Genomic DNA, 57136 nt, shown 5'->3' with positions numbered 1-57136 from the left:
TCGGCCACTGGTGACCATGGCCGACATGGGTATGGGCGGTATGGATCACGGTTCGATGGGCGACATGGGCAGCATGGAAGGCATGGAAGGCATGGATCACGGCGCCATGGGCGCAGGTGACATGCAGGGCATGAACAGTATGTCTGGCGTACCCATGCAGGGCATGGACGGCGGGCAGATGCAGGGCATGGACCATAGCAAAATGGCAGGCATGGACCATGGGGCCATGGGAGACATGGCCGGCATGGCGGGAATGTCAGGCATGGGTGACATGCCGATGCAAGCCCACCCGGTTACCGAGAAGGACAATCCCTTGGTTGACATGCAGGCCATGAGTCCTACGCCAAAATTGGATGATCCCGGATTAGGCCTGCGCAATAACGGTCGTCGGGTGCTTACCTATTCCGACCTGCGAAGCACCTTTGAAGACCCGGACGGCCGAGAGCCCGGGCGAACGATCGAGCTGCACCTCACAGGCCATATGGAAAAATTCGCCTGGTCATTCAATGGGGTCAAGTTCGCCGATGCTGAGCCCCTGCGATTGAAATATGGCGAGCGAGTGCGCGTGGTCCTGGTAAACGACACCATGATGACCCACCCCATTCACCTGCACGGGATGTGGAGCGACCTCGAGGACGAGAACGGCAATTTCATGGTGCGCAAGCACACGATTGACATGCCTCCTGGCTCCAAACGCAGTTATCGAGTCACCGCGGATGCGCTAGGCCGTTGGGCCTATCACTGCCACCTCCTGTTCCACATGGAGATGGGCATGTTCCGTGAAGTCCGGGTAGAGGAATAACAGGTATGGACACATTACTAACGCGTAATGGGGTGCGTCTGGCGGTCACGGCAAGTCTGATGCTGGCCCCATTTGCCTATGCGGCAGCGGAGGACACCATGCAGGGGATGGATCACAGCCAGATGCAGGACATGGATGACTCCATGACGGGCATGGCCTCGTCCCCCCAAAAGCCTGCTCCGACTCAGAGCCGTACGCCCATTCCAGCGATTAACGCAGCGGACCGCGCCGCCGTTTATAAATCGGACGCCGGCCACACGGTGCATGATGAGTCGGTCAACTACATGCTTCTGTTCGATCAGCTTGAATGGCAGGACGCTGACAGCGGCAGTGCGCTGAACTGGGATTTCACCGGCTGGGCTGGTGGCGACATCGACAGACTGTGGGTGCGCTCGGAAGGTGAGCGGCTCAATGGCAAAACCGAAGAAGCGGAAGTTCAGGCCCTGTGGGGCCATGCCGTTGGCCCCTGGTGGGATGTTGTGACAGGCGTTCGCCAGGATTTCAAGCCAGGAGATCCACAGACCTGGGCCGCTTTTGGTCTCCAAGGTCTGGCGCTGTACAACTTCGAAGCCGAGGCTACGGTCTTTGTTGGCGAAGGTGGCCAAACAGCCATGCGGCTTGAAGGTGACTACGACATCCTTCTGACCAATCGACTCATCCTGCAGCCTACTGCCGAGGTCAATTTCTACGGCAAGAATGACCCACAGAGGGGTACCGGTGCGGGTCTGGCCGAGAGTGAAGTCGGCGTACGACTGCGCTACGAAATCCGCCGCGAGTTTGCCCCCTACATCGGTGTGACCTGGAACCGGTCATATGGGAACACGGCCGATTATGCCCGCGACGAGGGTGAGGATCGTAGTGAAGCCCGCCTGGTCCTCGGCGTGCGCCTGTGGTTCTAACCGCTACATTCACCCAATAATTACCCCCAATCGAACAGCCATCCGCTGTGAGGAGCGTTTTATGTCTCTCTTGAAGTCCACAGGTATCGCCACCCTTCTGGCTGCCGGCATGCTGGCAAGCGCCCTGGCTCAAGCCCATCCGAAGCTTGTGTCTTCCACGCCTGCGCAAGGGGCCGATGGTGCTGCGCCGGAGAAGGTCGAGCTTCATTTCTCGGAGAACTTGGTCACTCAGTTTTCCGGTGCCAAGCTGATCATGACGGACATGCCTGGCATGCCTAATTCCCCCATGCCGGTAAAAGCAAGCGTGGCCGCTGGCAGCGATCCTAAGACGATGGTCATTACCCCAGCGTCGCCGCTCACAACGGGCAGCTATAAGGTGGAATGGCGCGCGGTCTCGTCCGATACCCATCCCATTACAGGCAACGTCACCTTCAAGGTGAAATAAGCATGGCCGACCCACTCAGCATCGCGCTTCGTTTTGCGCTTTATACCGACCTGATGGTGTTGTTTGGCTTGGCCCTTTTCGGTCTGTACAGCTTGAGGGGAACGGAGCGCCAGTCAGGCGCGGTGCTGAACTTCAAGCTATTACTCACCGGGACAGCCGTGCTGGGAGCGTTGCTGTCCCTTGCCGCGCTGTTGCAGATGGCTAAAGCCATGAGTGGTGCTACTGAGTGGGAGGAGCTTTTCCCTCATGTCAAAATGATGCTGGCAGAAACCGAGGTGGGTTTTTCCTGGGACGTACGCATGGCGGCCCTTGCCATGATAGCGGTCGCTGGCCTGCTAACCAGCCGCAGCCCGACAGGCAGTCTTTGGGTGGTCACAGCACTCAGCGGGGTTGCCTTGGCCACACTGGCCTGGACAGGCCACGGTGCTATGGACGAAGGAAGTCGCCGTTTCTGGCATTTTGCGACCGACATCGTGCATTTGTTTGCCGCAGGCGGCTGGGTAGGTGCTCTGGTCGCCTTTGCCTTACTGCTGCGAGCTAAAAAGGTAGATAACCACGGTTCTGTGAAGATCTTGGCGCGGACGCTGACCGGCTTTGAATCGGCAGGTGGTGTCATCGTCGCGACCATCCTGGTCACAGGGATAGTCAACTACCTGTTCATCGTTGGCCCCCAGTTGGACAGCCTGGCTGATACCACGTACGGGTGGTTGCTGATGGCTAAACTGGTGCTGTTTGCGGCAATGATTGGTTTGGCCTCGTTGAACCGCTTTCGGCTCAGCCCTCACCTTGAGCATTCCATTGGGCACGGGGACTACACCGGGGCCGCCAAGGCCTTGCGTTGGAGTATGGCCACAGAGCTTGCTGCAGCAGTCGTTGTTCTTGGGCTGATCGCCTGGCTGGGTACGCTGAGCCCGGAGGTGGACATGGCGATGCAATAGTTGCCCTACTGGCTGTGCATTAAGCCTGGCTCAGCCTCCAAGAAGAACCAGGCGGCTCCTCCTGAGGAGCCGCCTGTATGGAAGCCTTAGGGCCTGGCGTCATACGTTGCGACCGTTTCCTGCTGTCCGGCAACAGTCACCCCAATGACCTTGTAAGCGTGCCGGGCAGTGCCGTGCTCCATGCCCGGCGAACCCAGCGGCATGCCGGGGACCGCAATCCCCACCAGGTCAGTACGTTTGCTCAGCGCTTTGAGCTGTTCTGCCGGCACATGCCCTTCCACAAAGCGACCGTTGATGACGGCGGTATGGCACGAGCGCAGCCCCTGTGGCACACCAAGCTGCCCCTTCACAGCCGCCATGTCTTGCTCCACCTGGTCATTTACCGTGAAGCCCTCAGCCTCCAAATGTTTGATCCAGCCTTTGCAGCACCCGCAATTGGCATCACGGTGGACATCGACCTTAAGCGTCTCCGCCGCCTGAGTGGTACCGGCGATAAGCAGGGTCGCCAAGGTCATGATTGTCTTTCTTTTCATCGTTGCTCCTGATTGAAGCCAGGCCCTTTGGCAAGAGGCTGCTCGAATAGTCACCTGGAATGGAATAGCCCAAGGATATCTTCCAAGCTGCCACGACCCCATTACAATGCTGTAAGCAAGGCGCGCCATAGCTGGCCCAGCAAGCGTTTCGCTCTATAATCAGCCTCGGTGACAGCCAATGGTTTGGCTCGCTTCATGGAATCCTATGGCTCGCGTGGTTTTCGTACTTGCTCTTATTCTAAGTCTTCTTCTCCCCGCTTATGGCCAGGGTGGCGGGCCGCTGCCAGCGGAGCCATGTCCAATGCAAGCAGTCCAAAAGCGCGCTCAGACACCGTGTGCGGATATGGAGAAAAAGGTCAAGGATAGCCAGACAGCGCCATGCAAATGGGGACAGGATTGCAAAACCAGCTCTCTGATCAGCCTGTTCATCCTACAAATCCCAAAGCCGGGCCCCCTGCCGGTTCACGCCTGCGTAGCTAGGCCAGCGCCTCAAGAGGCCTTCGCTACGCCTTGGCGTCCACCACGCTTCGTGTAATTCCTTTGTCCGAACGCATTACCAACGGCGCAATACCGCTGGGGCTGCGTATACATTGGTTTCGCATGGAGGCAGGTCATGCCTGTTCGTCCCGCTTTTGCCGCTGGCATACCCAGCGCGCTTGCACTCTTGCTGCTTGTAACTGCGGCGCAGCCGGCCCTGGCTGACGCCCTTACTTTCGATTATGCGCTGAAGCTGGCAGAGACAATGGCCCCTGAAAATCTAGCCAGGGCCGCTCAGGTCGCGTCGGCAAATGCCGCCATTCGCCCCGCTGATGCGCTACCTGATCCCAAGCTCTTTCTGGGCATCGACAACTTGCCCGTAGAAGGGCAGCAGCGCTACTCATTGGACGACGACTCAATGACGATGCGTCGGATCGGGGTTATGCAAGAGGTTCCTAACAGCGACAAGCGCCGTGCACGGCGCCATTCGGCTGAAGCCTTCGCTGAGCTTGCGCAAGCCGAGCAGCGCCAGGCTCTGATCAAGGTCAAGCAGGACGTTGCCGCCAGTTGGCTGAGGCTCTTTTATGCTCAGCAACGCTTTTCCGCTTTTGATGACCTGTTGAAACAGCTCAACCTACAACGCTCTACGGTACCTGCGCTGATTGCCGGGGGAACAGCAAAGCCTGCTGATGCTGTGGCGCTCGAACAGGAGACGTTGGACCTTGAAGACAGGCGCGATCAGCTGATCAGTGATGTAGCCGGCGCCAGGGCGCAACTGCGCCAGTTCCTGGGTGCGCAAGGTGACCAACCCTTGGCTGGGTCGGCGCCTGTATTGGAGTGGTCAGCTACTCATAGCCAGCATGGGCTGGCCCATCATCCCGATATCCAGGCCGCCGCCGCTCGGGTCGGTGAGGCCAAGGCCGAGCTGGGCGAAGCAGTCGCCGAGAAAAAGCCCGACTGGGGCGTGGAGCTTGGTTATGGCAACCGCGACAAGCGATTCGGCGATATGGTCAGCCTACAGGTGACGTTCGACCTTCCACTGTTCACCGGGGCCAGGCAAGGGCCGCGAATCACATCAAGGGAAAAGAACCTCTCGCGCATGGAGCAAGAACAGGAAGTGATGCTACGCAGTCACCAGATGGAGTTGGAATCGGGGCTGGCTGAACAGGATCGCTTACGTGCGGTACTCAGGCGAAGCACCGAGAGCGCTATACCGCTGGCCCAGCGTAGGTTCTCCTTGGAAATGGCAGCTTACAAGGCTGGCAGCGCTGACATCGGCACGGTCGTTTCTGCGCGCCGGCAGCTGATTGAAGCGACTTTGCGCAAGGTCGGGTTGGAGGAAGAGCTGTCGGTTCTGACCGCCAAACTCTTCTTTGCCTACGCGGAGGGCGCGCAATGAAGGGCTCATACGTGATGGGTACGTTGTCCGCCGCCTGCCTGGTAGGCGTGGGGGCTCTGCTTGGCTTTTGGCTCGGCACGGCAAGCGAATCGACAGCTGTCGAACCTGGCACTACCACGACCCAAGCGCGCAAGGCGCTGTATTGGTATGACCCCATGAAGCCAGACCAGCATTTTGATAAGCCTGGTCGATCGCCGTTCATGGACATGGCCCTGGTTCCAAAATACGCCGATGAGCAAGCGTCAACATCCTTGGGACTGGCGGCAGGAACAGTGCAAAGCCTGGGTGTTCGAACCGTGCGGGTGCAACGGGGGGCATTGCCATCAAGCATTGATGCCGCCGGCACTTTGGGATACAGCCAGCGGGAGCTGGCCACGGTCCAGGCCCGTGCCGACGCCTACGTTGATAAGGTCTACGGCCGGGCTCCGGGCGACGTATTAGCCGCCGGCACACCGCTTGTAGACCTGCTCATCCCTCAGTGGTCCGCGGCGCAGCTTGAATACCTGGCTGTAAAACAGACCGGAGACTCTCAGCTCACTGCCGCTGCGAAAGAACGCCTTCGCTTGCTGGGAATGCCCGGATCCACCATTGCAGCTGTAGACCGCACCGGCCGAGCGGCTGCCGTACAAACCATCGTGATGCCCATCGCCGGTGAGCTGCTGACCCTCGACGCCAAGGCCGGAATGGCTATCTCCAAAGGCCAGGACCTGGCTCGGATCAATGGGCTTTCGAGGGTATGGCTGGACATCTCCGTACCTGAGGCTCTGACATCCAGTGTGGCGGTGGGCAACCCCATTTCTGCCTTTTTCGTCGCCTGGCCTGGCCAAGCTATACAGGGAAAGATCATTTCCATGTTGCCCTCCGCTGACAGCGCAACGCGGACGGTCACGGTGCGCGCTGAACTACCCAATGCCAACGGGAAGCTTCGTCCAGGCATGTACGCTCAGGTTCGCCTGCAGGGTGAAGAGCAGCCCTCTGTACTCCTAGCCCCGAGCGAAGCCGTAATCCGCAGCGGTAAGCGGTCCTTCGTCATGGTTGCGTTACCCGAGGGGCGATATCGACCGCAGGTGGTCGAACTGGGCAAAGAATCTGGGGGGCAAGCAGAAATCATCAAGGGCCTGACCGAAGGAGATGAGGTAGTCAGTTCAGGGCAATTTTTGCTTGATTCGGAAGCGAGCCTCCAAGGCCTGCTCGCGCGTGAGGGGCCCTCCGACGGAGCACAATGGCACACAAGTACGGGTCAGATCATTGACCTGGACAGCGAGACCGTCACACTGGCCCATGGCCCGTTCCAAAGTCTTGGCATGCCCGGCATGACCATGACCTTCCCACTGGCGAGGCCGGACGTGGCTAAAGGGCTCAAGGTGGGTGATCACGTCGCCATTGGAATTTCCCAAAGCGACGCTGGGCTTATCGTTGAACAGCTCTCCAAGCAGGAGACTGGCCAATGATTCGCCGGCTGATCTACTGGTCTATCGCCAACCGATTCCTGGTGTTGCTAGCTACGCTCGTCGTGGTAGCCGCAGGGCTCTGGGCCGTGCGCAACACACCACTGGACGCGCTGCCTGATTTGTCTGATACCCAAGTCATCATTCGAACCAGCTATCCCGGTCAGGCTCCACAGCTTGTGGAGAATCAGGTGACCTACCCTCTGACCACGATGATGCTTTCGGTGCCAGGCGCAAGGACGGTCCGAGGTTACTCGTTCTTTGGCGACTCGTTTGTCTATGTGCTCTTTGAAGACGGGACTGACCTGTACTGGGCGCGATCAAGGGTGTTGGAGTACCTCAGCCAAGCGCAGGCGCGCATGCCAAAAGGCGTTACGCCTAGTCTGGGGCCTGATGCAACGGGCGTGGGTTGGATTTACCAATATGCGCTCGTTGACCGCTCGGGTAGCCACGACCTCGCTCAGTTACGGTCGATCCAGGACTGGTTCCTTCGGTACGAGCTCAAGTCCCTCCCTAACGTGGCTGAAGTCGCGACAATCGGCGGCATGGTCAAACAGTACCAGGTGGTACTCGATCCCCTGAAGCTGGCAGCGTACGGAGTAACCCAACAGGAAGTGACCCAGGCCATCCAGGGCGCCAACCAGGAAGCGGGTGGTGCGGTATTGGAGATGGCCGAAAGGGAATACATGGTCAGGGCGTCCGGCTATCTGGAAAGCCTGGAGGACTTCAAAAACATTCCTCTTCGGACCTCTCGCAATGGCATCCCGGTGTTGCTCGGGCAAGTTGCCAATATCCAGCTTGGGCCTGAAATGCGGCGCGGCGTTGCTGAGCTGGACGGCAGAGGTGAGGTTGTGGGCGGGGTCATTCTTTTGCGCTCCGGCAAAAATGCACACGATACCCTGATTGCCATTAGGGAGAAGCTGGAACACTTGCGCACCAGCCTGCCGGCTGGGGTTGAAATAGTCACGACCTATGACCGCTCACAGCTTATCGATCGCGCCATCAGCAATCTGGGTTTCAAGCTGCTTGAAGAATTTGGGGTGGTCGCGCTGGTCTGCCTAGTCTTCCTCTGGCACGTACGTTCCTCGCTGGTGGCCATCGTGACCTTGCCCCTGGGCATCTTGGTTGCCTTTCTTGTGATGCACTACCAGGGCGTCAATGCCAACATCATGTCACTGGGGGGGATTGCGATTGCCATCGGGGCGATGGTCGATGCTGCAGTAGTGATGATCGAAAATGCGCACAAACACATCGAGGCGTGGCAACAGCAGCATCCTGGAGAGCCGCTGGAAGGCCAGGCTCACTGGCACGTAATCGCTCAAGCCGCTGCCGAGATCGGGCCGGCTGTGTTTTTCAGCCTGCTGGTGATTACGTTGTCTTTCTTGCCTGTTTTCACGCTACAGGCCCAGGAAGGCAAGCTATTTGGGCCTCTGGCCTTCACCAAGACCTATGCAATGGCAGGCGCGGCAGGGCTCTCGGTGACGCTGGTCCCCGTGCTGATGGGTTACTGGATCCGGGGAAGGATTCCATCCGAGCATCAGAACCCTCTCAACCGCGGGCTGATCGCGGTGTACCGCCCGGCAATCGACACGGTTCTGGCGTGGCCAAAACTCACCTTGCTTATCGCCGCCCTGGTGTTTTTCTCGACGCTTTTGCCTTTAAGCCGACTGGGGGGAGAGTTTCTTCCTCAAATGGATGAAGGCGATTTGCTGTACATGCCATCGGCCTTGCCTGGTTTATCGGCCAGCAAGGCGAGCCAGCTGCTCCAGCTTACTGACCGAATGATCCTCTCAGTTCCTGAAGTGGAGCGGGTATTCGGCAAGGCGGGACGTGCGGATTCAGCTACCGATCCTGCGCCGTTGGAAATGTTCGAGACTACTGTACGGTTCAAGCCCAGGGAGCAATGGCGAGCCGGGATGACCCCTGAAAAGCTGATCGAGGCGCTGGACAAGGCGGTACAGGTCCCAGGCCTCTCGAACATTTGGGTGCCCCCCATTCGCAACCGCATCGACATGCTTGCCACGGGCGTTAAAAGCCCGGTGGGGATCAAGGTGGCCGGCACCTCGCTTGCGCAGATAGACCAGGCAACTCAACAGATCGAGGCCGTGGCCAAGCAAGTCGCCGGTGTCCAATCCGCACTGGCGGAACGGCTGACAGGAGGACGCTACGTAGACGTACGTATCAATCGCCAGGCCGCAGCGCGTTATGGCATGAATATCAGCGAGGTGCAGGCAGTGGTTTCTGGTGCCATTGGCGGAAGCAACATCGGCGAAGTCGTGGAGGGGCTCGCCAGATACCCTATAAACCTGCGCTACGGGCGCGAATGGCGAGATACGGCACAGGCGCTAAAAGGGCTCCCCGTCGTCACCAGCAGCGGCCAGCAAATTACCCTATCGATGGTGGCAGATGTCAGCATCACCGACGGCCCACCGATGCTGCGTAGCGAAAATGGCCGGCTTTCGGGTTGGGTCTATGTGGACGTGCGTGGGCGCGACCTTGCCACGACAGTGAAAGAGCTTCAGACACAGATAGCATCCAGAGTCCAACTGGCTCCCGGCCTCACTGTCTCGTACTCGGGTCAGTTCGAGTACCTGGAGCGGGCAAACCAGCGCCTGCTGTGGGTGATACCGGCTACCCTGGCGATCATTTTCGTGTTGCTGTACTTCACCTTCGGTACGGCCAGCGAGGCGCTACTCATCATGGCGACGCTGCCTTTTGCGTTGTCCGGCGGAATCTGGCTGTTGTATGTCCTGGGCTATAACCTGTCCATCGCTACAGGCGTGGGCTTCATCGCCCTTGCCGGCGTTTCTGCCGAGTTTGGCGTCATCATGCTGGTGTACCTGCGCAGCGCCTGGTCGCCCCGCCTCGCAGCAGGACATGGAACCGAGCAGGATTTGACAGAAGCTATCAAGGAAGGCGCAGTGCTCAGGGTGAGGCCCAAGGCGATGACGGTGGCCGTGATCATCGCGGGGCTGCTGCCCATACTCTGGGGGTCAGGGGCCGGTTCGGAGATCATGAAGCGAATAGCAGCACCGATGATAGGGGGTATGCTTACCGCACCGCTGCTATCGATGCTACTGATTCCAACATGCTATTTCCTCCTCCAGGCTCACCGTATTCGAGCGCGACGATTAAAGATCTGAGTACCTGAACGTACCCTGATTCGTAGGTACCGCAAGTGCAGGGCGCCTGGCTTAACACGCTGGCTGGCCTGACATCAGGGCTTTGCGCTATTTGCCCTCGACTCCGGCCAGCGAGTCGAGAATGGCGCAGGTAGAATCGTTGTTGCCCTGGCATTCATTGATCAAGGCCTGCAGCGTATCGCGCAGGCTGATGAACTCCTCGATTTTGCGGTTCAAGTCCTGCACATGAGCATTGGCCAGCGCTTTTACGTCGGCACTGGCACGGTGTCGGTCGCGTTGCAGTTCGAGCAGGGTGCCGACTTCCTCCAAGGAAAAGCCCAGGTCTCGAGCACGTTTGAGAAAAGCCAGGGTATCCAGATCGGCAGGCCGGTACTGGCGATAACCGCTTGCTGTTCGTATGGCAGGCTCAAGCAAACCAATGCTTTCGTAATAGCGCAGCATCTTGGGCGTCAGCCCACTGGCGTGTGCAGCTTGGCTGATGTTCAGGGTGTGTCCTCCAATGCCGGTTGCCAGCGTTTGAGCAGCAGGGCATTGCTCACCACGCTTACGCTTGAAAAGGCCATGGCTGCGCCGGCAAAAACCGGATCGAGCAGACCGAACGCTGCCAATGGGATGCCGATCACGTTATAGACGAAGGCCCAGAACAGATTTTGGCGGATTTTGCGGTAGGTGCACCGGGCGATATCCAGCGCTGCCGGTACAAGTCGTGGATCACTGCGCAGTAGGGTGATTCCGGCAGCATGCATGGCCACATCGGTACCGCTGCCCATGGCAATGCCGACATCGGCAGCCGCCAGGGCGGGCGCATCATTGATACCGTCGCCGACCATGGCCACCCGTGTGCCCTTCGCCTTGAGGCCTGCAACGACGGCCGCCTTTTCGGCCGGCAGTACCTGGGCATGAATGTTCTCAATGCCCGTCTGAGCAGCGACCTGCCGGGCACTGCTCCAGGTATCCCCGGTAATCAAATGGCTGCTGATCTGACGTGCTGCCAAGGCCGCTACAGCCTGCTGGGCGCCAGGCTTAAGCGCATCGCCAAACGCGAGCAAGGCCAGCACCCTGGGCGCAGCGCCCAGCTCGATCAACCAGGACAAGGTCCGGCCTTCGGCGTCCCATTGCTGAGCGTGTTCAGCTAACGCGCCTGGCTCGAGCCCTAGCTCTTCAAGCCATCGGCCATTGCCCAAGGCAAGCTGCCGGCCTTCGACAGAGCCTTGGACACCACGACCAGACAGCGCACGGACGCTGTCAGCCACTGGGGTATCAAGGTCGCGTTCACTACAGGCCGCCAGAACAGCACGACCCAGGGGATGTTCACTACCTCGTTGCAAGCGGCCCGCCAGTGCCAAGGCTTCCGCTTCGGGGATCGAAGCTACCGCTATATGCACCAGATGGGGCTCCCCTGAGGTCAGGGTACCGGTTTTGTCAAAGGCCACCGCTTGCACGGCATGGGCGACTTCCAGGGTTTGTGCATCCTTGATCAGGATGCCGTGACGTGCCGCAACGCCGGTGCCTGCCATGATTGCAGTTGGAGTGGCCAAGCCCAAGGCACAAGGGCAGGCAATGACCAGTACGGCTACCGCGTTGATCAGCGCCGTCTCCCAGCCGCTCCCTGCCAGCAGCCAGCCCACAAGCGTTAACAGGGCAATGCCGAGCACCACCGGCACGAAAATTTCGCTGACCTTGTCCACCAGGCGTTGGATGGGTGCCTTGGCCGCCTGCGCGTCTTCAACCAGACGAATGATCCGCGCCAGTACGCTCTCTCCCCCAAGGGCTGTGACCTGGACGATCAGCATGCCTTCACCGTTGATGGAGCCACCAATGACCTTGTCGCCGGCTTGTTTGGCCACCGGGCGGCTCTCGCCACTGATCAGGGCTTCGTCCGCATGGCTGTCGCCTGTCTCAATGAGGCCATCCACCGGGATGCGCTCGCCGGGCCTGACCCGTACGCGTTCTTTCAGGCGTAAGTCAGCCACCGCAACCTCCTGCTCACGGCCATCAGCTTCCAGACGTAGGGCGCGCTCGGGCCTTAACCCCTGAAGCGCACGTATGGCTTCACCGGTCTGCCGCTTGGCCCGGCTTTCAAGGTATTTGCCCAGACGGACCAGGCCAATCACGACAGCTGCAGCTTCTAGATAAAGGTGGGGGAACTGGCCGGGCACAGCGGTCGCGGCTTGGTAGACGCTCAAGCCATAAGCAGCGCTGGTCCCCAGGGCGACGAGTAAATCCATATTGCCAGTGCGGGCCCGTAGCGCTTTCCAGGCTGCGCGGTAAAAACGGGCACCGAGCAGGAATTGCACCGGTGTGGCCAAAGCGAACTGAAGCCACACCGGCAACATGATGTGAATGCCTAACGGTTGCAGCAGCATGGGCAGCACGAGCGGAGCGGCCAGCAGCAAGGCTGCGATCAACGCCCAGCGCTCCTGTGTGAGTCGAGTATTTTCAGCGGCTGGGACCTTGGTAGTGGGAGGTTGAGCCTGGTAGCCCGCGTCCCTTACGGCGGCGATCAAGGCCTGCACAGACGTGCCTGCTACGGCAGTGACATGGGCCTGTTCGGTGGCTAGATTGACGCTGACCTCGCCCACGCCGGGCACTTTGCGCAAGGCCCGTTCGACACGGTTAACGCAACTGGCACAGGTCATGCCGGTGATGCTCAATACGAGGGTTTCGTCCGGGACTCCATAGCCGGCGCGGGTAATCGCCTCACGTAAAGCCGGCATGGCGTCCTGCGGCGCTTCAATTCGGGCTTGCTCGTTGGCCAGATTCACACTGGCTTCCTGTACGCCGGCCACTTTCTTCAGCGCACGCTCCACGCGACCGGCACACGCGGCGCAGGTCATCCCTTGGATAGGTAGATTAAATTCAGCCATGGCGGATTCCTCGCTATCAATCCGTAGAGGATCAACCTTGACCTCATGTAAAGGTCAACCTCCAACCGCGCCTAACGCTTCAGAACAGAAGAGGCTTGACCTTGACCTCATGTCAACGTTGAAAGTAGCGCTGCCCCCCATGATTTGGAGACACGCTATGTATCAGTTCAACGTGCAAGGCATGAATTGCGGTCATTGTGTCAAATCGATCACCGCAGCGGTCACTGCTTTGGATAGTGAGGCCGCGGTCGATGTGGACTTGGAAAGCCGTACCGTACAGGTTCAAAGCCGCCAGCCAGCGCAGGCCCTGCTCGAAGCAATCCAGGAAAAAGGCTATCCCGCTGAGCTTGCCTGATTCCTGTCCTTCCCTTGGGTTCAGGCTTTCCTAAGACGGTTCTTTGCAAAAGAAACGGCGCCTGGACAGGCGCCGGAGACCAAGGAGCGGAGGTCTTTGAAGGGAGCTGAGCCCAGACTAGCCCTTGGCAGCTGACGTGCACCTGATTTGCCGATTACATTTGTGTAAGGTGGCACCAAACCTATCGGTTTGTCGGCAGACTAAACCTCATCTGTAAATGAGGTTGCTGTCATGAAACTGTTGGTGGCTGAAGACGAACCTAAAACCGGCATGTATCTGCAGCAAGGCTTGATGGAAGCTGGATTTAGCGTAGATCGGGTAATGACCGGTACCGAGGCACTAAACCAGGCACTAAGCGAAGCCTATGACCTGCTTATTCTCGATGTGATGATGCCAGGCCTCGATGGCTGGGCAGTCGTCAAGAGCGTGCGCGACGCTGGCCAGTCTGTCCCCGTGCTGTTTCTCACGGCACGAGACGGCGTCGATGACCGGGTGAAAGGGCTTGAATTGGGAGCTGATGACTACCTGATAAAGCCTTTTGCCTTCTCCGAACTATTGGCACGTGTGCGAAGCCTGTTGCGTCGGGGCAGTACTGCCCAGACCCAGACAACCATGCAGATAGGTGATCTTCAGGTGGATTTGCTCAAGCGCAGGGCCACCCGCTCAGGCAAGCGAATTGACCTCACCGCAAAAGAATTTGCCCTCCTCGAACTGCTTATGCGCAGACGGGGCGAAGTGCTACCAAAGTCGCTCATTGCCTCTCAGGTCTGGGACATGAATTTCGACAGCGACACGAACGTGATCGAAGTGGCGATCCGAAGGCTGCGCGCCAAGATCGATGACGGTTTTGAAACCAAGCTGATTCATACCTCGCGTGGCATGGGCTATATGCTCGACACTCAGGAAGACGTATGAAGCGTGGGTCATTGACGCTGCGCTTGAGCATCATGTTCGTGGTTTCAGTCGTAGCCGTGCTGGTAGTAGCGGGCACCGCTTTCAACGAGCTGAGCAGACATCACTTCAGAGCCCTGGATAAACAAGCGCTCGTCGAGAAGCTTGAAGCCACACGGCTAATCCTTAACAGCAGTGAAAGCGCAGAAGCCCCATCAGGTATTCAGCTGCAGTTACGCGCCTTACTGAGCGCACACCCTGACCTATCGGCATTAGTCCTGGCATCAGACGGGTCCGTTGTTTTCTCAGCCCCGCCTGACCTTGAGCTTCCGTCTCTGGATGACGGTAAATTGCGCGATGACGTCTGGGAATGGGGGCATGGTCACCATCTCTACCGTGGTTTGACCGCCAAAGTGGTGCAAACAGCCCGAGGGCAAACCTTCACGGTCTGGTTAATCCTGGACGTAACTACCCACATGCATTTTTTTGCGCTATTGCAATGGTGGTTCGGTGTGGTTTTGCTAGGCAGCGCAGTATTGAGCGCCCTCCTCGGCTGGCTGGTGGCCAAAAGCGGCTTGAAACCGGTCGCTCAGGTAACGCAGGTCGCAGCCTCGATGTCGGCAGGCTCGCTGAAAAGTAGAATACCGCTTGAGCCGGTGCCGGATGAGCTACGGGAGCTGATAGTTGCGTTCAACTCCATGCTCGCGAGGCTCGAAGAGTCGTTTGTCAGGCTCTCCAATTTTTCTGCGGACATTGCCCATGAGTTGCGGACCCCGCTTAGCAATCTCAGGACCCACGCTGAGGTGATCCTGGCCAAAAAGCGCACGCCCGATGCTTACGAAGAAAATCTGTTCTCGAACCTGGAGGAGCTTAACCGACTTTCCACCATCATCGATGGCATGCTTTTTCTGGCCAAGTCGGACAACGGTTTGGTATTGCCAAACGCCTCGTCATTCGAGTTAAGCGACGCGGTAAAAAAACTCTTTGGCTACTATGAGCTCCTAGCTGAAGATAATGGTGTGAATCTATTCCTAGAAGGACAGGGTAAAGTAGTTGCGGATGCGGTCATGGTGGACCGGGTTGTGTCGAATCTTCTTTCAAATGCCCTGCGCTACGCCCCGGCGGGAACGACTATAAAGGTTAATATCCGCAGCGATGAGAGCACGATTCAGCTAGCGGTCCAAAATGCTGGACCGGCAATATCTGCAGAGCATGTTGAGCGTATTTTTGATCGTTTTTATCGGGTTGATCCAGCAAGAAGGGAAGGGTCAGGAAATTCTGGGTTGGGCCTTGCCATTGCCCGATCGTTGATGCAAGCGCACGGTGGTCAAATATCCTGTAAATCAAACGAACATATGACTACGTTTACACTCGTGTTCCCTCGGAACAATTGATTCAGTTTAAGCCACAGCCAGCGATGCTCATGTAAATCTTGAAATAGATACCAGTAATTGCTACAGCTATAAGGGATCATATGGAACATGGGGGCCGCAATTCTGCTCAAGACCTCATAAAATGGCTTGCCATGGCCAGTATGCTGGTTGATCACCTCCGGTATCTTTTCCCAAAAGCTGAGGTTCTTTTTATTCTTGGACGGTTCGCGTTTCCATTTTTTTCGTTAGCAATGGCAATAAATATCGCGCGGGCACCGAGCGATTCCATGATTACGGACGCCAATAGCCGCTATCTTATATGGCTGATAGTATTCACTGTCATTTCAGAAATCCCCTATCGGTGGCTTGACTGGTCCTCCAGCACTACGAATATCATGCCGACACTCATGCTTGGCCTGCTAGTCGCCTGGGGGATTCACTATCGCTCAAAGCCCTCTTTGTTTCTGTCCATAGGCGTTACGTTACTGGCTGTGGCTCTTCACTCCTCTCTGATGTACGGAGTCTATGGCGTACTGTTGCCAGGAATATTCCTTATGGCCCTCAAATATAAATCCTGTTGGCCCCTTATCGCAGCATTGGTGTGTGTGGCGGCAAACAATCGTAATGTGTGGGTAACAAGGGGAGATGCACACGGGTTTGTCCGGGTCATCTGGATAGCCGCTTTTCTTGCTCCGCTGGTTGGCTTATATTTGGCCAACATTAGTTTAGGATTTCGAGTATGGCGTGTTGGCCGTTGGGGCTATTTCTTCTATCCTGCGCATCTGTTGGCGATAAAGCTGATAAAAATTTTGTAGTGGACGCGCATGGACTGCAAGTTAAATCCTGTCGGCCAGGAACGCACAGCGTGCAATGTTGACTAGAGTCAGATAGATAAAATTCGGTGTGGTTAGACTTTAAATTGAAAGCCTGTTTTGTTTTAGGTAGTATGTCAAGGACACATGATAACTACTTTAGGGAGAAGATGATGCCGCCTTTGACTTCAAATCAGTGCGATAGCTTTGCCCAGCATATGAGCGATCCCTACGTGTTGTACCAACAACGAATCCGTTATTTTATCTATGCGTGCAAAGAACAGCTTTTCGGTCAGCATCGAGTAGGCATTGTCAAGCGTCTCGATCAGATCTTAGCGGTCGCTGTGCTTCAAAAGCAGGAATGGCACGACAGCATGAAGTTGGTTCTTTCGCAGGCCGTCGAACTAAACGCACTTCATAGTAGTGATCATGAGTTCTTCTTGTCGCACCTGGGTCGCTGCACGCCGGGCAAAAACGACAGGCCGCCTGCCCGTCAGTATCGTCGTGTTGGTCAGCCCCGCGCTTATTGACCAGTGCCTTAGCCAGTCCCCGACATCGAGGACTGGCTCCACCAGTTCCTCGTCAAGCCTCCCATCCCCTGCTCATTAAATATTTACCTTGTCAATGGGTTTCGGCCTTAACGGCTATTTATTTTCGGCGCTCAGTTCAAGGTTGCACCTATGTATGATAATGTCCTTTATCATATGTAGGCTGGAGACGTCTGATGGAGCTAGAAAAAGATCTGATGCGGGAAATTCTGTTGGCTGTGGAAGCCAGCAGGAACAATCCTGATCATGGCATCGACCTGTCCATTGAAAACCGCACGCATCAAGACCTTTCATACCATGTGATGCTGATGAGGGAGGCAGGCTTGCTGATGGCCCAGAATGCGACCTACCTTGCAGATACTTTTCCAGTTTGGAAGCCTCAGCGGCTGACCTATAAAGGGCATGAATTCCTAGACACCATTCGTGACGATGAGGTTTGGCGCCAGACCAAGGCCGGTATGGAGAAGGCCGGTGGTGCCGGGTTGAGCTTTGTTCTCGAAATCGCAAAAGCGATAGGCAAACAGGTATTAAAGGAGAGGCTTAGTAAGCTGGGGATCGAGTTGCCATGAATGGTTTGATACTGCCCCCCTCACCCTTTGGAAGTGTCCCGGCGCTTATCAGCCAGGCAGGTGAGCGTGCAGGTATGCGCTTCGTAGAGTTCTTCACGGCCAACATCCGCAATCCCAATACGCGACGCGCTTATGCCCGAGCAACAGACGAGTTCCTGACCTGGTGCGCAGCGGTTGGTGTGTCCAGCCTGGCCGCTGTCACCTCGTTGCACGTCTCGACCTGGATCGAGCTACAGCTACAGCGGCTGTCCGTTCCTTCGGTAAAGCAGCGATTGGCCGCTCTACGCCATTTGTTCGATTGGCTAGTAGTGGGCCAGGTAGTCCCGCTGAATCCCGCTGCGTCAGTCCGCGGGCCTAGCCATACCAGCCGCACCGGCAAAACGCCGGTGCTTGATCCGAGCGAGGCGCGGCAACTGCTGGACAGCATTGATATCAGCACCCCTGCAGGCCTTCGTGATCGAGCATTGATCGGGCTAATGGTGTTTTCGTTTGCGCGGATCGGGGCAGCGCTATCCATGAGGGTGGAGGACGTGTACACGCAGAACCGCCGGCTATGGGTTCGATTGCGTGAGAAAGGGGGCAAGCAGCACACCATGCCCTGCCACCACTCTTTAGAGGAATACTTGCATGCGTACCTGGTAGGGACCGGCATCGACCTGGATAGCAAAGGCCCGCTGTTCAGGACGCTAGCCAGGGGTACAAAGCAGCTCAGCAGAACCGCCCTCCCCCAGCCCAGCGCTTACCTCATGGTCCGTCGTCGTGCCGTTGCAGCTGGCATTGGTACCAAGATTGGCAACCATACCTTTCGAGCCACTGGCATCACCGCGTATCTCAAAAACGGTGGAACGCTGGAAAGCGCCGCCGCTATGGCCAACCACGCCTCTACCCGAACCACGCAGCTCTATGACCGTCGTCATGATGAAATCAGCCTGAGCGAGGTAGAGCGTATCAGGCTGTAAGCATTGTTGAAGCCTGGGTGTTTCGCACCGGTCCGACTACTTTTCTTGAGGCTTAGGCTGGTTCAGCTCACGCTCCAGTGCTGACAGCGCCCTTTTTAGCGTCTCCCCGAGAGGAGCGTTAATCTCATCTGCCAGGCGATACAGCTCATCTTTAGTAGCTTGATCGCCTTTTATGTTGATTTGGATGTTCCTACCCGTGGTGAATCTTCGCCTTGACCTATCGGCCGGGGCTTTTATTGGCACTGATGGCCTGGCTACGAAGCCATGCTCGCTTGCCAACTCTTCAAGCGCCGCACTCTCCTCCTTCGACTTTTGCCCAACAGCAGGCTTAGGCTCAAAATTCTTCAAGCCTTCTAAAGGGTCTACTCGGCTCATGCCTCAATCTCCGTTGCCTTTGCATTGCCAGGTGTAAGCTTGGCGATCACTTCACGAGCGAAAACCTCAGCATTATCAATAGCTTTATCTACGTTGGAGACTTCATTTGGCGGAAGCGATTCCAGGGTTTGGCGGTAGGAAAACATAGCTTTGAATGCGGCCCTTTCGTTCAGCTCGACCTCAAAGAATGGGATACCTCCTTTCTTGAAACTCTCTCTGATGTGCCGCGTGTCCCTGCTTTGTATCGCGACAGATGTACGAGTGAACAGGACGGCATAGGGTAATTTGTAGTCAGGCTTATGCTTCTGAATGCCCCGCTCATGCGCTCTGATAAGCCCAAACGCCCTACTAGCTTGCTCAGCATCCAGCTGCGAACCCTGAGAAGGGATGATGACCAGATCAGACTCCGCTATAGCGTACGCCACGATCGTGGCCGCTGTACCTTCCAGGTCCACTATTACAAAGGGCGTTTTCGTCGCTGCTTCCGCAATGATGTCACTTATCGTTTGGTCCGTTACACCTGAGATGACGGTCATGCTCTCAGGGACCGCTCCTCCTTTTGCCCAGGAATCTATGGGGTGATTTGGGTCAGCATCAATTACTGTCACCGCCACACGCTTTGCGATCTGGGTAGCTAGCGCAAGGGCAGATGTTGTCTTGCCAGCCCCGCCTTTAGGGGACACAAACGATATGACAGGCATGTATGGTACCTATGGTAGCCGATAGGGATTCATTAAGATACCAACATGAATTCGTATAGGGTGACCGAAAAGAATTCATAAGAATCCCTTAAGGATACTAATCTGAATTCGCTAAGGCACCTTTTAGGATATCCTAGAGGATATCTAGACAGAATTCAATAGGAATTCCTAAAGGCAAGCTGATAGATATCAAGTAGAATTCACGTATAGTATCTATTGGAATCCCTTTCGGAATCCAGGTGGATACCACCCCGGCATCCAGACGGTGGGCAAATGACTCTCTAGGGGGACGAGGCTTGAATCGCCCCCAGACTGCGCCGACACGAATTAATCACCCCGCTTATTGATCGGCCAGGGGAAGGCAGAAAGAACGGTAAAACCATAGGTTAAGCAGGAGGTTGCTGGCTGAGGCCGTGGGGGTAGGTGCGTCGGCGTCTCGATTGACAATCCTTGGAAAAGTGAGCGGCAGCAAACGACCAAATGCCAGGCCCTATTGGATGACATCCAAGGCGCGTACAGCGTCAACGTGGCGTTGTTGAATGAGCAGCATGCAGCGGGGTTTACCGAGGCGCTGGCCTGGCTGCAGGTCATGCCGCCTGCCCAAAGCGAAGGGTTGTATCGCTTGTATGGACAGGCCCTGAGGGGAAGGATTGCCGCGCTGGGCCATTGAGCGGCAAAGGATTCCGGGGCCCAAGTCCATGATGTTAGTCACCGCGCGCTGCAGGACTCACGCAGCTGTTCGCGCAACAAGCCTGGAGAGAGCAGTCATGTTCTGCGAGACCGACGACGAGAAGGCGGGCCGGCTGGCCGAATGGGAGGCTTTGCTGAATGACCTCCGCGCCCAGGAGGAGCTGGAGATCTGGCACACCGACCTGCTGCGCCTGGCCGCTGAGCTGTGCGCGCAAGGGGTGGTGAACACGATGGAGCACCTGGAGCTGCGCGAGCTGGCAGACGCCGCCTACAGTCATCATGTCGAAGACCAGGTCACCCGCGAATTGATCGCCGGCAGGGAGCGAACCGAGTGAGCCGAACGGCCCCTTTTTTACCGTATAGCTTTCGACCTGTACGGGGCTTTACATGCGCCTGTTCCTTCTCGACAGGGCCGCGCTCACGTTATCTAGCGCTCCAACCAGTCAAGCAATTCCTGACCGAGACTGGTCAGGGTGGCCTTGATGGTGATGGCTTGATCGTCCAGCGTTCCGGTCAGCTGGATGTGGCCGGACAGGGAGAGCTGTTCTACCCAAGGCCGGTTTTCCTCGTCCAGATGAATGGGCAAACCGCGAGCGGCCGCCACAAGGATCCGCGAACTCAGCGTGCAAGGCAGTGACATTTCGTGTTTCTAGTGAATTCGATGACGCTGATCATACAACGAGGTTAAAAAGCGAGTAACCGACCTGACAGGAGGCCAAGCCAGCGCGACGCTAGGCTGTTTCCCTCGGTTCCAGAAATCTCTACCCCGTCGATGTCCTATCCTTCGCCTGCGACCCACCTACCGACGCTACCCAGAAGTACTAAGTAGACGCTGGATAAAAAAACAGATTTTTCATACCAAACCTGTACACTCGCGCGCCATATCCCGGCAGGGTGGTAGTCCAGCTAACCCTACACTGGTCTATCACAGAGAGTGGAGGGAGGTCATTCGGTGAGGGGCTTTGCAACCTTGAGTCTTGTCAGCTTTGTCATTGGCAGATGGGCGTTGTCTTGGTGCTCCTGTATTTCATCCTGACCCGAAGCACGGTTCGAATGACCGAAGAAGACGCAGTCGGTCCGGTCTTGGCCGATGGCACGGTTGATCCTGACTTTGAGCCGCTGGGCATGCTCCGGCGCACGCGCATCGAGGCGCGCCAAACGCTCGCCTTGCCGGTACCACCACTGCTGGCGGTTTATGGCACCTACCAAGCAACGTTCGGCGGCCGCCTGGGTTGGTGGGTTCGTCTGGAAACTGGGCAGACCTACTACATCACCACTGGGTAACCCGGTGGATAAGGAGCGTGCAAGCCAGGATGAACCCTATAACCGTGTCCCAGCATGCAGAAAAGCGCCGCCTGATGCGCAAGGATTGGGAGGAGAACTATGAGCGTCGGCAGTAACCGCTCCTCGGAAGGTAAGCGAACACTTCAGGCGTTCCGGGTCGGCCACGACGAGATCTATGCCGCGTACGATGCACCCGGTGCGTTGGCGTTGGCCAACCAGGAATACGGCGAGGCTTATTTTAACCTGGCCGAGGTTCAGCTCTGTGATCAGGCCACGTTGGAACGGCCCGCGTTCGCGTGGGCGGGCGGCAGACTGGGGCCTGTGGGGCAAGTGTTACGCTGGATGTCCGGTCCAGGCCATTTGTGCAACTGTCCGCCATGAACAGGCCGCCGTTGACGCTCGGGCCGTTGAATATGCCAAAATTGCTGGTTGATCGGTGCCAGGCACTGCTGGATGACGTGCAGCAGGCCGCTACGGCATCACGCGTACTGATGTGCGCCCAGCGCGCGCTAGGATTTACCGAAGCGCTTCAGCTGCAGCACGCGGAGCGTGAGGCCTGTATTGCGCGGCTTCATGCGCTGTTGGAACAAGCGGTGTCAGAGCGGCTAGCGGAGCTTGAGGGATGGAAGTAAAAGGAATCGACGAGGACGTATTCAAGCTGATGGTGCACGCGAAGGCGGTGCGTGAGGTAGTGGCGGTGCGCACCGAGGCAGACCGGGGGAAATGGACAGTGGCGGTCCGTATTGGGGCTGGGGACTCGCCGCTTGTCCCGCTGCGCTCAAGGCGTGAACCGGTGCGCACCTGGACCAGCCTCACCGCAGTAGAACGGTTTGCCGAAAGGATGGGCCTTGAGCAGTTCGCGGTAGAGCTTCACGCCCGGTCCAGCACGCCGCGTACCGAAGCACAGCCCATCCTTTGATCCTTGTCGCGGGCACGGCTTAGCGCGCGCCCCTGCTTGCCTCAACGGCTTCGGCACTGGGGGGTAAGCCTACCGCGACTTCAGGCCGGTCCAGGGGGTGGGCTTGAACCCCGAGGATATACACGGTTTGCAGGCACTCGGGCTGAGCGGGGTGGCTGGCAGAGGTGATGGCCAGCAATTTCCAACCCATGCGAATGGCGTCGTTTGCGCCGTGCAAATCGGTTTCCATCAGCAATGCGGCTTCGGACAATTGCATTTCGACGTGCTCCTTGGCGGGGGCTACCCCGGCCCAACCACCCGCTTGTTGTGGCCAGGCGCTCACCGAGAATCGTGGGCCCGGCGCTGGGTAGCGCCCGGGTTTGTAGAAATGGCTGTCCTGAGCGTAGACGGTCGTGGGCACCGCGCGCCTTTCATCCTATGGAATGACCAGCTACGCACGTACACAGTCCTACTTGTATGAAGACGTTAAAACCCCGCAGTGCCTTGCCCCACGTGCTCATCGTGGAAGATGAGGAGCTGCTTCGTCAGTTGCTCGCCGATGTGATTGCTGACCTTGGAACGACCGTTACCGCGGTAGGAACCGCAGATGCAGGCGCTGATGTCCTGGCGCACACGCCTGCCATCGACTTGTTGATTACCGATGTCCGGACGCCGGGACAATCGAGCGGCTGGGACCTGGCGGCGTTCGCTGCTGCCCGGCGACCTGAGCTGCCCATCATCATCACCAGCGGGTTTTCCGTGCAAACCTGCCCCCTGCCCGCCAGCGCCGTCTTCGTGGGCAAGCCGTGGCGGCTGGACGCCCTCTGTGAACTGGTCGAGTCAAGACTGGACCGGACCTGAAGGGTACGGTCCGCTGGCTCGCGTACCGTGAATGGGATAGGTGACCTAGAACGCTTTTTCGCACGCGGGGCTGTGCGCGTGTTGGAGCAGGCAGGTCACGGGCGGCACGGTCACGTCATAGAACGAAGCCCCGAACACGGGCGGCTCGCAGGGCTGCGCGCCGAATGCCTGCGCCACGTCTGCGTGGCCAGGCAGCACGAACACCGTGGTGCACGCCGTCTCGGCATCGAGAACAACCTTGTAGAAGGGTTGATGCTTGGGAATGCCACGCAGGCCCAGGCCGAGTTCGCGCAGCTGCCTCAGGGCCACAAATGTTTTGGGCCCTTGCTCGAAGCGCTTGCAGTACCACTGATCCATACGTCATTCGTTCTGTCTGTCGGCGGTCAACTGACCGACCGGGGTAGGTAACGTTCCAGTCCGCACCAGCACACAAACCTAGCGTCGCCTCGGGGTGCATGGGTAGGGGCCTGTTTGCTAAAATATTGCCGTTTTTTTTCACTGTGATGGCATTATGCTAAAGCCTATTCTCCTGGTCGAGGACAATCCACGCGACCTGGAACTGACCCTGATTGCGCTGGAAAAGAGCCAGCTGGCCAACGAAGTGATCGTCCTGCGCGACGGTGCCGAAGCCCTGGATTACCTGCTTCGCCGTGGCGCGTACGCGGACCGGCCGGAGGGCAATCCGGCCGTCGTCCTGCTCGACCTCAAGCTGCCCAAGATGGACGGCCTGGACGTCCTTGACGCAGTCCGCACCACCGATGCGCTACGCAGCATTCCTGTGGTGATGCTGACCAGTTCGACCGTAGACGCTGACCTCAGCCGCGCCTACGCGCTGGGTGCCAACGCCTATGTGGTCAAGCCGGTCGAGTTCAAGGCATTCGTCGCGGCGGTGTCGGACCTGGGGATGTTCTGGGCGGTGCTCAACGAACCGCCGCCCGGGTCTGTCCGTCTCACCACCCACCGTCGCGAGTCCACGGCTGATCGCGGTCATAAAACCCCGGGCGCACCGGTCCTCGGACAACGCTCCGAGCGCAGCAAGTGACGAGGCGGCACACCGGGAGCACGCCGGTAAAGATGAGCGTTGAGCCAAGTTATTGCGGCGCAATGAACACGTCCATGCGTGACCCGGTGCCCGGTTGCCCCCTGTCTGCCTCTGTACGTACCGGGTTACATAGCCTTTAACCCCGCCTGCCCACCCACCTTTGCCCATGAAACGAGGTGTTTTGCAGTGCTATGACGATCACCTGAAAGATAAAGGTCCATAGCAGCAGACGCGGCTTCCGGTTGCTTTCAAGGTTTTCGTCAGGGCCAGCGAGCCCAGGATTGCTGGGTTATATCGTCGTCATAGACAAGGGTATAAGGCGCTTTGTCCGGTTGCGGGCCCTCGTAGTGCAGGGGGATATCCAGGAGCTGATGTGCCTCATCTCCTCGATCCACCAAAGGGCTTGTTATCACTTGGTACCAGAGCTCGGGGGAGTTCACGATGATCCGTTTGAGGGGGCGCCGTAATTGTCAGCGTTACGGATTTCTACAAGAAGCTGATACATACACTGCCCCCACGGAAGCTTCAAATCTTGAAGCGGGCCACGAGCTGATTGAGATTAACGGCGAGTTTTGAAAGCTCCGCAGTAGCGATCGTGGTCTGTCGCGATCCTTCGGACGTCTGGCCGGACAGGTCGCGAATGCTGACCAGGCTCTGGTCTATCTCGCGAGCGACCTGCGCCTGCTCCTCCGCTGCCGTCGCGATCAGTAAGTTGCGCTCGTTGATCTGCTCGATGGATTCGGTGATGACGTGAAGCGCCTGGCCAGCGCCTTGGGCCTTCTGCAGCGTGTGCTGTGCTTGGGTATTGGTGTCATGCATGGAACTGACGGCATCCTCGGTACCCGTTCGGATGCGGCCGACCATCTGTTCGATTTCCAGCGTGGATGACTGGGTACGGTGCGCTAATGCCCGTACCTCGTCAGCCACAACAGCGAAGCCGCGGCCGGCTTCTCCAGCGCGGGCAGCCTCAATAGCGGCGTTAAGCGCCAACAGGTTGGTTTGCTCGGCAATGGCCCTTATCACTTCCAGGACCTTGCTGATCGCACGCGTATTCTCCGCCAGGTTTTCTACGTTGGTGGAGGTGGATCTGACGGTGGCGACCATCCGGTTAATGGCATCAACGGTTTCGTTGACGCGCAAACGACCGTCCACTGCCGCCGCGCTGGATTGACCGGTGGCTTCGGATGCCGCGGCGGCATTGCTTGCGACTTCATCTACCGCTGCGCTCATTTCCGTAACGGCGGTGGCCGCCATTTCAATCTCGCTGTTCTGCCGTTGCAAGCCGTGCGATGCGTCTTCGGTCACAGCATGCATCTCTTCAGCGGTCGCAGAAAGATGTGTCGCGGACTCTCCAATCAGGCTGATGGCTTCTCGCAGCTGATCCTGCATTCTGGACAGGGCCATCATCATGCGTGCAGGTTCATCATTACCTTCAACCTGAATCTGCTGACGAAGATCGTTTCCTGCAATGCCCTCGACTGCAGCAAGCGCCTGACGGATAGGCACGGTGAGGCTTCGGGTAAACAGGTAGGCCAGCAGAATACTGACCAGCACCCCTACGATGATAAAGCCTGTGACAGTCGCTACAGCCTGGCTGTACGCCGCGCGTGCCGTTTCCCCTGCTCGAGCGCTCTTGTTGAGATTGACGTCCACCAGACGCGAAAGCATCGCATCGAGGGCTTCGGCGTCAGCGCGCATTTCACCGGCTGAAAACTGCATTGCCGCGTCCAACTGGTTGGCTGTGATGAAGCCGACATAGCGGTCCAGCTTTCCGTCATAGGACTGCTCCAGCTTTTTAAGCGCATCGAGCGCTTCGCGACCTTGAGGCGTCACGATAAGCGCTTCCAGTCGGCTCAAGGCTTCATCAATCGCTGCCCTGCTTTTCTGAAGATCCTGGACAGCCTCTGCTTTAACCGGCACTGGCTCAGCGGCATTGCGCAATCGGGCATTGTTACCGCGGATGGCAGCGAATTCTCGCTCCAGAATGCCCAATTGCCTGATGCTGGGAACAACGTTCAGCTCTACGAACTGCTCCGCTTCATCCAGCTGGTGGGCTTGCCGAAGGGAGACCAGCCCAAGGGCGATGAGCATCGCGCAAATCAGGCCAAAGAACAGGGCAGAACGGGGACCAATACTGAGATTTCGCAGGCTCATCGTGATCGTTTTCCTAACGGTTATGGAATGCTTCAGTCGTCATCCGGACGTGAACCACCTTAGGTGTTATTAGAAGCCTTGTTGTATGAAGGCTTAATGCAACTGTAGCCCCACTCGGTAAACCAGCTCAGAAAAGCGTTTACTTCAAGATGTTTCAGTGGTGATGACGCCTTAGCCTGCATATTCAAGGGGTTACGTATTCTTGAAACCTCGGTCTGCCTCAGCGTTGGCAAGCCATGGGAGGACGAAAAAACCTTGCTCAGCCGGTTTTACTGTAATACTGTAAATATATACAGTTAAGAGTCACTGTCATGGCCACGTCTTCCTTTGCCCCTGCCCGGCTGACACCCTATGCCCTATTGGCCACGCGCTTGCAGCGGGCCATCAACCACCCCGCCGCCCAGCAGGCCAGAACCGCGTTGCTGGAGCGATTGGAGGGCGATTCGGAAGAAGCCTGGGAGCGGATCATGGCGGAGCTGGGCGAAAACGATAACGTGACCCTGGCCTACCGCGACGACGGCCATATCCAGATTTTCTGGACCGTGCTGCAGGACGACTGACCATGAGCATTGTTGTCCTGGGGCCGCTTGAGCCTTCCGTCTATCCATTGCCGTTTTTCGCCTGCCGCGTGCCGGCCGGCTTCCCCTCGCCGGCGGCGGATCACCTGGAAAAGCACATCTCCCTGGATGAGCTGTTCGACCTGCGCGCCCCGCATGTTTACCTGGTGAAGATCGAGGGCGACAGCATGAACGGCGCCGGCCTGTTTTCCGGCGACCTGGTGATCGTGGATCGCGGCCGCGAAGCGCGCCATGGCGACATTGTGATTGCCGCGCTCAACGGCGAGCCGGTGTGCAAACGGCTGCACCGCAAGGGCAGCGACGTCATTCTCCAGTCCGAAAACCCGGCCTACCCTCAACGCTACGTGCTGGAAAGCGATGACATGACCATCTGGGGTGTGGTCCGCTACAGCGTGCGCGATCATGCCTACGCCTGAGCCGGTATTCGCCTTGGTGGACTGCAACAGCTTCTACGCCTCCTGCGAGCGGGTGTTTAGGCCGGACCTGGCCAAAACGCCGATTGTGGTGCTGTCGAACAACGACGGCTGCGTGATCGCCCGCAGTTACGACGCCAAGCCCTTCGTGAAAATGGGCGCGCCGTACTTTCAGATCAAGGACACGCTGCGCCAGCATGGCATCGTCGCTTTCAGCAGCAACTATGCGCTGTATGGAGAAATGTCCGAGCGGGTGATGACGATCATTGAGGGCATGGTGGCCGGCGCCGAAGTCTATTCAATTGACGAGATCTTCTGCGACCTTACCGGCCAGCCGGGCAACCTGACCGCCCTGGGCCGGTCTATCCGGGAGAGGGTGCTGCGTTGTACCGGCATTCCAGTCGGCGTGGGCATTGCCCGCACCAAGACCCTGGCCAAGCTGGCCAACCACACCGCCAAGCGCTTGCAACAGCAAACCGGCGGCGTGGTGGACATCTGCGACCCGTTCAAGCGTGACTGGGTGCTGCGCAACACCGCCGTATCCGAGGTGTGGGGAGTAGGCCGACGCCTGAACGCGCACTTGCAGGGCATGGGCATCCACTCCGCCATGGACCTGGCCAACGCCGACCCCGTGACCCTGCGCGCCAGGTTCAGCGTGGTGCTGGAACGCACCGCCCGCGAGCTCGCCGGCGTGCCGTGCCTGGAACTGGACGAGCCCGACCCGCCGAAGCAGGAAATTTGCTGTAGCCGCATGTTCGGCAAGCGGCTGACCGACCTGGCCCCGATCAAGGAAGCGGTCGCCAGCTACACCGCACGCGCGGCCGAGAAGCTGCGCGCCCAGGGCTCGATGTGCAAGAAGATGCGCATTGCCGTGCGCACCGGCATGTTCAACCCGGACGAAGCCAAGTACGCGAACGGCGTGTTGGTCGAGCTGCCCTACCCCACCCACGACACCCTGCTGATGACCAACGCGGCCACTCAGACCGTGGAGCGGATCTACAAGCCAGGCTACCGCTACAGCAAGGCCGAAGTGCTGTTGCTGGACCTGCGGCAATCGGGTGAGTTTACGGACGATCTATTTGCACAGACGCAGCCCGAAAAGTGCGAGCAGCTGATGCAGACCATGGATGCTATCAATGCTCGGTGGGGCCGGGGTACGCTGCGCTCAGCCACGGTGCCGATAGCGCCCGACTGGGGCATGCGCCGCGAGCTGATGAGCCAGAGCTACACCACGCGCATCGATCAGCTGTGGACAGTCAGGGCACACTAACAAATGCAAGCGAAGGCGCTTTTAATAGCCTCCACACTCCGACGCCTATCACTGTTTCTTCTTTGCTGTATAGCTTTTTCAGACCTATAAGAGTGATCTGCCACCCAAAGGAGCGCGCCATGTTTTGCGGTACCGATAAGGAGAAGGCCAGCCGGCTGTTCGAATGGAGAGGGCTGCTAGATGAGCGCCGGGCCCAAGGCGAACTCCCTACGGATCAGCCATGAGCGGTCCCTGGCCTACCGTGGCGGGGTTGAAACTCCCCGACTACCTGGAAGACAAGTGCCAATCGCTGCTCGAAGACATCCAGCGCGCAGACACCATGACCAACGCCTTACTGGCCGAGCAACGCGCTGTGGGCTTTACCGAAGCCCTGAAGCTGTTGCAGGTGATGCCCGTGGCTCGAATCGAGCGGCTGTATGAGTTGTATGAACGCGCCCTGACCAGGCGAACCGCGGAGCTGGGCCTTGATCGGCAAGGATATGGATGAATACGCTTTTCGAGCTCAACCGCTAAAGATCACTCGTCGCTTCGTCTTTTTAAGGTCTTGACCTTTAAGGTATGAGGCTCCCAAGTGACGCCAGATGGTCGTGAGCCCCGAGCGTTCTCGGGGCTGCTTCGGCATCTATAGCCTGGCAACGTAAGGCATCCGCTAGGCGGAGATCCTCCGCCATGCGATTGCCTTGAAAGCTGCCGATGAGCCCGGCATCTAGAGGATCTTGTAGGTATATTTCGGCGCTATCTAACGCTGCAATCGCAGCGGTGTGTCCAGAGGCTTCATTCACGAGGAAAGTATCTTGGTCCACCGGGGGGCTGCACGCCTACTGAGCGGATGGAGGAAATAGGGACCACAAGGCTTACCTGGAAAAAAGGTATAACCTTTCGCAAGAACCATTCTTTTTGGTTCCTACCACCTACCGGTCCATCCTGTCATACCCGCTCTGCCATGCGGCTTGTGCCCGAGTATGGACGCGTCCAGAAAAGAGGTGCTTCGAATAGATGCCGCCTGGCTCCCTGGATAAGGTAGATTTTAATGGTCATCTTTGCAGATGGATTGCGAACTGTCCGACAGCATCTACCACCTTCTTCGCACCTTCGCGAATCTCGACAATGACGGCACCTGCCTGGTTGGCCAGGCTCAGGCCTTCCTGGGTTTCTTCCCGACTGCTCGAAATGCGGGCAATGGCCTCGTCCACTAGTGCCTGGTTCTGTTGCACCAAGTTGACAATTTCCTCGGTCGCCGTGCCGGTACGATTGGCCAGATGCCTGACTTCATCGGCTACCACCGCAAATCCCCGCCCTTGTTCCCCTGCGCGCGCCGCTTCGATAGCCGCGTTCAGGGCCAACAGGTTCGTCTGGCTCGCGATGCCACCGATGGTTTGTACCATGGTACTGATGAGCATGGACTGCTTCCCCAGGGCTTCAATACCTGTGGAGGCGGACGCCATTTCGGCCGCAATTTTTTCCATCGTGTTTACAGTCTGTGCAATGACGTCTGTTCCGCTCTGAGCCTTTTCGTCTGTCGCTTTGGAAACGTCATAAGCCGTTACAGCCGCTTCGTTAACCTGTGTTTCCCGATTCACTTGCTCAGTGATGACGGTGGCAAACTTTACCACCTTGTATAAAACGTTCTGTGTGTCGCGAACAGGGTTGTAGGTTGCTTCAAGCCAAACGTCTCGTCCTTGCGCGTCCCGACGCTTGAACCGGCCTCCCATCACCTCGCCTTGATTCAGCCGACGCCAAAACCCTGCGTACTCCGCAGAAGCTGCTTCGGCAGGTGTACAGAACATCGAATGGTGCTTGCCCTTGATCTGGGCCAGGCCATAACCCATGGCTGCACTGAACGGTGCGTTGGCCGTTATGATGTAGCCTTTCAAGTCGAATTCGATCACGGCAGTAGAGCGTTGTAAGGCCGCAATCAAATCCTCGTTCTCGCGCGCGAGCTCAGTGGCCTGCGTGACGTCGGTACCGATGCAGACCACGCTGATGACCTTGCCACCGGTATCCTTGATGGGCTGCCAATAAGCCTGAATCCAAACCAATAAGCCGTCCGGGCGCAGGAATCGGTACCGGTCGGAAACCGCAATACCGGCACCGACGGCTTGCCGGAGGTTACGAAAGCAGGGCAATGTTTTCACGTAATCAGGGACAAGATCGCCCATGAGACTGCCGTTTACCTGCTCAACAGAGCGGCCCAGAAAGTCGGCAAATCGTTTGTTACATTCAACAATCCTGTAGTCCAGATCAACGCTAAACTTGATCATCTCGGCGTCCAAGCTGGCCTGGATTTGCCGTAGCAACGCCAACTCACTCGCGTTACGACGCAATTCGTCCTTTAGTGCGGTGTTGAACATTGCGGCCACCTGTGCTGATTATGAAAGCGCTATCGGCACAGGCACGCATTTCTTTAATGGAACGCTTGTCTGGTTCGAAAATATGCTAGGACGCTATTAAATCAGATGGTTACGGTCCGCATGGCTGCGCGGCAGTGCTGAACGGCCGCTCGTTGATTCCAAGATCCAGGAATTGGTTAAGTTGTAGAAACCTGTTGATCATGAACCGTCCCTTTACAAGCCGGGCAGTGCATCCTTTGCTGTGTAGCGTATCGATCTGACGAAATGGAACCAGATTGCTTTTAGCTTAGGTAGGCACAGCGTAGTCGCTGCGCCAGTAACATGAAAAATCCGTGCTGAATCAAAGCGGATTCAGCGTGCTCGACAGGACGTATCAACAGACGCCCCAACGCTGGTTGCGCCAAGCTCCAGCGCTTCATGACCGGACTTTGATAAAGCTCCTAGGAACTCCCTTAGGCGCGTTTCGGAAAGCGGTTCACTGAACAGAAACCCTTGAGCCATGGAACAGCCTGCTTCACTCAGCCACTGCGCCTGTTCCTGCGTTTCAACTCCCTCCGCAAGGGCGGGCAGGCCCAAGCCTTCACTTAGACGAATGACGGCACGGACGATACGAGCATTCTTGTTGTTTTCAAGAACGGTGCTGATGAAGGTGCGATCTATTTTAAGTTTGTCAAAATTGAAGTGAGCCAGTTGAGCCAAGCTGGAGTAGCCCGTCCCGAAATCGTCCATCACCATACGGATGCCTATGTCATGCAGCGCTTCTATGTGCTTGCTGGCCAATGCCACATCGCTCACGACGGCTGTTTCGGTCACTTCCAGCTCCAGCCTGCCGGATGGGAAACCGCTTCGCTGTAAGGCACCCTGCACCCGGTTGACGAGACCTTCATCGCGAAGGTCCATCGCGCTGAGGTTGAATGCAAGCCAGAGGTGTTCAGGCCAGGCTGTTGCTTCTCGACAGGCTCGCTCCAGCAACAACGTGGTCAGCTCACGCATCAGACCGGATCGCTCCGCAGCAGGGATAAAGTGTAAGGGTGAAATTGGTCCATGAACGGGGTGATTCAGGCGGGCCAGGGCCTCGAAGCCAACAATGCGCCCATCCTCTAGAGCGACGATTGGCTGATACGCCAGGCTCAGATAGCCATTGTCCAGCGCTTCACGTAGTAACTGCGCAACTTGTGATTGCTCTTCCAAATGAAAATCCCGGTGCGGGTCGAAAAACCGAACCGTATTCTTACCGTCATACTTACCCTGATACAGCGCGAGATCGGCCCGACGAAGCAAGCTGCTAAGGTCCATCCCGTCTTTGGGATACTGGGCAACGCCATAGGTGCCTCCCGTCCCGAGACGTACGGAATCAAATACCATAGGGCTTGAAATCAACGAGGCTAGTTGATTGAGCAACAGACGGGCAGATTCAGCTGTTTTTGCTGAACGAATGATCAGCGCGAACTCATCTCCACCCAGACGACAGGCGAAATCCCCACTTGGTAAGCTTGTACGGATACGATCCGCCAACTCCTGCAACAGCCGGTCGCCATAGCTATGCCCATAGACATCGTTTACGGATTTGAAGCCGTCAAGGTCAAACAGTACAAGAAAGAAGGGATCATTGGGGCACAGTCGGCGCGAATGGAACTCCAAGTCTAGCCCTCTGCGGTTCGGCAACCGGGTCATGGAGTCATGGATGGCCATATCGATAGCGGCTTTTTCGGCGGCCCGGCGACCGACAATTTCCTTGCGAAGCTCGAGGACCCGTCGGATACCAAAGGCAAATCCACACCACCCCATGACGACGAAGCCCAGGATGAATTCGTCTGACTGCCAGCTTTCGTGCCGATCATTGAAGCGAGTGAGTGCTTCATAGAGGTCGAAGTGGATGCCTGTCCAAAGCACAAAAGTGCCTAGACAGGCGATGACGAGAAGGTCCAACCAAGCTTGGTGGAGGCTGAAGAAGCGGCGGAATACACGGTAGGCCATAGGAATTCCATCATTTGGGCTCTAACCGTTAGCTATCGACACGGCCCAACTTTTCTTAAAGACCGCTTGTCCTCCAAGCCAATGCTAGCGGGCTCGTGTCGCCAGCATTACTTAGCCAGGGAATCAATATCTCACCTTGTACGTAGGTGAATCCTCCGGCCGGTTCTGCCGCTAATCATAGATCCGTTTGGTACTGATGTTCGCATGCCCCAATCAGGCCTGGACCTTCGCAATGTCCGCCTCATGCTTCACAGCATTGGTGGCCGCCGTGGCTCGCAGACCATGCACGCCAAGACCCGCGACCTTGATGCCGGCTTTCTTCGCGTACGCTTCTACCAGGGTATAGATCCTTAGCGGCGACGCCAGCGCCGGTCTGTCGGCCGCGCAAGGGCATGAACAGCGGTGCTTTGGGGTCCGTCAGGTGATGTGCTTAGCGCCCAGTTAGGCATGCATGCGTTCGCCGGTCATGGCGTGCAACGGCAAATAATGCACCTTTCCGCCCTTCCGTTGCGCCAACAAATGCTCCATCCCGCGCCGCTCGAGTATGTTGCTTGCCACCGCCAACCGCGTTGTTTCCAGCAGGTGGTCGAAGAGGCTGGCCAGCGCCGCCAGCTTGCGGCGAATGGTGGATCTGGCCACCCACGGCGTTCTAGGTTGGCCCGCTAGGCCAGGACGTATGCACGGGTGTCCAGGCGAAAATCCTCCGTACCGGTCAGCCCTATAAAAGACGAGAAATCTGTCAGGCCATCTGATACGCACGGCATGTGCGGAGGTTGTCGATGTTGGCAAACCATTCTACCGCGGCGGGCACCCGCCTAGGTGCTGAAATTCTACCGCCGTCAGCCGCCGCTCCCTTCACCTTCCTGATATCAATCTCAACGGTGCGCTCCTTAACTGATCGATTCCGATCCTATTTGCCAGCGGGTACAGCGCCGCGCAGCGCTCGAGCCCGAGTTTCGTGAACTGACGATCATCAACAAGCCGTTTTCAGTGGCTCGACTGGACAGTGCGATACGGCAAAGCTTAACCTGAGCTTCGCTGCGCCTATGGCCTCTTGTCCCGACCGTTAAAGGTAGCGTCCCTTCCCTTATACGCCTTTGGATAGCGATCAAAGTCCTGTGACTGATTCCTCTCTCAGCGCAAAGCCAGACGCGCCTGATTTTTCCGACGCCATCGCCGCCGTTCAGAAGATCGATTCGGTGCCGTTGATCCTGGAAATGGTCAAGCAGGCAACGGGGATGCGGTTCGCAGCCGTGGCCCGGGTTACGGATAAGAACTGGGTGACCTGTGCGGTTGATGACTCCATTGATTTCGGTTTGATACCCGGCAGCCAACTTGAGTTGGGAACCACGATCTGCCACGAGATACGGCAGAACCGAAAGCCCGTCATCTTTCCCCACGCGAGTAATCACCCTGTCTTCTCACAGCACCACACGCCTAAGCTGTACGGGCTAGAGAGCTATGTCTCCATCCCCATCGTCACCGCCGATGGGGACTTTTTCGGTACGTTGTGCGCGATCGACCCGCTTCCCGCCAGCTTTGACGAAGCGACCGTGTTGAAGACGATGGGGCTTTACGCTCAGTTGATTGCGATGAACCTTGATCTGCACAAAGGATTACTCACGTCCGAACAGGCCCTTGTCGACGCAACCGAAGCCGGAGTGTTGCGCGAGCAGTTCGTGGCCGTACTAGGCCATGACTTGCGAACCCCTTTAAGTGCGGTACGGCTGAGTGCGGAACTGCTGGAAGCCAGAGTTAATGAGCCACGCAGTGTAAAAATGGTCCGGGCCATTCGCCAGAGCGCGCTGCGGATGAGCAGCCTGATCGAGGATGTGCTTGATTTTGCCCGTGGCAAATTGGGAGGAGGGATCCCTGTCAAACCCGTGCTGACTGATGATCTGCAGGAGCAGTTCGAAGCCGTGCTCATGGAGCTGAGGGTCGTGCACCCGCATGCGCAGATTCTGGAAACGTTGCATATCCCTACCGGGCTCTATTGCGACCCCAATCGATTAGGGCAATTGCTGTCCAACCTGGTCGGCAATGCCATTACGCACGGGGCAAAAGGCACCCCGGTTAAGGTGCGCGTTAACACGGTCGGGCAAAACCTGATGCTTTCGGTGCACAATAGCGGCCCTGCGATTCCTGCAGAGGTATTGCCCTCGCTTTTTCAGCCGTTCAAACGCCCTGAACTGGGCCACCGCGAGGATGGATTAGGCTTGGGGCTCTACATCTCGAATGAGATCTGCGTAGGGCACCATGGAACGCTCCACGTTACCTCAAGCAATTCGCACGGCACCGAAATCGTGGCTACCCTTCCCTGCCAGATGCAGTGGACTTAAAGGATGTCTGCTATCGAGTATCAACGCTTAGGCAGGGACACCAAACCGCGTAGTGTGGAATCGGCGGTTCAATACCGGACCTTATAAGTAGGTGAATCCTCCGGCCTATTCTGCCGTCGATCATAGATTCGGGTCGTGCTGATGTTCGCATGCCCCAGCCACGCCTGGACCTTTGCAATGTCCGCCTCATGCTCCAAGGCATTGGTCGCTGCCGTAGCGCGCAGGCCATGCACGCCCAGGCCATCCACCTTGATACCGGCTTTTTTCGCATACGCTTCGACCAGCTTATAGATGCCGTCCGCCGTGATGCCGCCTCGATCAATTGGGCCGCGCAGCGGTAGAAACAGTGATGCCTTCGGGGCGACCAGGTGATGCCCGGAACGCTCCAGGTAGTCGTGGATGCGGTCCGCCGCTACGGGGTGTAAAGGTAGATACCGCACCTTGCCGCCTTTGCCGTGGACCCGCAAATGCTTGATGCCGCGGCGTTCCAGGATATCGCCCACCGCCAGTTGCGCCGCTTCCTCCCGGCGCAGCCCGTGGTACAGCAGCACGGCCAGAATGGCCCGATCCCGCAGTGCCTTCAATGTGGCCGCGTCCGGCGCATCGAGCAGCGCTTTGGCCTGGTGATCGCCCAGCGCTGGGGTCTTGCCTTCGTTGGTTTCGATCCTGGGCCGTTTCACGCCATGCACCGGGTTACCGCCCGCGACGGCGTTGCATTCCAACAAATGGTCGAACAGGCTGGCCAGTGCCGCGAGTTTGCGCCGGATAGTGGCCCCGGCCAGACCGCGCTGTTCCAGCTGCGCCCGCCAGGCCAATACATGCGCACGGTTCACCCTGCGAAAGTCCTCGGCGGTCGTGAGCCCTATAAAGGACGAGAAATCCGCCAGGTCGTTCTGGTAGGCACGGCGCGTGCGAGGGTTATCAATATTGGCAAACCATTCGACCGCCGCCGGCACCGTGGCCAGGTGCTGAAACTCGACCGCCGTCAACCGGCGTTCAACCGCCTCCTGGTGCACCGTCAGCTCATCCATCTCCCCTGCCCTCTCCAAAACGACCCAAACGGCATGCTAACCGAAAACTCTTGATAACCTATTTTATCAATAGTAAAAAATTGATTTCTACTCGCAATTGCAAATACCTATTGCAAGTTGCATTTTATAATGCAATTATGCTTGCAGTGGGTTATGCATGTGGCAAGCGCCCTAGGCCCTTCTATAGAGGAAACCTCATGAAAATCTCCCTTGTTCTTACTCCCGAGCTTGCCGCTTGGGCACAGCATGAAACTGATGCTTCGGAGACGATCCTGACGCTCTTGCGAGCACATGTGAACAGCATTAATACCCCAGCGAGTCGCGCCGCGGCGGTCCTCAAGGAAAACGTTCCCAGATTGCCGGAAGATATGGAGTTCGAGATTCCGCAAATCATTGGTCCAGCGATCTGGCAAACCTTGGATCGCTCCAGCAGGGTAATTTTTGGGAAGCAGGTGAAACGCGAGGCTGCAGAATTTGGGCTGGAGTTTGTCCGTACCACGGTTTCCCGCCATGCGGTCTATAAAAAGCGAGCATAGCCGGCTAGCCAGTTCAAAAACACATAGCATCACCAGCCTGACAAGGGTTCTTAAAGAGCGATAAGGGGGCAGCATGAAAACATGGGGAATGCGTAGCGATTTTGCCTATGAAGGCACTGTACTGACTGGCACCACGATCAAATTTGGTAAAACAGGCAAGACCTACGTAAGCGCCGAGCAATATGCCGCGCTCAGAAAGCATATGCTCAACCGGACAGTGCTTATCGGCACCTCGCGGACGGACACTGATCCGGAGAGCCTGGGCGCTTGGCTTCAGGCGAACGTAACCCCCGTGGCCATCGCTTCGTACGTAGGACCTATTCTGCTTAACGGGTATGCGGAGCGGCTGGATCGAACCCATATTCGTATAGTGCGTTAGGCCTATCAGCCCAGGTGACGAACCGGCCTCAGCAGGCTGAGGCGTTCCGCGTAGGTACTGTCCAAGTTGCGTATACAACGCGCTTCGGTAGAAAAAGCGGCTGTGAATACCAGAGCCGCACGGGCTGCTAAGCAGCAAGCTGGACAGGCCAGCACAGGAGAGATGTATTTCCGCCACCTCAGGCGGTGACTACCACTACAACAACCGAGATCCATCCTGGCATCGTGCTGGAATCGATCCCGGGATCACTTCATAAAACCTTCGCTTCGCTTCGCAGCGTGGCGAGCTTGGCCAGGATCCGTGCCTTGGCTGCATCCAGAACCATCGGATTGGTCTTGCTCGACAGCTTTTCGCGAGGCTTATCGCCCAGGAAATAGCTGATCCGCTCTGCGTTCGCTCCGGAAGGATGAGGAAGGCCATCAAGGAGCTGCTCCGGCTTCAGCAACCCTTGAGCCTGGAGATGATGGAAGGCTTCGGTGACCTTCGGGCCGAGAGGGACATAGATGCACATCGGGCCCAGCACCCTGATCTCTTCCGCCAGGTGTGTTTCGATCTGGCTCCGCAGGCTCGCACGGCTGAGCATGGCAGGGCTGCCACTGTAGTTCTGACCGTCCAGGAAAACCGGATAACGAAGTGCCGAGGTGTAATGCACTAGGTGCCGGTGTGAGTCGAACAGGCGTGCACAGCTGTCGATTCCCAGCAGCGTATGAAGGCCCACATGATCGAGCATATTGATGAGGTTGCTGCGCATGGGCCCGGCAAAACTGGCCGTTTTCTTGGCTGCCTGCCTGGCCTGTTCGAGCGAGGCCCCCTGGCGCAGTTGCCTGCGGGCTTCTGCCAGGGCGCGACTGGCCTGCTGCAACCCGGGGGTAATGCCACACAGCACGACCCTTGCTGCCGTATTGATGTGATCGAACGGGGCATAGAAGGTCTGCAAGCGACCCTCGGTCGAAAGCAGCAGCTCCGTCGGCAGGGTCTTTGTGAAATCGTGGGTGGAACCGGATAGCAGGATGCTGAACCGTTCTAAGCTCATGGTGAAGTCCTTTTTAACGATGGCTGGGTTGGGACAGGGAAGCGAACGTCAGTCAACCCGAGTGGCTACAAAGCCGCGACGGCCTTTCAGCCAGCGCAACGCCTCGTGGGCGTCGACCACTGTCTGGTTCTGTTCCTTGCGGGTTTTTAGCTGATCTGCCGCCGTGGGTTGGGCGGCATTGCGCACGGCTCGCTCGGACATCTGCCCCAGGAGCGCGATCTCTTTCAGCGTGAGGTATCCGGTATGGGTCTCTCCACGAAGGATCATGGGGATCCCCTCGTGCTCTTCGAAATCAGGATCGGTGCCCAGGTCAAGGCGGGCCCGTACCAGCGCATGGAAGAACAGGCGTTCGAGCCTCGTGGGTACAGCAGTCTGGTGACCCCGAACCTCCGGCGAAAACAATTCGATACCTGGTCGAGCGGACAACAGCAGAATGGCCAGGCAGCTCCAGTTGTCATTCATCTGGTCTTGTTCCTGTCCATTTCTGGCCAGTCGCAGTCGTCCGTTGATTGCATAGTCATAGCAGTCATTGGCCGCCAGCCGTACCCGCTCTTCGCCGTTGAAGAGTTGATCCAGGCTTTCCAGCTTGGCCGGGTCAATCTCACCGTGGAAGCCCATCAGCGAAGCGCCGAGCCACCCCAGATACGCGGCCTCTGCGTCCGAAAGGATATCGTTCAGGCCAAGCGTGGTCTCGGTGGTCAGAAAATTGTGTTCGAATTTGTCACGCCAGAATGTGCTCACGGTTCGCTCCTCAGGTGATGTGAACAGAGCTTAGAGCGCTAAAATTACATTGTCAATGATTATTATATGACATCAAAGAAGATTAATGGAGGGTCTGACGGCGTACTAATGCCGACCCGGAGAAGGCGGGCGTCCGGCCTCGGCGTTATGCTGGAGCTCGGAGAAGCCTATGGGAGGAAGTGTTGAAGGAAAATCGAGCTGCCATGAACGAGCCTGTGCTGTCGTGTGCAATCTTGCCAAGCGTGCCGGTCTTTGTCGGCCAAGCCGGAGAACGCGCGGGGATAAGCTTTCTGGCGTTTTTCACGGTCACGATCAGAAACCCAAAACACGATGCGCCAGTGCTCGCGCAGCCAATGAGTTTTCGACCTTTGCTCCGATGGCAGGCCGACCTTACGCATCGGGTAGTAAGCGCCGCCAATGCAGCCTGCAAGATCATGACCTATCGCTATGAAGCACAGCCGCCGCGGTGCGATCGAGATGAACAAGACAGAATGAACGCAGCACGGGCGAGCGGCATACAACCTGGATCAATCATACAGCCAAGGCTTCAGCTCCTTGAGGTTGCTCACCACAATCTGCTGGGCTTCGGGCTTGGGGTCGAGGTTCTTCGGGTCTATCTGATAGCGCTGCAGTACGTATTTCACCAGTGCCTGCCGGCTGGGAATCACCAGCTGGCCGTCGACCATCCCATAGTCGGTTTCGATGATGGTTTTCTGGGCAGGGGCAAGCCTTTCGTCCGGGCGAATGATGACAGGAGCCTCGGTGTTCCAGACCTCGTCATCTCCGATGCCATTGTCGGATTTCCCCAGCAGCTCGGGTACCCCGCGCAATCGGCTGAGCACAAAGTCGCGGTATGCGCGGTTGCGCTCGCAATAGGCGCGGACGTGCCAGCGCATCCCGGTGTACACCAGCGTGTGAGGGGCAATAAGGCGTACCTCGGGATCTGGCCGGGCGAGTGAGACATACTCAGTTTCCAGACGCAGCCCTTCCCGGCAGGCCTTGAGTAGGGGCCGCAGGATCTCGGCTTTCACCGATCGGTCGGGGACTTCGAGCACCTTGGTATGTGCGTAGGCCAGTGCTAGGCCCTCGATGTGCGGAGCGCGTTCATTGTTGTGATAGAGCAGGTGCAAATAGGCACTGGCACTGTCGTCGATGAACAGCGGCTTGAAATGCCTGCTTGGTACGTACCCCTTCACCTGCTTGTCATATGTAAGGTTTTTGGGCGCATGCTCGACCATGTAGGTGTTGATGTCCTTGGACGCCTGCTGACGGCTGATGCCGAAGCTTTGCATCAGGTGCCCCGTGGTGAGCCGGCCTTCCCACCAGACCACGGTCTCGATCAATCGATAACGCAACGCCAGATCCCAGCGGACCTGCGCGATGGACTGTTTGCGTTTCATTGCCTCTCCATCTGTGCGAATACCTTACCTGTACAATTCCACATTATGGACGTGTCCATCAAGGCTACATATCGTGCGGCCTTGCCCGTAAGAAGAATATCATAATGGACACGATCATGGCCGTTTGCAGGACAGGCATGGAAGGCGCCGGGACCTTATCCCGTCTGGACCGTATCAAGGGTTGCCTGCTGGGCGGTGCGGCCGGCGATGCGCTCGGGGCTCCGGTGGAGTTTCTGGAATGGAATGCTATCCAGGCCCTTCATGGCCCGGATGGGATACGCGATTTCGCGCCGGCCTATGGAGGGCTTGGCACCATCACGGATGATACCCAGATGATGCTGTTCACTGCCGAAGGATTGCTGCGGGCCTACGTCGAAGGCAGTAGCTACGGTCGCCCTCATGTACCCAGCGTCATCAACCAGGCCCTGCTCCGCTGGCTGGGCACCCAGAGCTGCCAGAGTGAACTGAAAGTGCCCATGGACGGCTGGCTGGTTCGTGAGCCTGGGCTCTGGGAGCGACGGGCTCCTGGGACCACTTGCCTTCAGGCTCTCCAGGCAAGCCAGCGCCTGGGGACGCCGGCCCTGAACAACAGCAAGGGATGCGGCGCGGTCATGCGGGTAGCGGCCTGCGGATTCTTCGGGAACGCCTTTGAGTTCGCCGCCATGTCAGGCCGGCTTACTCACGGCCACCCCAGTGGCTACCTCACGGCAGGACTGTTTGGCGACATCCTGCAACGGATGTTCGACCACGAAAACACCTTGGAGGACGCCATCACCGAGAGCCTGATCGTTTACGGCAGTCTGCCGGGATTGGAAGAAACGCGCACGTTGCTTGATCGGGTACTTTTCTTTTCTTCCGAGGGTTACCGGCCGACCCCCGACAGCCTCGCGGAACTAGGCGGTGGCTGGGTTGCCGAGGAAGCCCTCGCTATTGCCGTCTGGTGCGCGCTCACCGCCGAAAACTTCGAAGAGGGCGTCATCCGCGCGGTGAACCATAGCGGTGACAGTGACAGCACGGGTCTCCTTGCCGGCCATCTGCTGGGACTGCAGCACGGCATTCAGGCTATCCCGGAGCGCTGGTACCGGCAGCTGGAACTGCGAAACGTTATCGAGCGAATGGCTGCGGATATCGAGCGGGTTCCTCGTGTTTTCTGCGGTTGCGGGGGGAGCTTCGACGAGGCAATCCTGAATGACTATCCATTGAACTGATTTGCTCCGTCCTGCTAAGCCATACGATCGTTTGTGCAGGTTGGATCACTTTTTTGCCAAGCGCCCTCAAGTCCGCCGCGGCCAAGCCGAATACTAAAGCGCCAGCATACGGAATGAGCAACCCCAACGGGCAATCCAGTTCCGTGATCGCTGTAATCCATTTTGATAATCCACGCCCCCTGAGAATTCAGGTGCTCGTCCTTTTCGTTGATAGGAGCTCGCTATGCCTCTTCCCTTTATCCTAGGTGCCGCAGCCCTAGTCAGCGCTGCCTACGGTGCCAAGAAAGGCTATGACGGTTACCAGAAGCATTCGGAAGCCGATGATTTGGTCAATGCGGCCAAGCAGCGCTACGCCAAAAACAGGGAAACCTTCGATAAACAGGAAGAGGCTACAAACCAGGCACTGGAAGCATTAGGTAACCAGGAGCTGGCTATCGGCAAAAGCTTTGACGACTTCAAACACCTTGCCGAAAAGCTGATGAAAGAGCTGAACGCAGGCCGCCAGAAAAAGCTGGAAATCGATTTTCCCAAGCACAAACTCAAGGACGTGGAGAACTATAGCTACACAGCCATTGGAGTTTTGGGCGCTACGGCTGGTGCAGGGCTAGCCGGCGCTGCGGCAGGTTTTGCAGTATATGGGGGTGTAATGGCCCTTGGCGCGGCCTCCACAGGCACGGCCATATCTTCTCTCGCAGGCGTAGCCGCGACCAACGCTACGTTGGCTGCCATCGGCGGCGGGTCGCTAGCTACGGGCGGCTTGGGAATGGCAGGCGGTACGGCGATTCTGGGCGCCGCCGTGGCGGGTCCTGTGTTGGCCATCGCTGGCTGGGCTTATAACAGCCATGGTGATGAAGCCTTGAAAAACGCAAACAAGGCGAGCGGCGAGGTCGATAGCGCAATCCTCAAATTGGAGAAGGCGCGTAAACACCTGAGCCAGACCGAAGACTATGTATTTAATATCAGCGATGTGCTCCGATCGCTGAACAAGCAGTTCAACCGCTATTTCGATCACTTGAAGGTGGTCAACGATCATATCGAAGACCTCAAAACCCGTGGCGTCAACGTAGCCGTAGAGCTCGCCAAGCTAGACGACTCAGTCATGCAGATGATCAATCACGGCTATGCGCTGGCCTATATCATGGTTGACGTGATCACCACGCCGTTGTTCAAGGTCAGGAAGAAAGACGGGCAGGTGATCAATGATGAAAACGGGGTGCCGGTAATGGACACCGATGCTGACGGGTCCATGGTCCTGAATAGTGAAGAACTGGACAAGCAGATCGCTGAGGCCACTGCAAAAGCAAGCGAGATCGACGCTGCCTAACCCCCAAGGGGGCCTCAGCGGCCCCGTTCATCTATTTTCTGCTATGGACGCAACTATGCATGCCGCCGCGCAAGACTTCCCGTGGACCGAAGAGCTCGAAAAAACTGTAGTTAACAGCTTGGTCACCAGCTTTGGGTTGGACTTCCTGCTGTTCCAGGACAAGGCCGGGGGTGAAGTAGATACCATCCATAACGTACGCCAAGGCATCTGGGCAACCGAAGCCGAAAAGCAACGCTATGAGCAACGCGGCAAGTACGAAGGCACAGCGTACCACCAGCACGAGATCTACATTGCTACCGGGCGCGCCGATAAGAAGCAGCATGAAGCTGGCACGCTTCATGACGCTTATCGTAAAAAGCAGCTAGAGGCCAATGCCTCGCGTAACCTTGACCATGTAATCAGCGCCAAGGAAATCCATGACGATGCCGGGCGCGTGCTTGCCGGACTGGATGGCATACAGCTTGCCAACCAAGCGAGTAATCTGCAGTCCACGCATGAGACGGTCAATAAATCGAAGAAGCAGGCCCCGATTGACGACTACCTGCAAAGACTGCCGGGTCTGATTGTTGCCCACGAGCAAACGCTGGCCAATGATCGTGTGCGTTTGGCCTCCCTGCCGCGTGAAACACCGGAACAGCTACATAAGGTCCGTACTCTGCAGGATAAGATCCGCAAGAACGAAGCCAAGATAACGGAACTGAAAGCAGTGGACCCTGAAGCGATGCGTAAACGCGATGAGCAAGCACGCGCGCCCTACGAGCAGCAGATCAATCAGGAGTATTACACCAGCAGCAAGTTTCTTAAGCAAACGGCCAAGGCTTCAGGCATGGCAGGACTGGCCATGGGTACCCGGCAAATGCTGGGTTTGGTGATGGCAGAGATATGGTTTGAATTGCGTGAGCAGTTGCCGGCGCTTCTCGGCAGGCTCAAGGATAAATTCACCCTGGAGGCATTCCTTAAAAGCATCGAAGATACGCTTAAAGGTATCTGGAGCCGTGTTCAAGCACGCTTCAGCGCGTTTCTCTTGGCCTTCAAGGACGGTGTTTTTGCGGGAGTACTCAGCAGCCTGACGACCACCTTGTTCAACATCTTGGTGACCACGCAAGCGATGGCGGTTAAGATCATCCGCGAGGTTTGGGGTCAGTTGGTCAAGGTCATCAAACTCATGGTCTTCAATCCGGACCAATTGGGCTTCGTCGAACTTTGCCAAGCTGTGGTAGTTTTATTATCCGCAGGTGCCGCTACAGTGGCGGGATCGGTGGTCTATACTCAGCTATTGCCAATGTGCAGCTTCCCGTTCGGTGCCGAATTAGCGGCCTTCGCCAGTGCCCTTGTTACAGGCATCACCAGTCTTGGTCTCACTTATTTCTTGCTGCACAGCTCGGTGGCTCGCAAGCTATGGGCCTATATCGAGTCGATCATGCCCCATGCTGGTACGGTCAAGCAATTCCAAGCCGTCAATGCCGAGCTGGATCGTTACCTGGCTCAACTAGCAAAGGTCGAATTCAACCTGGACGTCGAGGAGTTACAGGCGTTCTCGACTGAATTGGAAGCTTGTAGCAATGAGCAGCAGCGCGGAACTGTCTTGAAGCGAGCTGTCGATGCTAGGGGTATTGAATTGCCCTTTGAATTCGACAATCCCCAAAGCACACGCAACTGGCTGGCTTCCCTAGTATGACGTGGCCAGCATTCCCCTGTAACGGTTGCGGCAAATGTTGCCGCAACGTGCGTCTGGCCAAACAAACGCAGTATCTGGACCGCGGTGATGGAACCTGCAGGCACTTTTGTGAAGCCACGAAAGGCTGCCGGATCTATGAAACAAGGCCTGCTATTTGTCGAGTAGATCTGCAATACGAACTGCACTATGCTCAACGATATAGCTGGAATGATTTTGTGGCTATAAATATACAGGTCTGTAGGGATCTGGCGGTAGAGTGAGGCTCAGAAGGGGTGCCTGTTTTCGCTACCGGTGAGCATCTTGTGAGGACAGCCTGCGGCAATATAATGTCGGTTCTATCAATCGCTAGGTTACCGATTTTTCCCGCTGGTAAATGTAATATGAGGGCTATTTATATCGGGTGTTATGGTAAACCACTCGCGCATGCACGAAGGTGTGCAGATAACACCGGTGCATAGCGTCCATGGTTGACCTGTCATCCGGGGTTTTCACGCCCCTCATTCATGAGCTTGGGTAAGATACAAACCTGTTGATCATTTCGCAGATGAGCTCTGGCGAAGCAATGAAATCCACGAGCTGTACGTCCCACCACGTTCCTTCCAACGACTCTGTCAGCGTCGATATGGAAAGCGAATCACCTTCCGGGAACTCAGCCTTCTCCCAGTGAGCCTGTACATCGGTACCAGCTCCGTCCTTGAGCCAGTAAAGATAGACTCTGACATTGGGCGTCATTTCTTCGAGCTTCAGCGGATCAGGCTGCCCACTTCCCTTTCGATTCGGTTTGAGAACCGCAGGCTCAGTATGAAGGTGAAATTCGAAAATAGCAGGTTGTGCGCTGTCAGCCCTGATGTACATAAATTTTGCATTCATCAACGGCAGGTAATCCCAAGTCCACTTCCGGGATGGCTTGGTACCGGAACGTGACGGACGTTCGAAATCTATAGGGTCCCAGGATCCGAACGTGCCACCGAATTTCTCCGCTATTTCGTCAAACGACGGCAGGATCCGTTTGTAGAAACCTGCAAGCAGTCGATGGGACCGCTGTACCTGGTTGACAAGAAGATTCACTTGGTCGCGATTCATTTCCATGATTATTCATCCGACTTGAAAGCTTGAACCAGCGGCATCAGGGATTGCCAGTCAATGACTCGTGCTGCATTTTTGCAGCTGATCGTTGATCGCCAGTGAGTAAGTACGTCAAAGGAGTCGCTAAGGTCTTCAACCGGCGAGAGGTGGCTAAAAAGGTCACCGAATGGTGCGCGCTCGTTTGCCATTCCGAACAGACCAAATGCATCAAGCCAGTCCTGAATGATGCGTGAATCCTGGATACAAGCATTGGCCATCATTGCGCCCAGCCCGCGCATGACCTCCCACCATTCCCTGCAAACGACACGCAAGCGAGCGTCGGAAAACTCCAGCTGCAGGGCCGCCACCATCTCGCTCGAATGGTTTGGATTTCTTCCCAGCGCGAGAAGTACTATAGGGCTTGCCACGTCCTCTTCAAGCTCAAGCGCTCGAACCTCAGCTCTCCATTGCTCAAGCCGCTGAACGCCAGCGTGAGGGGGCTTCACTTCCACCATCACTCGATGCTTCGGATAGTTTATGAGCACATCGGGCTCCACGAACCCCCGGTGCTTGCCGGAATGCAATTTTGGCCAAAATTCGATCGTTTGGAGCGTTCCTAACTCGCTCGCGATTTCCCCACCGAGCAACAGGCTTAGAAATGCATTGTGTGCATCGGCCGTAAGATAAGGCAAACGTCCGAACAATACGCCAGTCAGCAGATCCTCGCGCTTGCGGAAGAGTTCGCGCCAGGCCACTGCCTTACCTTCTATCTCTACCCGCCCGGCTTTACCATGCAGCAATGCTGTTAACATCTCCGGCCCTCGGATTCAGGTTTACGGTAATTAACATGAATACACGCTCGATGACGAGTCCTTCGAGCATGCGGGTCTGGTCTTGGACCACGATGGATTTGAGCTGATCGACTGAAGAGATATCCGCAGCCTACCTGCATGGACAAATGCGGTACAACTCCCTGCTTCCATCGCATCAGGCACCATTGACCGCCACCGATTGCCTAAAGCTCGGCGACCTGGTACACACGATACGGGAGGAAGAGCACCTGTAGCCCGGGCGGTTCCAAGGGCGAGCGGGCCAATGGCTGACGTGCCTAGTGTCAGCTGCGTTCGGTAGCCGCCCGCACTGACCGTCATCGAGTAGTGTGAACACTACGGCACTCAGCGATGGCCGGTTGCACTGTCGTCGGGCCAAGCCCAGGGTCCACTTGAAAAGTTGGCCGACCGCTATCATGCAAACAACCTTTTTCATTAAACTCGCTAGGCGTGCAAGATTCGAAAGGCGCTGTTGAGTCTTTGACTTAGCCAGCAAGCCGACCTCAAGCACGTTTACTAGGCGGATGAAATCGACAGCATGGACACGATGATTGAGAAGAGCTCAGGGACGCGTATATTTGCGGAGCAACCAACGCTAGGTGAGTTGAAGTGGTTCGGTGGACATAACAAACAAACCGGCCGGGAAAATGACTATGGCTTCATAGCTGGACCGAATGGAGATGTGTACTTCCAGCAATCGCAGGTACTGTCCCCCCTAGAATTTCTGTTGCCCGGTTCAAAAGTCCTCTTCTGCCATATGGAAAGCCGCAAGGGCAAACCAGCGGCGGGCTCGGTGCAGGTGGTTTCCCAGATACCGGACGCCGAACTCATAGCGCTGTTACCGGCTTTTGCCTCTGTCCCACAAGACCTGTTAAGCGTCCTCCTGTGCAGAACCACATTATCGCCCTGTGAGAACGAAGCTCTTGGGGCAGTGGCTGCTCTCGCTGCAACGGCCATTGCTCCCGATGTCCTTGAAAAATTCTGGAGCAGATTCCCGCCGGCCGGCCCAAGTGATTTACTCTTCCACCATGCACCCGCCTCTGTGCAGGCCCAGGTGTACAGACGTTATTACAGAAATTTCCGGGAGCAGCTCCACACGCTATTTTCGTCGGTAACGGTGATGAAAACGTCCTTGAAAGCTGAAGAGGTCTATCCCGAGCTGGACCAAGCGGATGAAAACATCGCTCAGCATTGGGCGGGAGAACGCGAAAACGATGCACTGCTGGCAAAAATGCTCTCGGCTAGAGGAGCGGAAAGGGCCGCTAAAAAGTTTTACGAAAGTGCTGGATGTCACGTAGAGGACATTTCCATAAAGCAGCTAGGTGGCAGCTCCGACGATTGGATCACCCATGATCTACTCGTGGATTCATCGATCTCCATCGATGTGAAAAATGCAAGGCGTCCTGTAAACGGGCAGCGATTCTATGTCGAGCACACGGTAGCTAGGTTCAAGCTCGACCGTAAGGACAAGCAGGTAAGAATAGCGGGCATTCTTTCGCCGTACCTCAGTCTCAACTACGTCCGCAAGCCCGGCAACGCCAGCTTCAGGGTCGGCAACCTAATATTTCTCGGTGAAACGAGCAGAGAAAGCATGGGGCAGCTAGCCGACCTGTTCGGCACCTCGACCTTCGAGGTAACCAGGGACTACGAGCGCACGGTACCTAACTGGGTATTTAGCTATCCGCAGACGTGGTACCGGGCGTTGCGGCAAGCCGTGAGTCGCTTTACGCTCGAGTGTGAGTGGCCTGTTGAGCAAGCTTGGGAGCATGTATTGAACGAATCGGAGAGAACCACAGCTATTCCCGCTTTATGCCTAGCAGGCAAACCGCTGCCTGCAATCCTTTCTTCCAGTCTCCGGGGCTGGCAGCAGGGTTTTTATGCAAGGCTGCAACAATTGTTGAGGGGAACGCCCAGCCTGCCCATGGTTTTCCTGGGGGTGCTCACAGACTTCCTTGAGCAACTGAAAAACCATACGCCCGACTTCTCGCCGGACGACTATTTCCCTCTACTTTTCGCCAAAGATATGTCCTACCCAGTCGGTGCAATAGACCCTCTGGGCCTTGTCCGCGGGCTTATCGGTACCTTGTCGATTCTGTGGAACAACCGGGAAGCGACGGATCTGAATGCCCTCAGCAGTTTCCGTTTCAGCGGTCTGGGGTTGCTGCAAGGCCGAGAAAAGAACCGCACGTCATGGAAAACCATTGTCGCCTATTGTGGCGGTATGGCCTACCAGATGGACAGCGATGGCCACGTCATGCTCGATGCAGACGGAGCGCCAGTGCAGACCAAAGGTAAATGTGGAAACGCACCGCTGATCATAGGCGTAGCTGCCAACTGCATGACTTGCGGCAAGCTGGTGTGTAGCCTTTGCGGGTTTTGCAGCTTGGACTGCCAAAAGCGCGGCTTCGCCAGAAGGGCCAAAGAGGCCAGAAGCACTCGCCCCAACCGATCCGCAGCCCTCCTAGGCTCGCGTTACAGCGAGGTAGGCACCCCCCCCAGATGGGAGGACATTCCGCTTGAAGCTTATGCAAATGACTTCGACAAAAAACCTTTCAAGGGCATCAGCTAGCAACCTCAGCTGCCCTACTCACATTGGCAAGACGATTTACCCACCGGCTGAAAACGGCTGCCGGTGTGTTGAAAAGCCCGCGGCCTATCTAACCAGCACAGACTGGCCCACCTGAGAAGCCCAGCCTGTTTGATGTGCGCCCGGATGACCGGGGTATACCAGATTACAGAAGGCATGCGTCTTTGCTTTCCATTTCCACTGGCCTGCCCTCTTCGTTGGCGCCGACGCCGAATTGACCCAGTTACCGGGACTCTTCTGACCCAGTCAGATCCTCCTGAAGGATTTCTGTGCTGGGTTTCTGCCAATTGGAATTAGGTCAGTCTTGCATCGGCACGTGGGTCAATTCGGCGACGGTGCCAACACGCTATGAATTATTCGAACAATTCCTTCACCCTCTGGTGAGCACCAGACATATCTGACCGCAGCAAGTACTCATTCAGCGCAAGATGGCCATCTACGCCCTTCGCCAATGCCACGGTATGTACGAAATCTGGTGTATCAATAAGCCCGGGGAAGCAGCCGACTGCCAGGCTTCGACCATTACGCTCTACCAGCATCGGCACTGACGCCACGACACCGAATGTACATTGGTAGCCGTCAAGCTCAAGGCTCGCGCGCAGTTGCGACAGTGTCTGCCATTGCTCATCCAAGGCCGCGCAACCAGGCTCAATGCCGTGCACCGCGTACTTCAACAACATTGCACCAAGATGTCTGTCCAGGCGGTGCTGCAGATGTTGATTGTGGAAGTGATTCAGACATTCGGTGCAAGACGTTTCGCAGTCGCAGCTTTCCAAGAGTCTGAGAGTTGCCACGAGGATTTCTTCGATGTACTTGGCAGCTATCTCCGCATAGCCTGCCCCTCCCGACAGGGTGTCATAAAGGAACACTTCCAGGATTTTTGCCTCGCCTTGCACGCCAGGGTCAATCCTGAAGCCCGAACCGAATTCTGAGGGGTCGAGATCGAGTTGCCGGTGACGGCTTGCCGCTAGTCGCAGCGCCTCCGCAATAGAGTGCAAGGCATCCTCAAGAATCTGCAGAACCACAACCTCAGCAGTGTTGCTAACCAATGGCGCTTCGACCTTCAACCTGAGTAGCAGCAAGTCCGTCTTGAAATCATGACCGAGTAAGACCCTGTCAAACCTTCCAGAGCAAAGACTCGGCGTGCCCTTCGGACTCAACAGCTTATAAGGGCGCTCATGAGGGCCAACATGAGCGTTGTGGTCGAACACTGATGCATGACCGCATTCTACACACACCGAGAATCCACCGAACTCGGCACCCTCGATACCCCGGTTGACCGTGACCAGTGTCTGGTTTGTCTCATACGTAAAACTCGCTTTCGGTCCGCAAGCTTGGAAAGTCAATTCATTCGGGTTAACGGGCTGCGGAAACTGCGCCATGGTGGCGAAGGTGATTTCCTGCTCACGATCATTCTCTGGTAAATCTTCTGCCTTTTCTGGGCCGAATACTTCCGGGAGAATCATCGTCTCCGTGGTGAGCTCGCCACCACAAACAGGACATGGTCCATGGTTAGCAACCAGTGAATTGGGGTTACGCACAAAAGAGCAGGTCTTGCAGTGAACATGACGCTTAGCTTTTTTGAAAAGTGCTGCAGCACGGTTCACCACATTTCCTGGCAGGTCAGCGAACACCCCACCCGATCGGTAGGTATGCCGATCGATGACGATGAGTCGTCCCGGTGCGTATTCACTCAGCGCTTTCGAAATCGATTGTTGCGGCCGTTGAACCGTCTGGATCTCCGCCATGCCATTGACCTTGGCAATTTTTTCTACCAGGAAACTGCACAAATCTGTTGGAAACGCATACGTGGGCAGCAAACTGTGGTGGAACAAAAACTCCAGCAGTTCCTTTTGCTCTATTTCAGCCGCGGAAGCCTTACTCTCATCGTCACCGGCTTCATCCGCCGCATCACCCTGGTCGCCTTGATTGATCGCCTGTTGCGGTAGCTTTGCCGCCAATTCATGCAACTTTTGCATCAGGCCGAGCGCAGTGTCTTGAAGCCACTCCGCCAAGGTGAGACCTTGCGTGTCGAGATTCGGCGGTAACCACGCCAGGACCGAATTTTTTAGAGGGGCGTTATCCTGAAGTAGCTCGCTCGAAACCCATGACTTGAACTGTTCCAGATTGAGGCCGGAGTCGGTACCAGCGAAAAAGAAATCATGGGTCGCGCCTAATGCTTTCTCGAGCAATGCGGTCTTGGGCTTAGACAGCAACGTCTTTTGCGCCATGACTTCGTGGAAAAACGTTTGGAACAGGTACGCATGAACGTGACGACGAGCAATTTTCTCGTTGTCCACTTTGATCTCTGGGGTTCGCGGTGGTCCGGCAACTATCCGTCGCGGATTGAGGAAGTAGTGGCTGTCGTGTGGTCCGTTTTGCGAGTAGGTGACAACCGTGGAAACGGAGGAACCGCGGCGCCCCGCCCGCCCCGCGCGCTGCTGATAGTTTTCTCGTTGAGGGGGTACGTTTCGTAGTGCAACCGCCACCAATGAACCAATATCGACGCCCACCTCCATCGTGGTTGTGCAACTCAGCACATCTATTGGGCGATCCTTTGGATCAATCAGAACGTCTTGGAACCTCAGTTCATAAAGCTCTGTCGTCGCATGGACCTTGCTCCGATCGCGATTCGACAACTGCGCCGTATGCTCTTCCACGTTGAGATTCGTGAGCCTGGCGCCGGGCTGCAGGGCTTCGCGTACTGGCTCGCGCCAAAGTCCCTTGCGAGCGGATAAGTACTCACTGGTAGCAGGATCCACAAGCGTGGCACGATCACTTCCGCACGCCATGCAAATTTTGCCCGCTAGCGCGAGCGGTGTCACGGCCGTGCATTGGCCGCATTGCGCCCAGATGTACTCAAGGTCCACCACTAGGCTAAGTGAGTTAGGTGACAAGAACCAGGCGCCGTTGTCTTCGTCAGCAAGATGGTTGCGGAAGGTCGCTTCGATGGCTTCAAGCGTTGACAAGCTTCCTGGCAACTGGGCTGCGAGCGCCTCTCTCAGCGCCTTGTCGAACATGCCGTTGCTGCCCCACGATGGTTTTGCGTAGCCCGCCGCTTTGTAACGGAGGATACGATCAATTGATTTATCAAACGCAAAATCCTGCAGCAACGTTTCTATCCAGCCAATGGCCAGCGCTCGCAGGTCTTGTTCCGATAGTGATACACCTGCGGCACTGAGATCCAGTTTGATTCTCTTCAGTTTGGTCGCGACTGGCTCGACATAGCCGATGGTGGTCCCAGTCAACGAGTAGTAGCTGCTACACAGTAGTTTGAGCAAGGCAATGCGATAGCGTGATGGCAGGTCCGGGGGCAGTCCCTGTTGTTGAAGTGCCTCCTCCAAGTCGGATTCGCAATCGCGTTTGTACAGATCAATGGCATCGGCCAGCTTGCGCGCATCGATACCGTCAAACAGCGGCAAGTCAAACTCGGTGAGAACGGCCAGGAAGGCGGTGTAAAGCACTTGCGTAGGCCGCGGGTCGCGAGAAATCTCGCGCAGCTTGTAGCAGGCGAGTGCGATCGCTTGCCGGAACACATCTAATTCGATATCGCGCGGGATATCCCGTGCCAGGCGGGCTGCTTTCTGTCGGCCGTCCGAGAAGATCAGGACTTTCCGTCCGCCGTTGGGATGGCGGGAGTCCACTACTCTACTCTCAACCTGTCTCGCCATCTGGGTTCGAACCAGGGTGGTGAACGGTGCCTCCCCCTTGGTGACGTGGTCCATGATCTTTGAGGGCTCATCCTTACCATTGCGGATCTTTCGTGTGCAGACGGGGCAATTGTCAAAGGTAATCGGCTCCCCCACCGGTGGCTTGTCCGGTACCCGAACTCTGCGAAACCCCTCCACCCCTTCCTGGCTGGTGGACCTCATGATGCCCGTCGAAATATGCAGCCATTTATCACGGTGTCGACTTCGCGGATGGGTCGTTTCTTCGACGAAAATATCCACCGGCATCAGCGCTGCAATGCCAGTTTCGGAAAACGGGCCATTGGGTTGGTGCCAAACAAAATCCATCTTTGCGTTCACGTAGCCGCGAACGAAGGCAGCGCCGCAATCGCGATGGGTCAGAAATTCGAAGACACGACCTCTAGCCTCGCAGTTACATTGCGTCGAGGGTTTGGTGTGCAAGCGCCCCAGAATGGTCGGGCCTTGGTGATTCCCTTGACGACTGGAACAATTAGGATCGATGCACGCATGGAGGCCCGGCAAGCCTCGATGAAAAAGATGGAGCCGCGTTGGTAACAGAACCCGACCGTCTGCGCGTCGTTGCGCGTGGCTGCCCAATGCCAGCAACGCATCGGTGGCCTTCTCTGCGATGTTTTTCGAAGCTTGACCGAAGAGATTTTCGCCGAGGTCGTCAAGCTTTTCGGCTTTACCTGATACCAGCTCGATCAGTCTTTCCAAGGGGCCGAACCCGGTGAGGTTCTCGAACAGCCAATTCCGCAGCGAGGCGTGATCCGAGCCTTGGAACGCGGCCCAGCCAAGTGCTTGAGCCAAGTCGTTTAGCGCCTGAGTGGCCGCTGATAGGTCGTTTGCCGCGCGCTGGAACGCAGGCAGATCCAAGGCGGCCAGTCCGTGCATCTGCGCATCGGTGATGCTGCGATTACCTGACCGAGGTTCATGGGTGCCCTGAATCACGCGGAGACAACGCGGTGAGCTCTCAAGTAACCCGGTCAAGTCACGGGCAAACCGCTCACCGTTGGCCGCCGCATCGGCTTCGCTGCCCAAACTTGCACTGGTAAGAATGCAACGCATACGCTCGCGTGGAATGTCCAGGCGAGCGCAGAGTCGCCGGATCAGTAGCGCAACTTCTGCTCCACCCGCTCCGCGGTACATGTGTGCCTCATCGAGGACCAGGATGAACTCGTTGCGAACGTCGCTTTTCAACCAGTCCTTGGTCTGCTCGAAGATACCCCGCTCGATAGGACGCATGAGCATGTATTCGAGCATTGAATAGTTGGTAATCAGCAGTTCGGGGCAGCGTACCTGCATCTCGTCACGCGTCATCAATTCACGGTCGCCAGGCTGCGTACACAGGCGCCCTTTCCAGTTTTTGGAAATGAATTGTTTGCCTTGCCGTTTACCCGACGACCAGGTCTTGGTTTGCACCGAGTCATCGGCATAAAAGCCGACGAGATCTTTGCTCGGCCAGCGTCCGATTCGAGCGAGTTCACCCTGTACCGCAGGAACGCTGGCAACCTTTTTGTAGAACTGTTCGAACAGCGGCTTGATGAAGCGCTCGTCGCGGCCACTGTCTCGCTTGCCCGGGTAAGGCGTGCGTCCCGTGTAACTGCCAAAGCGAATCGGGTATGTCCGGCCTTGCTGCAGGATACCCGCGGCGTCGGCGTTGCCAAAGATGCGACGGATTCGCGCCAGTTGATCATTGACCAAGGCGTTCATGGGATACAGGAGCATGGCTCTGCACCCGGGCATCGATGCGGAGACTGGCCGCTCTGCGCCCTCAATTGCCAGAGAACCAATCACTGGCATCAGAAAGCTCTCGGTTTTTCCTGAGCCTGTGCCAGTGGCGATGACCAAATCCGCCGCCTCTTTACCCAAGAATGCAGTCAATGCCTGCGATTGGTGCTCATACGGGCGGGGATAGAGCCCCAACCCCATCTCTGACAAGTCACTCAACGCTGAAGCGGCTGCAGGCGGGATGGCCAGGCCCTGATAGGCTTCACCTGTCTTGTAGACTTGCGTGGCCTCAACATAGGGGGTCTGGGCAATTGTTTCGTTGGCTTGCAATAGCGCGTGCCGCTCCCTGACCAGTCCTTCATCCCGGATGTGGTATTGCGCTTCGATGTACTGTCGCAGGCTTTCGGCGAGACTTTTCGCGGTCTCGTGCACCCCGGTCGCCTCTGCTGTCATGGACGTGCTGTTCATCAGATCCCTCTTTGTGCGCCTCGGCGCTCGACCAAAACAATGCCTAATCCCTCAAGCGCAGTGCGCACGACGGGGAATGTTTCAACAGGTATTACATGGGTTTTTAACCCAACATGCTCGCCCTCGGCTTTGGGTAATTCCCAACCAAGCAGCAGTGCCTTCTCCTGCTCAGGCGGAAGCCGGCGATACGATCGCAAGGTAACGAACCGTAGGGATGTTTCTGTTTCCATCGTACAAGGCCGGCCCGCCTGGAGATCCAGATGGAAGCGCAGACGGCGCACATCGGACGCCTCAATGGACGCCTGCTGTTCAAGCCGACCGCAGCGAAAATTGCCGATGAAATAACTGACTGTGCTCCCCGTTTGGCACTTACCTAATAAGTGGCCGGAGGCTCCGGGGTGGCTCACCAACTCAGACCAGCGCCCTTGTACATACACCGATACGGGCTCGAGTTGCGAAGGGCAGAAGGTAAAACGCTTGGCCGCTTGCAAGAGAAAGCGAGAAGACCAGGTCGCCAGCCCCTCGAGAGGTGCACCGATCCAGTCGCTCGGATCGCCCACGTCCAGCCAGCCTTCGCAGAGTGCCGTCGGTACCACGCGTACTCGCCCAAGTGCCATGGTCTTAACGCTTTGAGGGAAGCGTGGTGAAGGTCCTCCCCCCAGCACAACCGCGTAGCCGTCCAGCGATCTGATCGCTCGAGGAGGCGGAGGCAGCCACCCTTTGTCAACTCGGACCAAATCGCCGATCTGTCCTAGGCTGTCGAGAATACTCATTACGCCGGGCCTGGCCTCAGCGTCTTCCAGCATGCCTGGCCAGACTGGCGCCAAGTGCCTTCGGGCCACGCTGGTCAGGCTGAGCGAGGCCGCAGGCGCCCATGCACCTTGGCTATTAGCTGGCATCGCGCACAAGAAGCAGGCAGCCCGGAGACACTCCGCGATGGCGGCAATCCGTAGACCTTCGCCTTGGGTGGTGCAGCCTAAGCCCTTGGCCAAGATGCCTCGCGCCTCGTGCTGGGACAGTGCCTGCCACCTCATCTAGACGCTCTCGAACTGCGACGTTTCAGTCTGGTGTTGTTCCATGATCCGCTCTGCCAGACGGGCTAAATCGTTTATAGGGCCACCTGCGCTTTTCGCCCAAGGCAGTGCCCACGTCGTCAACAGAGCGTGCAGGTCCGCTTCCTCGCTGCCACCTGGTGCAGCCCGCAAGCGCAGATAGGCCCGTTCGGCGCATCGTCTCCACAGGCTGCCCGGCTGGAAGCCCGCCTCTTCAATCAGATCCTTCAGTTCCGTCACAATGGCACCGGGGACGTCGCGGACAAAACCCTCAAGCTGGTCCCATGAATCTTGTGCGAGGTGACCATACTTTACATTGACCAAGCGGGAGGTCACGCCACGCATGGGTAGTGCGTCGGTGTCGAAGACCGGGCCAAGTTCGGCAAGGGTGCCACCGTCGGGAAATGTTGCAGGTCCTTGGGCCCACGAGACGATTAGCGCAAGTCGAGGATAAACGGCCATCGCCAACTGACGGCGGGTAATCACATCGCGAATGGCGGAGCCATAGACCTCAAAAGCGGAGCGATTAGCACCCTTCAGGGCTAGGCAGCCCGAGGTATCGCCCACCATTTCTAGGCATTCCGCCGCCGCCTCATCCGAAACCAGGCCGACAGGTACGCGCCACTCATGATAGGTTGATCCCCCTACGGCCGCCGCCACTGCGTCAACAGCCACGTCCGCCAATGACCCAGTAAACTGGATCAACTGACCGGCAGCAAGCGCGGCGATGATTTGACGTGCAACGGTCAGCGCTACACCCTTGACGAAACCACAGGCTTGCAGGTTGATGGTGATCAAATCACACGCGGTCTCTACCTCGAGGATCTCGACAAGTGGCCCCTGAGGCTCCGCTTCAAACAGACGAACCTGCGACGTAGAGGCGGTTTCGCGCCGTGCTGTGCCAACACTACCCTGCAAGGCTTCCAGGCGTTCCGACAGCCGCGCAACCGCCTCAGCGGTTTCCACCCATGCTATTTCTCGTGCAGTAATGGG

General features: G+C 57.1%; 50 protein-coding genes and 4 pseudogenes (1 of these 54 cut by a window edge). 32 read left to right on the top strand and 22 right to left on the bottom strand.

The annotated features are described in order from the left end of the window. From BN1188_RS00315 to copD, 4 genes are all read left to right on the top strand, one after another. Positions 1 to 802 carry the final stretch of a copper resistance system multicopper oxidase gene (locus tag BN1188_RS00315; protein WP_040259182.1) on the top strand. 1079 nt of this gene lie to the left of the window's left edge, so 802 of the gene's 1881 nt are visible here — the last part of the coding sequence; the start codon falls outside the window, past its left edge; the stop codon is at positions 800 to 802. 59 nt (positions 803 to 861) lie between these two features. Further along, positions 862 to 1701 carry a copper resistance protein B gene (locus BN1188_RS00310; RefSeq protein WP_052469087.1) on the top strand — a complete coding sequence of 280 codons (840 nt, stop codon included), beginning with the start codon at positions 862 to 864 and terminating at the stop codon, positions 1699 to 1701. Between the two features lie 61 nt (positions 1702 to 1762). Then, positions 1763 to 2146, top strand: a complete 384-nt coding sequence (gene copC, locus BN1188_RS00305; protein ID WP_040259180.1) for a copper homeostasis periplasmic binding protein CopC — start codon at positions 1763 to 1765, stop codon at positions 2144 to 2146. 2 nt (positions 2147 to 2148) lie between these two features. Next, positions 2149 to 3084: a copper homeostasis membrane protein CopD gene (gene copD, locus BN1188_RS00300; RefSeq protein ID WP_040259179.1), complete on the top strand. Its 936-nt coding sequence runs from the start codon at positions 2149 to 2151 to the stop codon at positions 3082 to 3084. Between the two features lie 86 nt (positions 3085 to 3170). On the opposite strand, the gene BN1188_RS00295 is transcribed toward copD, so the two are convergent. Beyond that, the gene (locus BN1188_RS00295) at positions 3171 to 3617 is read right to left on the bottom strand and encodes a DUF411 domain-containing protein (RefSeq protein ID WP_040259178.1); all 447 of its coding nucleotides are present in this window, start codon (positions 3615 to 3617) and stop codon (positions 3171 to 3173) included. Positions 3618 to 4230: 613 nt separating this feature from the next. Here BN1188_RS00295 and BN1188_RS00290 point away from each other — a divergent pair. From BN1188_RS00290 to BN1188_RS00280, 3 genes are read left to right on the top strand one after another with little or no spacing between them, the layout of a single operon-like run. After that, positions 4231 to 5493: a TolC family protein gene (locus BN1188_RS00290; RefSeq protein ID WP_052469086.1), complete on the top strand. Its 1263-nt coding sequence runs from the start codon at positions 4231 to 4233 to the stop codon at positions 5491 to 5493. Next, on the top strand, positions 5490 to 6944 hold the full coding sequence (locus BN1188_RS00285; protein ID WP_040259177.1) for an efflux RND transporter periplasmic adaptor subunit: 1455 nt from the start codon (positions 5490 to 5492) through the stop codon (positions 6942 to 6944). The genes BN1188_RS00290 and BN1188_RS00285 overlap by 4 nt, the downstream gene beginning before the upstream one ends. Further along, positions 6941 to 10084 (top strand): efflux RND transporter permease subunit, encoded by a 3144-nt coding sequence (locus BN1188_RS00280; RefSeq protein ID WP_040259176.1) that lies wholly within the window; start codon positions 6941 to 6943, stop codon positions 10082 to 10084. The genes BN1188_RS00285 and BN1188_RS00280 overlap by 4 nt, the downstream gene beginning before the upstream one ends. Positions 10085 to 10171: 87 nt before the next feature. On the opposite strand, the gene cueR is transcribed toward BN1188_RS00280, so the two are convergent. Both cueR and BN1188_RS00270 read right to left on the bottom strand, forming a co-directional pair. Next, positions 10172 to 10570 (bottom strand): Cu(I)-responsive transcriptional regulator, encoded by a 399-nt coding sequence (gene cueR / locus BN1188_RS00275; protein ID WP_040259175.1) that lies wholly within the window; start codon positions 10568 to 10570, stop codon positions 10172 to 10174. Further along, complete coding sequence (locus BN1188_RS00270) at positions 10567 to 12951, bottom strand: heavy metal translocating P-type ATPase (protein WP_040259174.1); 2385 nt, start codon at positions 12949 to 12951, stop codon at positions 10567 to 10569. Before BN1188_RS00270 ends, cueR begins: the two co-directional genes overlap by 4 nt. A 157-nt stretch (positions 12952 to 13108) precedes the next feature. On the opposite strand from BN1188_RS00270, the gene BN1188_RS00265 reads away from it, so the two are divergent. The 7 genes from BN1188_RS00265 to BN1188_RS00235 all read left to right on the top strand — a co-directional run bounded on the left by BN1188_RS00265 (position 13109) and on the right by BN1188_RS00235 (position 18458). After that, positions 13109 to 13306, top strand: a complete 198-nt coding sequence (locus BN1188_RS00265) for a heavy-metal-associated domain-containing protein (RefSeq protein WP_040259173.1) — start codon at positions 13109 to 13111, stop codon at positions 13304 to 13306. 231 nt (positions 13307 to 13537) lie between these two features. Beyond that, a complete protein-coding gene (locus tag BN1188_RS00260; RefSeq protein WP_040259172.1) occupies positions 13538 to 14221 on the top strand; it encodes a heavy metal response regulator transcription factor in 684 nt (227 codons plus the stop codon). Continuing rightward, positions 14218 to 15591: a heavy metal sensor histidine kinase gene (locus tag BN1188_RS00255; RefSeq protein WP_040259171.1), complete on the top strand. Its 1374-nt coding sequence runs from the start codon at positions 14218 to 14220 to the stop codon at positions 15589 to 15591. The genes BN1188_RS00260 and BN1188_RS00255 overlap by 4 nt, the downstream gene beginning before the upstream one ends. Before the next feature lie 80 nt (positions 15592 to 15671). Further along, positions 15672 to 16385, top strand: coding sequence for a TraX family protein (locus tag BN1188_RS00250; RefSeq protein WP_040259170.1), 714 nt, complete (start codon positions 15672 to 15674; stop codon positions 16383 to 16385). 170 nt (positions 16386 to 16555) lie between these two features. Then, positions 16556 to 16912: a hypothetical protein gene (locus BN1188_RS00245; RefSeq protein WP_148485225.1), complete on the top strand. Its 357-nt coding sequence runs from the start codon at positions 16556 to 16558 to the stop codon at positions 16910 to 16912. A 194-nt stretch (positions 16913 to 17106) separates the two neighbouring features. Further along, positions 17107 to 17499, top strand: coding sequence for a DUF2513 domain-containing protein (locus BN1188_RS00240; protein ID WP_040259168.1), 393 nt, complete (start codon positions 17107 to 17109; stop codon positions 17497 to 17499). A gap of 74 nt (positions 17500 to 17573) precedes the next feature. Next, the gene (locus BN1188_RS00235; protein ID WP_088776174.1) at positions 17574 to 18458 is read left to right on the top strand and encodes a tyrosine-type recombinase/integrase; all 885 of its coding nucleotides are present in this window, start codon (positions 17574 to 17576) and stop codon (positions 18456 to 18458) included. A 36-nt stretch (positions 18459 to 18494) separates the two neighbouring features. Here the strand turns inward: BN1188_RS00235 and BN1188_RS00230 are convergent, their stop codons facing one another. Next, on the bottom strand, positions 18495 to 18833 hold the full coding sequence (locus BN1188_RS00230; protein WP_040259166.1) for a hypothetical protein: 339 nt from the start codon (positions 18831 to 18833) through the stop codon (positions 18495 to 18497). Further along, entirely contained in the window at positions 18830 to 19534 is a 705-nt protein-coding gene (locus tag BN1188_RS00225) for a ParA family protein (RefSeq protein WP_040259165.1), read from the bottom strand. Before BN1188_RS00225 ends, BN1188_RS00230 begins: the two co-directional genes overlap by 4 nt. Positions 19535 to 20027: 493 nt before the next feature. Here BN1188_RS00225 and BN1188_RS21530 point away from each other — a divergent pair, with 493 nt between their 5' ends. Together BN1188_RS21530 and BN1188_RS00220 are read left to right on the top strand one after the other, a co-directional pair. Further along, a complete protein-coding gene (locus BN1188_RS21530; protein ID WP_157395802.1) occupies positions 20028 to 20204 on the top strand; it encodes a hypothetical protein in 177 nt (58 codons plus the stop codon). 97 nt (positions 20205 to 20301) lie between these two features. Next, positions 20302 to 20559, top strand: coding sequence for a hypothetical protein (locus BN1188_RS00220; protein WP_040259164.1), 258 nt, complete (start codon positions 20302 to 20304; stop codon positions 20557 to 20559). 92 nt (positions 20560 to 20651) lie between these two features. Here the strand turns inward: BN1188_RS00220 and BN1188_RS00215 are convergent, their stop codons facing one another. Further along, entirely contained in the window at positions 20652 to 20864 is a 213-nt protein-coding gene (locus BN1188_RS00215) for a hypothetical protein (protein WP_040259163.1), read from the bottom strand. A gap of 413 nt (positions 20865 to 21277) precedes the next feature. On the opposite strand from BN1188_RS00215, the gene BN1188_RS00210 reads away from it, so the two are divergent. From BN1188_RS00210 to BN1188_RS00195, 3 genes are all read left to right on the top strand, one after another. Then, the gene (locus BN1188_RS00210) at positions 21278 to 21508 is read left to right on the top strand and encodes a hypothetical protein (RefSeq protein ID WP_148485224.1); all 231 of its coding nucleotides are present in this window, start codon (positions 21278 to 21280) and stop codon (positions 21506 to 21508) included. Positions 21509 to 21607: 99 nt separating this feature from the next. Continuing rightward, a complete protein-coding gene (locus tag BN1188_RS21675) occupies positions 21608 to 21889 on the top strand; it encodes a hypothetical protein (protein WP_040259161.1) in 282 nt (93 codons plus the stop codon). A gap of 241 nt (positions 21890 to 22130) precedes the next feature. Further along, positions 22131 to 22427 carry a hypothetical protein gene (locus BN1188_RS00195; protein ID WP_052469085.1) on the top strand — a complete coding sequence of 99 codons (297 nt, stop codon included), beginning with the start codon at positions 22131 to 22133 and terminating at the stop codon, positions 22425 to 22427. Between the two features lie 19 nt (positions 22428 to 22446). Here BN1188_RS00195 and BN1188_RS21525 read toward each other — a convergent pair whose 3' ends face one another. Continuing rightward, positions 22447 to 22827: a hypothetical protein gene (locus BN1188_RS21525; RefSeq protein ID WP_148485223.1), complete on the bottom strand. Its 381-nt coding sequence runs from the start codon at positions 22825 to 22827 to the stop codon at positions 22447 to 22449. 56 nt (positions 22828 to 22883) lie between these two features. Here BN1188_RS21525 and BN1188_RS00185 point away from each other — a divergent pair, with 56 nt between their 5' ends. After that, complete coding sequence (locus tag BN1188_RS00185; RefSeq protein ID WP_040259158.1) at positions 22884 to 23267, top strand: response regulator; 384 nt, start codon at positions 22884 to 22886, stop codon at positions 23265 to 23267. Positions 23268 to 23312: 45 nt separating this feature from the next. Here BN1188_RS00185 and BN1188_RS00180 read toward each other — a convergent pair whose 3' ends face one another. After that, a complete protein-coding gene (locus tag BN1188_RS00180) occupies positions 23313 to 23624 on the bottom strand; it encodes a hypothetical protein (RefSeq protein ID WP_040259157.1) in 312 nt (103 codons plus the stop codon). A gap of 154 nt (positions 23625 to 23778) precedes the next feature. Between BN1188_RS00180 and BN1188_RS00175 the strand changes: the two genes are divergently transcribed. Next, positions 23779 to 24309, top strand: coding sequence for a response regulator (locus tag BN1188_RS00175; RefSeq protein WP_084596106.1), 531 nt, complete (start codon positions 23779 to 23781; stop codon positions 24307 to 24309). A gap of 525 nt (positions 24310 to 24834) precedes the next feature. Here BN1188_RS00175 and BN1188_RS22440 read toward each other — a convergent pair. Continuing rightward, a complete protein-coding gene (locus tag BN1188_RS22440; protein WP_040259155.1) occupies positions 24835 to 26463 on the bottom strand; it encodes a methyl-accepting chemotaxis protein in 1629 nt (542 codons plus the stop codon). A 311-nt stretch (positions 26464 to 26774) separates the two neighbouring features. Between BN1188_RS22440 and BN1188_RS00160 the strand changes: the two genes are divergently transcribed. The 4 genes from BN1188_RS00160 to BN1188_RS00145 all read left to right on the top strand — a co-directional run bounded on the left by BN1188_RS00160 (position 26775) and on the right by BN1188_RS00145 (position 29211). Further along, positions 26775 to 27023 carry a DUF1654 domain-containing protein gene (locus BN1188_RS00160; protein WP_040259154.1) on the top strand — a complete coding sequence of 83 codons (249 nt, stop codon included), beginning with the start codon at positions 26775 to 26777 and terminating at the stop codon, positions 27021 to 27023. Positions 27024 to 27025: 2 nt separating this feature from the next. After that, the gene (locus tag BN1188_RS00155; RefSeq protein WP_040259153.1) at positions 27026 to 27457 is read left to right on the top strand and encodes a LexA family protein; all 432 of its coding nucleotides are present in this window, start codon (positions 27026 to 27028) and stop codon (positions 27455 to 27457) included. Next, entirely contained in the window at positions 27444 to 28724 is a 1281-nt protein-coding gene (umuC, locus tag BN1188_RS00150) for a translesion error-prone DNA polymerase V subunit UmuC (RefSeq protein ID WP_040259152.1), read from the top strand. The genes BN1188_RS00155 and umuC overlap by 14 nt, the downstream gene beginning before the upstream one ends. Before the next feature lie 220 nt (positions 28725 to 28944). Continuing rightward, on the top strand, positions 28945 to 29211 hold the full coding sequence (locus tag BN1188_RS00145; RefSeq protein WP_040259151.1) for a hypothetical protein: 267 nt from the start codon (positions 28945 to 28947) through the stop codon (positions 29209 to 29211). Positions 29212 to 29758: 547 nt separating this feature from the next. Here the strand turns inward: BN1188_RS00145 and BN1188_RS22195 are convergent. The 4 genes and pseudogenes from BN1188_RS22195 to BN1188_RS00130 all read right to left on the bottom strand — a co-directional run. Beyond that, a pseudogene (locus tag BN1188_RS22195) lies at positions 29759 to 30199 on the bottom strand (methyl-accepting chemotaxis protein); the annotation flags it as partial. 105 nt (positions 30200 to 30304) lie between these two features. Beyond that, a pseudogene (locus tag BN1188_RS22190) lies at positions 30305 to 31075 on the bottom strand (PAS domain-containing protein); the annotation flags it as partial. A gap of 351 nt (positions 31076 to 31426) precedes the next feature. Beyond that, positions 31427 to 33052 carry a putative bifunctional diguanylate cyclase/phosphodiesterase gene (locus BN1188_RS00135; protein WP_052469084.1) on the bottom strand — a complete coding sequence of 542 codons (1626 nt, stop codon included), beginning with the start codon at positions 33050 to 33052 and terminating at the stop codon, positions 31427 to 31429. Between the two features lie 171 nt (positions 33053 to 33223). Next, positions 33224 to 33895, bottom strand: a pseudogene (locus tag BN1188_RS00130) (tyrosine-type recombinase/integrase). A gap of 275 nt (positions 33896 to 34170) precedes the next feature. On the opposite strand from BN1188_RS00130, the gene BN1188_RS00125 reads away from it, so the two are divergent. Then, positions 34171 to 35391, top strand: a complete 1221-nt coding sequence (locus tag BN1188_RS00125) for a GAF domain-containing sensor histidine kinase (RefSeq protein WP_052469083.1) — start codon at positions 34171 to 34173, stop codon at positions 35389 to 35391. A gap of 68 nt (positions 35392 to 35459) precedes the next feature. Here BN1188_RS00125 and BN1188_RS00120 read toward each other — a convergent pair whose 3' ends face one another. Next, a complete protein-coding gene (locus BN1188_RS00120) occupies positions 35460 to 36422 on the bottom strand; it encodes a tyrosine-type recombinase/integrase (RefSeq protein WP_040259149.1) in 963 nt (320 codons plus the stop codon). 197 nt (positions 36423 to 36619) lie between these two features. On the opposite strand from BN1188_RS00120, the gene BN1188_RS00115 reads away from it, so the two are divergent. Further along, positions 36620 to 36958, top strand: a complete 339-nt coding sequence (locus BN1188_RS00115) for a hypothetical protein (protein WP_040259148.1) — start codon at positions 36620 to 36622, stop codon at positions 36956 to 36958. Between the two features lie 73 nt (positions 36959 to 37031). Further along, positions 37032 to 37337, top strand: coding sequence for a hypothetical protein (locus BN1188_RS00110; RefSeq protein WP_148485222.1), 306 nt, complete (start codon positions 37032 to 37034; stop codon positions 37335 to 37337). A gap of 250 nt (positions 37338 to 37587) precedes the next feature. Here BN1188_RS00110 and BN1188_RS00105 read toward each other — a convergent pair whose 3' ends face one another. From BN1188_RS00105 to BN1188_RS00095, 3 genes are all read right to left on the bottom strand, one after another. Continuing rightward, positions 37588 to 38370: a hypothetical protein gene (locus BN1188_RS00105; protein ID WP_040259146.1), complete on the bottom strand. Its 783-nt coding sequence runs from the start codon at positions 38368 to 38370 to the stop codon at positions 37588 to 37590. A 48-nt stretch (positions 38371 to 38418) separates the two neighbouring features. After that, positions 38419 to 39111: a hypothetical protein gene (locus BN1188_RS00100; RefSeq protein ID WP_040259145.1), complete on the bottom strand. Its 693-nt coding sequence runs from the start codon at positions 39109 to 39111 to the stop codon at positions 38419 to 38421. A 527-nt stretch (positions 39112 to 39638) separates the two neighbouring features. Beyond that, the gene (locus tag BN1188_RS00095) at positions 39639 to 40511 is read right to left on the bottom strand and encodes a BrxR family helix-turn-helix transcriptional regulator (RefSeq protein ID WP_040259144.1); all 873 of its coding nucleotides are present in this window, start codon (positions 40509 to 40511) and stop codon (positions 39639 to 39641) included. A gap of 116 nt (positions 40512 to 40627) precedes the next feature. Here BN1188_RS00095 and BN1188_RS00090 point away from each other — a divergent pair, with 116 nt between their 5' ends. From BN1188_RS00090 to BN1188_RS00080, 3 genes are all read left to right on the top strand, one after another. Continuing rightward, complete coding sequence (locus tag BN1188_RS00090) at positions 40628 to 41719, top strand: ADP-ribosylglycohydrolase family protein (protein WP_232430875.1); 1092 nt, start codon at positions 40628 to 40630, stop codon at positions 41717 to 41719. Between the two features lie 223 nt (positions 41720 to 41942). Beyond that, positions 41943 to 43043, top strand: a complete 1101-nt coding sequence (locus tag BN1188_RS00085; RefSeq protein WP_040259142.1) for a hypothetical protein — start codon at positions 41943 to 41945, stop codon at positions 43041 to 43043. Positions 43044 to 43098: 55 nt separating this feature from the next. Further along, entirely contained in the window at positions 43099 to 44721 is a 1623-nt protein-coding gene (locus tag BN1188_RS00080) for a hypothetical protein (protein ID WP_040259141.1), read from the top strand. A 501-nt stretch (positions 44722 to 45222) separates the two neighbouring features. Here BN1188_RS00080 and BN1188_RS00070 read toward each other — a convergent pair. Both BN1188_RS00070 and BN1188_RS00065 read right to left on the bottom strand, forming a co-directional pair. Continuing rightward, on the bottom strand, positions 45223 to 45810 hold the full coding sequence (locus BN1188_RS00070) for a hypothetical protein (RefSeq protein ID WP_052469082.1): 588 nt from the start codon (positions 45808 to 45810) through the stop codon (positions 45223 to 45225). A gap of 2 nt (positions 45811 to 45812) precedes the next feature. After that, complete coding sequence (locus tag BN1188_RS00065; RefSeq protein ID WP_052469081.1) at positions 45813 to 46598, bottom strand: hypothetical protein; 786 nt, start codon at positions 46596 to 46598, stop codon at positions 45813 to 45815. 556 nt (positions 46599 to 47154) lie between these two features. Between BN1188_RS00065 and BN1188_RS00060 the strand changes: the two genes are divergently transcribed. Then, positions 47155 to 49185, top strand: coding sequence for a S1 domain-containing protein (locus tag BN1188_RS00060; protein ID WP_040259140.1), 2031 nt, complete (start codon positions 47155 to 47157; stop codon positions 49183 to 49185). 371 nt (positions 49186 to 49556) lie between these two features. Here the strand turns inward: BN1188_RS00060 and BN1188_RS00055 are convergent, their stop codons facing one another. From BN1188_RS00055 to BN1188_RS00045, 3 genes and pseudogenes are all read right to left on the bottom strand, one after another. Continuing rightward, positions 49557 to 55091, bottom strand: coding sequence for a DEAD/DEAH box helicase (locus BN1188_RS00055; RefSeq protein ID WP_040259139.1), 5535 nt, complete (start codon positions 55089 to 55091; stop codon positions 49557 to 49559). Next, positions 55091 to 55864, bottom strand: coding sequence for a hypothetical protein (locus BN1188_RS00050; RefSeq protein WP_187375302.1), 774 nt, complete (start codon positions 55862 to 55864; stop codon positions 55091 to 55093). The genes BN1188_RS00055 and BN1188_RS00050 overlap by 1 nt, the downstream gene beginning before the upstream one ends. A gap of 261 nt (positions 55865 to 56125) precedes the next feature. Beyond that, positions 56126 to 57136, bottom strand: a pseudogene (locus BN1188_RS00045) (hypothetical protein); the annotation flags it as partial.

Origin of the sequence: Pseudomonas massiliensis (genome assembly GCF_000826105.1) — a bacterium.
Taxonomy (GTDB): domain Bacteria; phylum Pseudomonadota; class Gammaproteobacteria; order Pseudomonadales; family Pseudomonadaceae; genus Aquipseudomonas; species Aquipseudomonas massiliensis.
Note: the sequence above shows the minus strand (reverse complement) of the source record. Positions and strands in the feature narration are given on the sequence as shown.

What these genes read in the sequence shown, in the direction of transcription:
- BN1188_RS00310 (WP_052469087.1), top strand. Translation starts at nt 862, where the DNA reads ATGCTGGCCCCATTTGCCTATGCGGCAGCGGAGGACACCATGCAGGGG.
- copC (WP_040259180.1), top strand. Translation starts at nt 1,763, where the DNA reads ATGTCTCTCTTGAAGTCCACAGGTATCGCCACCCTTCTGGCTGCCGGC.
- copD (WP_040259179.1), top strand. Translation starts at nt 2,149, where the DNA reads ATGGCCGACCCACTCAGCATCGCGCTTCGTTTTGCGCTTTATACCGAC.
- BN1188_RS00295 (WP_040259178.1), bottom strand. Translation starts at nt 3,617, where the DNA reads ATGAAAAGAAAGACAATCATGACCTTGGCGACCCTGCTTATCGCCGGT.
- BN1188_RS00290 (WP_052469086.1), top strand. Translation starts at nt 4,231, where the DNA reads ATGCCTGTTCGTCCCGCTTTTGCCGCTGGCATACCCAGCGCGCTTGCA.
- BN1188_RS00285 (WP_040259177.1), top strand. Translation starts at nt 5,490, where the DNA reads ATGAAGGGCTCATACGTGATGGGTACGTTGTCCGCCGCCTGCCTGGTA.
- BN1188_RS00280 (WP_040259176.1), top strand. Translation starts at nt 6,941, where the DNA reads ATGATTCGCCGGCTGATCTACTGGTCTATCGCCAACCGATTCCTGGTG.
- BN1188_RS00270 (WP_040259174.1), bottom strand. Translation starts at nt 12,951, where the DNA reads ATGGCTGAATTTAATCTACCTATCCAAGGGATGACCTGCGCCGCGTGT.
- BN1188_RS00265 (WP_040259173.1), top strand. Translation starts at nt 13,109, where the DNA reads ATGTATCAGTTCAACGTGCAAGGCATGAATTGCGGTCATTGTGTCAAA.
- BN1188_RS00260 (WP_040259172.1), top strand. Translation starts at nt 13,538, where the DNA reads ATGAAACTGTTGGTGGCTGAAGACGAACCTAAAACCGGCATGTATCTG.
- BN1188_RS00255 (WP_040259171.1), top strand. Translation starts at nt 14,218, where the DNA reads ATGAAGCGTGGGTCATTGACGCTGCGCTTGAGCATCATGTTCGTGGTT.
- BN1188_RS00250 (WP_040259170.1), top strand. Translation starts at nt 15,672, where the DNA reads ATGGAACATGGGGGCCGCAATTCTGCTCAAGACCTCATAAAATGGCTT.
- BN1188_RS00245 (WP_148485225.1), top strand. Translation starts at nt 16,556, where the DNA reads ATGCCGCCTTTGACTTCAAATCAGTGCGATAGCTTTGCCCAGCATATG.
- BN1188_RS00240 (WP_040259168.1), top strand. Translation starts at nt 17,107, where the DNA reads ATGGAGCTAGAAAAAGATCTGATGCGGGAAATTCTGTTGGCTGTGGAA.
- BN1188_RS00235 (WP_088776174.1), top strand. Translation starts at nt 17,574, where the DNA reads ATGCGCTTCGTAGAGTTCTTCACGGCCAACATCCGCAATCCCAATACG.
- BN1188_RS00230 (WP_040259166.1), bottom strand. Translation starts at nt 18,833, where the DNA reads ATGAGCCGAGTAGACCCTTTAGAAGGCTTGAAGAATTTTGAGCCTAAG.
- BN1188_RS00225 (WP_040259165.1), bottom strand. Translation starts at nt 19,534, where the DNA reads ATGCCTGTCATATCGTTTGTGTCCCCTAAAGGCGGGGCTGGCAAGACA.
- BN1188_RS00220 (WP_040259164.1), top strand. Translation starts at nt 20,302, where the DNA reads ATGTTCTGCGAGACCGACGACGAGAAGGCGGGCCGGCTGGCCGAATGG.
- BN1188_RS00215 (WP_040259163.1), bottom strand. Translation starts at nt 20,864, where the DNA reads ATGTCACTGCCTTGCACGCTGAGTTCGCGGATCCTTGTGGCGGCCGCT.
- BN1188_RS00210 (WP_148485224.1), top strand. Translation starts at nt 21,278, where the DNA reads ATGACCGAAGAAGACGCAGTCGGTCCGGTCTTGGCCGATGGCACGGTT.
- BN1188_RS21675 (WP_040259161.1), top strand. Translation starts at nt 21,608, where the DNA reads ATGAGCGTCGGCAGTAACCGCTCCTCGGAAGGTAAGCGAACACTTCAG.
- BN1188_RS00195 (WP_052469085.1), top strand. Translation starts at nt 22,131, where the DNA reads ATGGAAGTAAAAGGAATCGACGAGGACGTATTCAAGCTGATGGTGCAC.
- BN1188_RS00185 (WP_040259158.1), top strand. Translation starts at nt 22,884, where the DNA reads ATGAAGACGTTAAAACCCCGCAGTGCCTTGCCCCACGTGCTCATCGTG.
- BN1188_RS00180 (WP_040259157.1), bottom strand. Translation starts at nt 23,624, where the DNA reads ATGGATCAGTGGTACTGCAAGCGCTTCGAGCAAGGGCCCAAAACATTT.
- BN1188_RS00175 (WP_084596106.1), top strand. Translation starts at nt 23,779, where the DNA reads ATGCTAAAGCCTATTCTCCTGGTCGAGGACAATCCACGCGACCTGGAA.
- BN1188_RS22440 (WP_040259155.1), bottom strand. Translation starts at nt 26,463, where the DNA reads ATGAGCCTGCGAAATCTCAGTATTGGTCCCCGTTCTGCCCTGTTCTTT.
- BN1188_RS00160 (WP_040259154.1), top strand. Translation starts at nt 26,775, where the DNA reads ATGGCCACGTCTTCCTTTGCCCCTGCCCGGCTGACACCCTATGCCCTA.
- BN1188_RS00155 (WP_040259153.1), top strand. Translation starts at nt 27,026, where the DNA reads ATGAGCATTGTTGTCCTGGGGCCGCTTGAGCCTTCCGTCTATCCATTG.
- umuC (WP_040259152.1), top strand. Translation starts at nt 27,444, where the DNA reads ATGCCTACGCCTGAGCCGGTATTCGCCTTGGTGGACTGCAACAGCTTC.
- BN1188_RS00145 (WP_040259151.1), top strand. Translation starts at nt 28,945, where the DNA reads ATGAGCGGTCCCTGGCCTACCGTGGCGGGGTTGAAACTCCCCGACTAC.
- BN1188_RS00135 (WP_052469084.1), bottom strand. Translation starts at nt 33,052, where the DNA reads ATGGCCTACCGTGTATTCCGCCGCTTCTTCAGCCTCCACCAAGCTTGG.
- BN1188_RS00120 (WP_040259149.1), bottom strand. Translation starts at nt 36,422, where the DNA reads ATGGATGAGCTGACGGTGCACCAGGAGGCGGTTGAACGCCGGTTGACG.
- BN1188_RS00115 (WP_040259148.1), top strand. Translation starts at nt 36,620, where the DNA reads ATGAAAATCTCCCTTGTTCTTACTCCCGAGCTTGCCGCTTGGGCACAG.
- BN1188_RS00110 (WP_148485222.1), top strand. Translation starts at nt 37,032, where the DNA reads ATGAAAACATGGGGAATGCGTAGCGATTTTGCCTATGAAGGCACTGTA.
- BN1188_RS00105 (WP_040259146.1), bottom strand. Translation starts at nt 38,370, where the DNA reads ATGAGCTTAGAACGGTTCAGCATCCTGCTATCCGGTTCCACCCACGAT.
- BN1188_RS00095 (WP_040259144.1), bottom strand. Translation starts at nt 40,511, where the DNA reads ATGAAACGCAAACAGTCCATCGCGCAGGTCCGCTGGGATCTGGCGTTG.
- BN1188_RS00090 (WP_232430875.1), top strand. Translation starts at nt 40,628, where the DNA reads ATGGCCGTTTGCAGGACAGGCATGGAAGGCGCCGGGACCTTATCCCGT.
- BN1188_RS00085 (WP_040259142.1), top strand. Translation starts at nt 41,943, where the DNA reads ATGCCTCTTCCCTTTATCCTAGGTGCCGCAGCCCTAGTCAGCGCTGCC.
- BN1188_RS00080 (WP_040259141.1), top strand. Translation starts at nt 43,099, where the DNA reads ATGCATGCCGCCGCGCAAGACTTCCCGTGGACCGAAGAGCTCGAAAAA.
- BN1188_RS00070 (WP_052469082.1), bottom strand. Translation starts at nt 45,810, where the DNA reads ATGGAAATGAATCGCGACCAAGTGAATCTTCTTGTCAACCAGGTACAG.
- BN1188_RS00065 (WP_052469081.1), bottom strand. Translation starts at nt 46,598, where the DNA reads ATGTTAACAGCATTGCTGCATGGTAAAGCCGGGCGGGTAGAGATAGAA.
- BN1188_RS00060 (WP_040259140.1), top strand. Translation starts at nt 47,155, where the DNA reads ATGGACACGATGATTGAGAAGAGCTCAGGGACGCGTATATTTGCGGAG.
- BN1188_RS00055 (WP_040259139.1), bottom strand. Translation starts at nt 55,091, where the DNA reads ATGAACAGCACGTCCATGACAGCAGAGGCGACCGGGGTGCACGAGACC.
- BN1188_RS00050 (WP_187375302.1), bottom strand. Translation starts at nt 55,864, where the DNA reads ATGAGTATTCTCGACAGCCTAGGACAGATCGGCGATTTGGTCCGAGTT.